This is a genomic window from Plantactinospora sp. A48 (assembly GCF_055793945.1).
In genome coordinates this window covers 1-57,671 of record NZ_JBTIXF010000031.1, presented here as the reverse complement: position 1 = coordinate 57,671, position 57,671 = coordinate 1, and the positions used below count along the sequence as shown (strand labels likewise).

The 57,671-nt window shown below is 73.1% G+C and carries 43 protein-coding genes and 4 pseudogenes (1 of these 47 running past the window's edge); 25 read left to right on the top strand and 22 right to left on the bottom strand.

What is annotated here, in order from left to right:
* A protein-coding gene (locus tag ACXN5W_RS17500) for a LacI family DNA-binding transcriptional regulator (protein ID WP_473159375.1) crosses the window boundary here: on the bottom strand, positions 1-1,031 show its 5' portion. 367 nt of this gene lie to the left of the window's left edge; only the first 1,031 of its 1,398 coding nucleotides appear in the window; the start codon lies at positions 1,029-1,031; its stop codon lies off the left edge, out of view.
* Positions 1,032-1,381: 350 nt separating this feature from the next.
* On the opposite strand from ACXN5W_RS17500, the gene ACXN5W_RS17495 reads away from it, so the two are divergent.
* Positions 1,382-2,368 (top strand): malate dehydrogenase, encoded by a 987-nt coding sequence (locus ACXN5W_RS17495; protein ID WP_473159374.1) that lies wholly within the window; start codon positions 1,382-1,384, stop codon positions 2,366-2,368.
* Between the two features lie 124 nt (positions 2,369-2,492).
* Here ACXN5W_RS17495 and ACXN5W_RS17490 read toward each other — a convergent pair whose 3' ends face one another.
* The 6 genes from ACXN5W_RS17490 to ACXN5W_RS17465 form a co-directional block, all read right to left on the bottom strand.
* Positions 2,493-3,320, bottom strand: a complete 828-nt coding sequence (locus ACXN5W_RS17490; protein ID WP_473159388.1) for a DUF72 domain-containing protein — start codon at positions 3,318-3,320, stop codon at positions 2,493-2,495.
* Between the two features lie 120 nt (positions 3,321-3,440).
* Positions 3,441-3,983, bottom strand: a complete 543-nt coding sequence (locus ACXN5W_RS17485) for a hypothetical protein (RefSeq protein WP_473159373.1) — start codon at positions 3,981-3,983, stop codon at positions 3,441-3,443.
* A gap of 303 nt (positions 3,984-4,286) precedes the next feature.
* Entirely contained in the window at positions 4,287-5,714 is a 1,428-nt protein-coding gene (locus tag ACXN5W_RS17480; protein ID WP_473159372.1) for a glycoside hydrolase family 30 protein, read from the bottom strand.
* A gap of 104 nt (positions 5,715-5,818) precedes the next feature.
* Positions 5,819-6,004, bottom strand: a complete 186-nt coding sequence (locus tag ACXN5W_RS17475; RefSeq protein WP_473159371.1) for a hypothetical protein — start codon at positions 6,002-6,004, stop codon at positions 5,819-5,821.
* Positions 6,005-6,283: 279 nt separating this feature from the next.
* The gene (locus ACXN5W_RS17470) at positions 6,284-7,486 is read right to left on the bottom strand and encodes a pectate lyase (protein ID WP_473159370.1); all 1,203 of its coding nucleotides are present in this window, start codon (positions 7,484-7,486) and stop codon (positions 6,284-6,286) included.
* Between the two features lie 174 nt (positions 7,487-7,660).
* The gene (locus ACXN5W_RS17465; protein WP_473159369.1) at positions 7,661-8,239 is read right to left on the bottom strand and encodes a TetR/AcrR family transcriptional regulator; all 579 of its coding nucleotides are present in this window, start codon (positions 8,237-8,239) and stop codon (positions 7,661-7,663) included.
* A gap of 96 nt (positions 8,240-8,335) precedes the next feature.
* Here ACXN5W_RS17465 and ACXN5W_RS17460 point away from each other — a divergent pair, with 96 nt between their 5' ends.
* The 6 genes and pseudogenes from ACXN5W_RS17460 (at position 8,336) to ACXN5W_RS17435 (ending at position 13,527) form a co-directional block, all read left to right on the top strand.
* Positions 8,336-9,157: a class I SAM-dependent methyltransferase gene (locus tag ACXN5W_RS17460; protein ID WP_473159368.1), complete on the top strand. Its 822-nt coding sequence runs from the start codon at positions 8,336-8,338 to the stop codon at positions 9,155-9,157.
* 130 nt (positions 9,158-9,287) lie between these two features.
* A complete protein-coding gene (locus ACXN5W_RS17455) occupies positions 9,288-10,415 on the top strand; it encodes a threonine/serine dehydratase (RefSeq protein ID WP_473159367.1) in 1,128 nt (375 codons plus the stop codon).
* A 100-nt stretch (positions 10,416-10,515) separates the two neighbouring features.
* A pseudogene (locus tag ACXN5W_RS17450) lies at positions 10,516-10,755 on the top strand (transposase); the annotation flags it as partial.
* A gap of 1 nt (position 10,756) precedes the next feature.
* A complete protein-coding gene (locus tag ACXN5W_RS17445; RefSeq protein WP_473159366.1) occupies positions 10,757-11,905 on the top strand; it encodes a hypothetical protein in 1,149 nt (382 codons plus the stop codon).
* Positions 11,906-12,106: 201 nt separating this feature from the next.
* Positions 12,107-12,715 carry a response regulator transcription factor gene (locus ACXN5W_RS17440; protein ID WP_473159365.1) on the top strand — a complete coding sequence of 203 codons (609 nt, stop codon included), beginning with the start codon at positions 12,107-12,109 and terminating at the stop codon, positions 12,713-12,715.
* 185 nt (positions 12,716-12,900) lie between these two features.
* The gene (locus tag ACXN5W_RS17435; protein ID WP_473159364.1) at positions 12,901-13,527 is read left to right on the top strand and encodes a response regulator transcription factor; all 627 of its coding nucleotides are present in this window, start codon (positions 12,901-12,903) and stop codon (positions 13,525-13,527) included.
* Between the two features lie 112 nt (positions 13,528-13,639).
* Here the strand turns inward: ACXN5W_RS17435 and ACXN5W_RS17430 are convergent, their stop codons facing one another.
* From ACXN5W_RS17430 to ACXN5W_RS17400, 7 genes are all read right to left on the bottom strand, one after another.
* Complete coding sequence (locus tag ACXN5W_RS17430) at positions 13,640-15,427, bottom strand: ATP-binding cassette domain-containing protein (RefSeq protein ID WP_473159363.1); 1,788 nt, start codon at positions 15,425-15,427, stop codon at positions 13,640-13,642.
* Positions 15,424-17,295 (bottom strand): ATP-binding cassette domain-containing protein, encoded by a 1,872-nt coding sequence (locus ACXN5W_RS17425; RefSeq protein WP_473159362.1) that lies wholly within the window; start codon positions 17,293-17,295, stop codon positions 15,424-15,426. The genes ACXN5W_RS17430 and ACXN5W_RS17425 overlap by 4 nt, the downstream gene beginning before the upstream one ends.
* Positions 17,296-17,396: 101 nt before the next feature.
* A complete protein-coding gene (locus ACXN5W_RS17420) occupies positions 17,397-17,516 on the bottom strand; it encodes a SapB/AmfS family lanthipeptide (protein ID WP_473159361.1) in 120 nt (39 codons plus the stop codon).
* 6 nt (positions 17,517-17,522) lie between these two features.
* Positions 17,523-20,186: a class III lanthionine synthetase LanKC gene (lanKC, locus tag ACXN5W_RS17415; protein ID WP_473159360.1), complete on the bottom strand. Its 2,664-nt coding sequence runs from the start codon at positions 20,184-20,186 to the stop codon at positions 17,523-17,525.
* 247 nt (positions 20,187-20,433) lie between these two features.
* The gene (locus ACXN5W_RS17410) at positions 20,434-25,110 is read right to left on the bottom strand and encodes a tetratricopeptide repeat protein (RefSeq protein ID WP_473159359.1); all 4,677 of its coding nucleotides are present in this window, start codon (positions 25,108-25,110) and stop codon (positions 20,434-20,436) included.
* Positions 25,104-26,489 carry a CHAT domain-containing protein gene (locus ACXN5W_RS17405; protein ID WP_473159358.1) on the bottom strand — a complete coding sequence of 462 codons (1,386 nt, stop codon included), beginning with the start codon at positions 26,487-26,489 and terminating at the stop codon, positions 25,104-25,106. The genes ACXN5W_RS17410 and ACXN5W_RS17405 overlap by 7 nt, the downstream gene beginning before the upstream one ends.
* A complete protein-coding gene (locus ACXN5W_RS17400; protein ID WP_473159357.1) occupies positions 26,486-27,412 on the bottom strand; it encodes a hypothetical protein in 927 nt (308 codons plus the stop codon). The genes ACXN5W_RS17405 and ACXN5W_RS17400 overlap by 4 nt, the downstream gene beginning before the upstream one ends.
* Before the next feature lie 162 nt (positions 27,413-27,574).
* Between ACXN5W_RS17400 and ACXN5W_RS17395 the strand changes: the two genes are divergently transcribed.
* Together ACXN5W_RS17395 and ACXN5W_RS17390 are read left to right on the top strand one after the other, a co-directional pair.
* Positions 27,575-28,645, top strand: coding sequence for an NYN domain-containing protein (locus ACXN5W_RS17395; protein WP_473159356.1), 1,071 nt, complete (start codon positions 27,575-27,577; stop codon positions 28,643-28,645).
* A gap of 251 nt (positions 28,646-28,896) precedes the next feature.
* Positions 28,897-29,499: an STAS domain-containing protein gene (locus ACXN5W_RS17390; RefSeq protein WP_473159355.1), complete on the top strand. Its 603-nt coding sequence runs from the start codon at positions 28,897-28,899 to the stop codon at positions 29,497-29,499.
* Here ACXN5W_RS17390 and ACXN5W_RS17385 read toward each other — a convergent pair.
* The 6 genes from ACXN5W_RS17385 to ACXN5W_RS17360 form a co-directional block, all read right to left on the bottom strand.
* Positions 29,465-30,160 carry a spermine/spermidine synthase domain-containing protein gene (locus tag ACXN5W_RS17385; RefSeq protein WP_473159387.1) on the bottom strand — a complete coding sequence of 232 codons (696 nt, stop codon included), beginning with the start codon at positions 30,158-30,160 and terminating at the stop codon, positions 29,465-29,467. The two genes, ACXN5W_RS17390 and ACXN5W_RS17385, sit on opposite strands and share 35 nt — an antisense overlap.
* Positions 30,156-30,641: a S26 family signal peptidase gene (locus ACXN5W_RS17380; RefSeq protein ID WP_473159354.1), complete on the bottom strand. Its 486-nt coding sequence runs from the start codon at positions 30,639-30,641 to the stop codon at positions 30,156-30,158. Before ACXN5W_RS17380 ends, ACXN5W_RS17385 begins: the two co-directional genes overlap by 5 nt.
* Entirely contained in the window at positions 30,638-32,500 is a 1,863-nt protein-coding gene (locus tag ACXN5W_RS17375) for an ABC transporter ATP-binding protein (protein ID WP_473159353.1), read from the bottom strand. The genes ACXN5W_RS17380 and ACXN5W_RS17375 overlap by 4 nt, the downstream gene beginning before the upstream one ends.
* On the bottom strand, positions 32,497-33,021 hold the full coding sequence (locus tag ACXN5W_RS17370) for a TlpA family protein disulfide reductase (RefSeq protein WP_473159352.1): 525 nt from the start codon (positions 33,019-33,021) through the stop codon (positions 32,497-32,499). Before ACXN5W_RS17370 ends, ACXN5W_RS17375 begins: the two co-directional genes overlap by 4 nt.
* A 79-nt stretch (positions 33,022-33,100) precedes the next feature.
* Positions 33,101-33,274 carry a hypothetical protein gene (locus ACXN5W_RS17365; protein ID WP_473159351.1) on the bottom strand — a complete coding sequence of 58 codons (174 nt, stop codon included), beginning with the start codon at positions 33,272-33,274 and terminating at the stop codon, positions 33,101-33,103.
* A 23-nt stretch (positions 33,275-33,297) separates the two neighbouring features.
* Positions 33,298-33,468 carry a hypothetical protein gene (locus ACXN5W_RS17360; protein WP_473159350.1) on the bottom strand — a complete coding sequence of 57 codons (171 nt, stop codon included), beginning with the start codon at positions 33,466-33,468 and terminating at the stop codon, positions 33,298-33,300.
* Positions 33,469-33,675: 207 nt separating this feature from the next.
* Between ACXN5W_RS17360 and ACXN5W_RS17355 the strand changes: the two genes are divergently transcribed.
* The 7 genes from ACXN5W_RS17355 (at position 33,676) to ACXN5W_RS17325 (ending at position 43,232) form a co-directional block, all read left to right on the top strand.
* The gene (locus ACXN5W_RS17355; RefSeq protein WP_473159349.1) at positions 33,676-36,837 is read left to right on the top strand and encodes an AfsR/SARP family transcriptional regulator; all 3,162 of its coding nucleotides are present in this window, start codon (positions 33,676-33,678) and stop codon (positions 36,835-36,837) included.
* A 104-nt stretch (positions 36,838-36,941) separates the two neighbouring features.
* Positions 36,942-37,376, top strand: a complete 435-nt coding sequence (locus tag ACXN5W_RS17350; protein WP_473159348.1) for a cold-shock protein — start codon at positions 36,942-36,944, stop codon at positions 37,374-37,376.
* A 242-nt stretch (positions 37,377-37,618) separates the two neighbouring features.
* Entirely contained in the window at positions 37,619-38,827 is a 1,209-nt protein-coding gene (locus tag ACXN5W_RS17345) for an FAD-dependent monooxygenase (RefSeq protein WP_473159347.1), read from the top strand.
* 154 nt (positions 38,828-38,981) lie between these two features.
* On the top strand, positions 38,982-39,380 hold the full coding sequence (locus ACXN5W_RS17340; RefSeq protein ID WP_473159346.1) for a winged helix-turn-helix transcriptional regulator: 399 nt from the start codon (positions 38,982-38,984) through the stop codon (positions 39,378-39,380).
* A gap of 92 nt (positions 39,381-39,472) precedes the next feature.
* On the top strand, positions 39,473-40,342 hold the full coding sequence (locus ACXN5W_RS17335) for an LLM class F420-dependent oxidoreductase (RefSeq protein WP_473159345.1): 870 nt from the start codon (positions 39,473-39,475) through the stop codon (positions 40,340-40,342).
* A gap of 177 nt (positions 40,343-40,519) precedes the next feature.
* Positions 40,520-41,581 (top strand): hypothetical protein, encoded by a 1,062-nt coding sequence (locus ACXN5W_RS17330; RefSeq protein WP_473159344.1) that lies wholly within the window; start codon positions 40,520-40,522, stop codon positions 41,579-41,581.
* Between the two features lie 121 nt (positions 41,582-41,702).
* Positions 41,703-43,232: a hypothetical protein gene (locus ACXN5W_RS17325; RefSeq protein ID WP_473159343.1), complete on the top strand. Its 1,530-nt coding sequence runs from the start codon at positions 41,703-41,705 to the stop codon at positions 43,230-43,232.
* Between the two features lie 18 nt (positions 43,233-43,250).
* On the opposite strand, the gene ACXN5W_RS17320 is transcribed toward ACXN5W_RS17325, so the two are convergent.
* Both ACXN5W_RS17320 and ACXN5W_RS17315 read right to left on the bottom strand, forming a co-directional pair.
* A complete protein-coding gene (locus ACXN5W_RS17320; protein ID WP_473159342.1) occupies positions 43,251-44,411 on the bottom strand; it encodes a glycosyltransferase in 1,161 nt (386 codons plus the stop codon).
* Positions 44,408-45,394, bottom strand: coding sequence for a glycosyltransferase family 2 protein (locus ACXN5W_RS17315; protein ID WP_473159341.1), 987 nt, complete (start codon positions 45,392-45,394; stop codon positions 44,408-44,410). Before ACXN5W_RS17315 ends, ACXN5W_RS17320 begins: the two co-directional genes overlap by 4 nt.
* A gap of 336 nt (positions 45,395-45,730) precedes the next feature.
* On the opposite strand from ACXN5W_RS17315, the gene ACXN5W_RS17310 reads away from it, so the two are divergent.
* The 9 genes and pseudogenes from ACXN5W_RS17310 to ACXN5W_RS17270 all read left to right on the top strand — a co-directional run bounded on the left by ACXN5W_RS17310 (position 45,731) and on the right by ACXN5W_RS17270 (position 57,541).
* Complete coding sequence (locus ACXN5W_RS17310; protein WP_473159340.1) at positions 45,731-46,855, top strand: PfkB family carbohydrate kinase; 1,125 nt, start codon at positions 45,731-45,733, stop codon at positions 46,853-46,855.
* Complete coding sequence (locus ACXN5W_RS17305; protein WP_473159339.1) at positions 46,852-47,793, top strand: carbohydrate ABC transporter permease; 942 nt, start codon at positions 46,852-46,854, stop codon at positions 47,791-47,793. The genes ACXN5W_RS17310 and ACXN5W_RS17305 overlap by 4 nt, the downstream gene beginning before the upstream one ends.
* Positions 47,794-47,796: 3 nt before the next feature.
* Positions 47,797-48,624 (top strand): carbohydrate ABC transporter permease, encoded by an 828-nt coding sequence (locus ACXN5W_RS17300; RefSeq protein WP_473159338.1) that lies wholly within the window; start codon positions 47,797-47,799, stop codon positions 48,622-48,624.
* Between the two features lie 10 nt (positions 48,625-48,634).
* Positions 48,635-49,951: an ABC transporter substrate-binding protein gene (locus tag ACXN5W_RS17295; RefSeq protein ID WP_473159337.1), complete on the top strand. Its 1,317-nt coding sequence runs from the start codon at positions 48,635-48,637 to the stop codon at positions 49,949-49,951.
* A 4-nt stretch (positions 49,952-49,955) separates the two neighbouring features.
* Entirely contained in the window at positions 49,956-51,302 is a 1,347-nt protein-coding gene (locus tag ACXN5W_RS17290) for a 6-phospho-beta-glucosidase (RefSeq protein ID WP_473159336.1), read from the top strand.
* Between the two features lie 145 nt (positions 51,303-51,447).
* A pseudogene (locus ACXN5W_RS17285) lies at positions 51,448-52,941 on the top strand (ATP-binding protein); the annotation flags it as partial.
* Positions 52,918-54,387, top strand: a pseudogene (locus tag ACXN5W_RS17280) (ATP-binding protein); the annotation flags it as partial. The pseudogenes ACXN5W_RS17285 and ACXN5W_RS17280, both read left to right, overlap by 24 nt.
* 6 nt (positions 54,388-54,393) lie before the next feature.
* Positions 54,394-55,032: pseudogene (locus ACXN5W_RS17275) on the top strand (toprim domain-containing protein); the annotation flags it as partial.
* Between the two features lie 19 nt (positions 55,033-55,051).
* Complete coding sequence (locus ACXN5W_RS17270; protein ID WP_473159335.1) at positions 55,052-57,541, top strand: DNA gyrase/topoisomerase IV subunit A; 2,490 nt, start codon at positions 55,052-55,054, stop codon at positions 57,539-57,541.
* The last annotated feature ends 130 nt before the right edge of the window (positions 57,542-57,671 follow it).

The following is a 57,671-nucleotide window of genomic DNA, read 5'->3' as shown; positions in this document are numbered from 1 at the left end:
CCCGGATCGAGCTGCGCGAGCAGCAGCCCGATGCTGCGCCGGCCGAGCTCGCCGAAGTCCTGGCGCACCGTCGTCAGCGGCGGCAGGAAGTGCGCGGAGTCGGGCGTGTCGTCGAACCCGACCACGCTGACGTCGTCCGGCACCCGGCGTCCGGCCTCGTGCAGCGCCCGCAGCACGCCGAGGGCGATCTGGTCGCTGGCGCAGAAGACCGCCGTGACCGACCGGTCCCGGGCCAGCCGTCGACCCTGCTCGTAGCCCGCCTGGGCGCTCCAGTCGCCGCGCAACGGCAGGTAGGTCGGCGCGCCCGCCGCGCTGAGGGCCTCCCGCCAGCCGTCGGTCCGCTCCGCGGCCTCCGGCCAACCCGCCGGACCGGCCACGTGGTGGACGGTGGTGTGCCCCAGATCCAGCAGGTGCCGGACGGCCTGCCGGGCACCGGCGGCGTTGTCGATCTGCGCGCTCGGCACCGCCTCGTCGTGGCCGCCGCCCACGCTCACGGTCGGCATGTCGGCCGCCACCTGCGCCAGGGAACTGGCCACGGTCGCCTTGGGCGTGATGGCGATGATGCCCTCCACCCGCTGCCGGCGCAGCCAGTCAGCCGCGTCGAGCACGGAGCGGCGGTCGAGGTGGCGCATGCTGGCGACGCTGACGAAGTAGCCGGCGGACCGCGCGGCGCCCTCGATGGCATGCAGCATCGACGCCGGGCCGTAGAGGGCGCTCTCGTAGCCGATGATCCCGACCGTACCGGTGCGCCGGGTCACCAGCGCGCGGGCGGCCAGGTTCTGGCGGTAGTCCAGCGCCTGCATCGCGGTGAGCACCCGCTGCCTGGTGTCGTCGGAGACGTGCGGGTGTTCGTTGACCACCCGGGACACCGTCTGGGTCGACACGCCCGCCAGCCGTGCGACATCGCGCATCACCGAGTAGCCGGGCGCCGCGCCCGCCCGCGAGCCGGGACCGCCACCCGCCGGCCTTCCCGCCGGCGCCCTCGTGCGCACAGCGCGATCCGGTACGCCGTCGTCGTGCTCGAAGACCATCAAACGTCCTCACCCCCGGTCGCCTCGGCCGGCAGCGCGGCCCTGTCGTCGGGCAACTCCGCGAGCTGCCCGCTGAACCCATTGAACCCGCAAACCTCTTCGGGAAGGTTTCTTGGGGAATAAGTCCCGACTACCTCCGGACCCGCCAGGACGGCGGATCGGGTGTCGGCCGGGTGTCGGCCCGATGACCCCCGCGTGCCGGCCGGGGGTCGGCCGGGTGTCCGGCGGTGAACCGGTGGGCAATCACATCCCCGGGCCGCCGGGCCGTCGGGCCCGGTTCACCGGGCACTAGGGTCACCTGATGCGCCGTTCGGCATCGGGCCGAACACCCGGATTTTGGGAGAAGACCCATGACGACATCGCCAGTCACCGTCACCGTGACCGGCGCGGCTGGTCAGATCGGCTACGCCCTGCTGTTCAGGATCGCCTCCGGGCAGCTGCTGGGCGCGGACGTCCCGGTCCGGCTCCGGCTGCTGGAGATCCCGGCCGCGGTCCGGGCCGCGGAGGGTACCGCCCTGGAGCTCGACGACGGGGCGTTCCCGCTGCTCGCCGGGGTGGACGTGTTCGACGACCCGAAGCGGGCCTTCGAGGGCGTGAACGTGGCGCTGCTGGTCGGGGCCCGCCCGCGTACCAAGGGAATGGAGCGCAAGGACCTGCTGGAGGCCAACGGCGGGATCTTCGGGCCGCAGGGCTCGGCGATCAACGCGGGCGCCGCGGACGACGTCCGGGTCCTGGTCGTCGGCAACCCGGCCAACACCAACGCGCTGATCGCCCGGAGCAACGCGCCGGACGTGCCGGCCGAACGGTTCACCGCGATGACCCGGCTCGACCACAACCGGGCCGTCGCCCAGCTGGCCCGCAAGCTGCGGCTGCCGGTGTCCGCCCTGCGCCGGGTGACCATCTGGGGCAACCACTCCGCCACCCAGTACCCCGATGTCTTCCAGGCCGAGGCCGACGGACGTCGGGTGGCCGACCTGGTCGACGAGACCTGGCTGGCCGAGGAGTTCATTCCGAAGGTGGCCAAGCGCGGCGCCGAGATCATCGAGGTCCGCGGCGCCTCGTCGGCCGCCTCCGCCGCCTCGGCCGCCATCGACCACGTGTACGACTGGGTCAACGGCACCCCCGAGGGCGACTGGACGTCCGCCGCCGTGCCCTCCGACGGCTCGTACGGCGTACCGGAGGGCCTGGTGTCCTCGTTCCCGGTGACCGCCCGCGACGGCCGGTTCGAGATCGTCACCGGCCTGGACCTCAACGAGTTCTCCCGGAGCCGGGTCGACGCGTCGGTGCAGGAGCTGCTCGAGGAGCGGGCGGCGGTGCAGCGTCTCGGCCTGATCTGATCCTCGGGCCGTTCGCCGGATGCCCGGCGGCCCCCGGGCGCAGCCCGCCCGGAGGCCGCCGGCGGCTCGCCGGAGGTCGCCGGCGGCTTGCCGGAGGTCGCCGGGCGACTGGCCCGGGGGCCGATCAGAACAGGGTCAACGGTCCGACCGGGATCGGCTCGGGCAGCGGTTCGACCTCGGGCAGTCGGGCCCGGACCTCGTCGTGGAACCTGCGGGCCAGCTCGGGCGCGTCGGCGTTGTCCGGGGTGTGGACGAACACGGTCGGCGAGCGCCCCTCGCGGAGCCACCCGGTGACCACGTCGAGCCACGGTCGCCAGCCCTCGGCGGTCCGCGTCGGATCGTCCCGGCCGAGGTACCGGACGATCGGCCGGTCGGTCAGCGCTCGGGCGCGGGGTGGGGTCCGTGGCTTCCTCGTCCACGCCTCGCGTTCCGCGTCGCTGGTCGGTGGGGACCGGAAGAAGACTGTCGTGTCGAAGGGGACCCATTCCGCGCCGGCCGCGTCGAGCGTCTCCTCCAGCATCCGTACGGCCCGGGGATCGTCGAAGAACGCCGGGTGGCGGACCTCCACGGCGTACCGGTGCGAGTCGGGTAGTCCGCGCAGGAAACGGCCGAGCGTGGGTACGTCGGTGGGACCGAACGAGCCGGGCAGTTGGATCCACAGCGCGTGCGCCCGTGGTCCGAGGGGTTTGACCGCGTCCAGGAAGAGCCGTAGTTCCTCGTCAGCCCCGGCGAGCCGGTGCTCGTGCGTGACGACCTTCGGCAGCTTGAGCACGAACCGGAAGTCGGGTCCGGTCTGCCGCGCCCACGACTCCACCGTCTCCCGCGCCGGGGTCGCGTAGAAGGTCGTGTTCCCCTCCACGGCGTTACACCAGCCGGCGTACGCCCGCAGCCGCTCGTGGGCCGGCAGGGGATGGGCCAGGAAGCGTCCCTGCCAGGACCGGTGCGTCCACATCGCACACCCCACGTGCAGGCGCATCCGGCCCTCCCGCCACTCGGCCTCGCGGCCCGGGACGCCCGCGCCAGCGGGTACGGTATCCGACCGGGCGACCCGGGCCGGAGGAGGAGGACCTTTTCAGCAGTTCCGGATGTAGTACACCGGAGACCAGTCGCGCTTTCCCCTGTCGCCGGCGGGAATCGCGTTGGGTGGCGGTTGTACGAGACTGCGGTGCGCGTCCAGGAATCGCGCCGTCGCCCCGCCGGTCTGATTGTTGTGGAAGTAGCCGACGCCTTCCCAGCCCGACAGGACGTAGGTGTCACACACGTAGAGATCCCAGGCCGCGAACGTCCTTCTGGTCGAGTCTGTCTGCACGAAGACGCACAGGTGGGCCCGGCGGCACCGGGCCCTGCGGGCCTCGGCGGGCGTGACGGTCCGCGGCGCGATGGCAGCCCTGGAGGCGAGCCGGGGCGCGGGGGTCGAGGAGCCGGTGCGGGGAGACGACGCGGCGCCGAGCGACGGCCCGGAACCCGGGCCCGGGTCGGGTTCGCCGCGCTGCCGCGCCGCCGCCGGAGGGGCGAGGGCGAGCACCCCCGCCAGAATCACCCCGCCGATCAGCGCGAGGTGCCGAGCGGGTCCCTGCGCGCCGGTCGCGATGTCTCGCAATGGTCCGGTGAACACGTGCTGCTCCCTCCTGTCCGGCGGGTCACGGTGCCGGGCGGTCCGCCGCTGCGATGTGGCACCGGAGCTGGACAAACGCAGGGTAGAGCACGTTGGAGGAGGACGGCGGAATCGCGGGTCTCTCATATTTTCGGCGAGTCTCCGAATCGTTTTCGCCGATATCGGAAAGGCTGGCAGTGAGCGCCGCCGGTGACCGCCAACCACCATCCGCCGCCGGTCACCGGCCTTCGACGACCACCGCCGGCGGGCACTGTCCAGCGGAAACCCGCCGCTGCTCAGTGCCCGCCGGCCAGCCGTCGGTGGTCAGTGCCCGCCGGGGTGCCGGCTCACCAGCGTGGTCAGCGAGCGTGGCGCCAGCTCGACGGTGCTCTGCGGGCCACGCTTCGAGACGATGCCGGCGACCTGTTCGAGCCGGTGCCCGGAGTCGGTGAGGTAGGCGGTCGGGCGCTTGAGGTCGATGCTGGTGGTGACGGCCGCGTCGGTGGTGTTGATGATCTCCACCACCTCGGTGCCGTCGGCGTTGCGGTAGGCCGAGACCTTCAGGCCGGCCTGGGCGCTGTCGACACCGATCCGGACGGCGCCCGGACGGATGAACCGGCTGTACGCCGCGAAGGCGTAGAGCCGGGACGACACCCGGAAGGCGTCGTTGGTGTCGTCGATCTGGACCAGCGCCGCCGTGGCGCCCCGGGACGAGCCGAGCCAGTAGATGAAGGCGCTGCTGTCGGCCAACGCCAGCGTGTCATGGATCCGCTGGGCGACGGCGATGCCGTCGGTGCCCTTGCCGCTGTCCCACGCCTCGTTCCAGCCGTCCGAGACGCTCGACGGGGCCCACTCCGACATCCAGCTCGGAGCCGTGGTCGGCAACGGGTGATCCGCCGGACTCGCGTAACCGTGTCCGGTGAGGACATCCAGGTACCGGCGGGCCGCCGGGTCGGACTCGATGGCCTGGGCGTACGCCTCGGACTGCTGCCACCCGAACGAGTCGCAGCAGGCCACGCCGACGCCGGCGCGGTTGGCGATCGGTCCGATGACCTTCAGGAACTCGGCGGCCTGGGCGGGGGTGAACCGCATCGAGGCGTACGGGGCGGTCCAGTCCGGTTCGTTGGTGAACCCGACCTGACCGATCCGGATGCCCTCCTGCCGGTAGAACTTCGTGTACTGGACCAGGTACCGGGCGTACGCCTCGCGCCAGTCGCCGCTGGCGCAGGTGACTCCGGACAGGCCGCACAGCGCTCCACCGTTGGTGTCGGTGCCGTTGTCCTTCATGTAGCCCGGCGCGCTCCAGGCGTCGGCGTAGAAGCGGTGGACCCCGCGTCGCTGCGCCTCCTTGGCGTACCACACCTGGGCGCCGTCCCAACCGTCCCAGGTGTAGTTCGGGGTGGCCGTCGGGCCGCCGGGGTCGGTGGGTTGGATGGACAGCATCTTGTCGTACTCGTTGCTCGCCGACGAGCCGATGCCGAGCCGCAGGATGCTCGGTGCCGCGCCGCTCTCGCGGCCCAGCAGGAGGTCGAGGACCGCCTCGCGGTTGTCCGGCGACAGGTTGTGGACCAGCGAGGATCGCTGGAAGGCGATGGAGTAGCCAAAGCCGTCGATGGACTGGTGGGCCTCGCCGCGGTTGATGCTGATGTCGGGACGGGGACCGCCGTCCGGGCGGGGATCGGCCTGCGCGGGCGCGGTCGTCAGCGCGGTGGCGACCACCACGGCGACGGCGACGATGGGGGAGCGAAGCACGGGAACTCTCCTGGGGCGCTCGGGTGGGGGGCAGTTGTCGGAAACAATATCGAAATAACGGCTCGAAAGTTTTCCGAAACTCTGTGCCGCAACCCGCCCTGGGCTCACCGGTCGCGGATGGCCGCCTCGATCCGCAGCCCGAGCCCGGTCAGCACCAGCAGGTAGGCGAGCAGGTAGGGCTCGATGTCGCCGCCGTCGGCCGTCAGGGTCAGGACCGCCACCAGGAAGCCGGCGAGCAGTGCGACGTTTCCGAGCACCCGGGTCGCGGCGGGCCGCCGATGAAGCTGCACCGACCGACCGTACCGGAGCGTTCGGGCTCGGACCCGACCGTTTCGGTGGCGCGGCGACGCCGGTCCCCGGCGGCCGCTCTACGGACACTGGCAGAAACAGCGTGACCACGCGGCGCGGCTGGCGGCGGCCGCCGAGGCGTACCCCCGACCGGGCCGCAGCCGGACCATCCTGCCGGTCGTGGACCGGGCGGTCCGACCCGGCGCGGCCCGATGGCGCCGCCGGAGACCGGTGGCGGTCCCCGGCGGCGCTGTTGGTGGTTCGGTGAAGCGCGGTACGGACTACCGGTAGATCAGATCGGACGAGGAGTAGATGCAGTTCCGGCCGTCGGCCCCGGTGCCCACCTCGACGGGTTCGGCGCCGGTGTTGTTGCCGTTGAACTTGCGGCAGATCACCATCGAGCGACCGGGGTCGTTGACGATCGTGATGCCGGAGAACCGCGCGGTGTCGCCGTAGTTGACGTTGATGCCGGCCACCGTGCCACCCGGGCGGGTCAGCGTGACATTGCGGATCACGACGTTGCGCTGGTACTGGGTCGAGCAGTTGCCGCAGGAGCGGTAGAGCTTCCCGAAGTTGGTCGCCTGGAAGTTCTGGATGGTCAGGGTGCCCGCGCCGTTGTGCTGGAAGATCTTGTCGCTGGCGCTGCGGGCGCCACCGCCGTCGACCAGGAAGGTGGGGGAGCCGCTGCCCCGGAACGTCGCCGCGTCCTCGCCCACGTCCTCCCACCAGACGTTGCGGAGGGTGCAGGACCCGGCACAGTGGACGCCGTCCCCGGCGGGCGCGCCGATGATGACGTTCTGCAGGGTGGCGCCCGCGGCGAGGTTGAACATCGGGTCCTGGCTCTCCTCCTGACTGCCGTCGCCGATGCAGCAGTACCGGCGCAGGCCACCGTCGAAGGTGCCGGAGACCTGGATGGTCCCGTTCACGGGGACCTGTCCGGTCGGGGTCGGCCAGGAGCCCGTCGGTGGCGGGGCGCTGGTGGTGGGTGGCGGGTTGCCCGGCGTGGTGGGCGGCGGGTTGCCGGGCGTGGTCGGTGGCGGGTTGCCGGGCGTGGTCGGGGTGACCCCACCGGTGCAGGTCACGCCGTTGACCGCGAAGCCGCTCGGCACCGGGTTGCTGCCGGTCCAGCTTCCGTTGAAGCCGAACGAGACGGACGCGTTGGTGCCGAGACTGCCGTTGTAGCTCAGGTTCGTGGCGCGCACCGAGCTGCCGCTCTGGGTGACCGTCGCGTTCCACGCCTGGGTCACCGTCTGGCCGGCGGCGAACGACCAGGTGGCGGTCCACGAGGTGAGCGGATCACCGAGGTTGGTGACGGTGACGTTGGCGGAGAATCCGCCGGCCCACTGGGAGGCGACCGCGTAGTTGACCTGGCAGCCGGCGGCGGCCTGCGCGGCGCCCGCCGTCGCCACCACGCCGGCCGCCGCGGCGGTCAGCGCGGCCGTCGCGAAGGCTCCGAGCGCCTTCCGGCGCTGTCTGTGCAACATGTTGCTCTCCTGGCTGGTACGGATGACCCGCGGGGCTGATGCCGGCGTCCGGTGCCCGACGGAGGCCGAAGCGGATCCTGGTGATGCCCGGAAGAGTCCTGGTGGACGGTGCCCTGTGTCGCCGGCTCTGCAAGCGCTTTCCAGATAAGCGCATATCGATGCTCAGCACAAGCGTTACAGGTGCAGGACCGCGGCCACCATGCGTCGGACGGCCTCGGGCTCCGGCGGCGCGGCCGTGCGGTCGGCGAACAGCAGGTGCCCGCCGCCGATCAGGGTCGGCGCCAGCGTGTCGATGTCGGCGTCCGCCGCGATCCGGCCCAGTTCCCGTTCGGCCCCGAGATACGCGGCGATCATGGCCGTCGCCTCGGTCACCAGCGGGATGCCGTTCGGATGGTCCTGACGTAACCGCGCCCGCAGCTCGTCCCGGAAGATGAGCAGGCTGACGACCGCCACGGCGACCGAGCTGAACAGCTCGGTCAGCACGCCGGTGAGGTTGTCGACGACGCTGCCGGTGCCGGCGGCGGCGCGCAGGCTCGCCGCCTGGGCCGACACCCGGGTGGTGCGGTCCCGCACGAGTTCGACCAGAAAGGCGTCGAAGTCGGCGAAGTGGCGGTGCAGGACCCCCTTCGCACAGCCCGCCTCCGTGGTGACCGCTCGACTGGTGAGCGCGCTCGGCCCGTCCCGCACCAGGATGCGTTCGGCGGCGTCGAAAAGCTGCTCGCGGGCGTCCCGCAGGGCGACTCCGGTGGGCACCGTACCTCCCTCGCTCGCCGGGCCGGACCTGGCCGGCCTCGATAGTGGGCGATTGCCCATTGACAAAGTGGGCGGCTGCCCACTTATGGTGGGCCAATGCCCACTCTAGCGCCCGAACCATCGTCGTCCGGCTCTGCCGCCGCTGCCCACCAGCAGCGGGAGATGGCCCAGTCGTTCGGTGTCGATCCCGAACGGTACGACCGGGCCCGACCTCGCTATCCGCGGGAGCTGGTCCGGCGGATCGTGACCGCCAGCCCCGGCGGGGAGGTGCTCGACGTCGGCTGCGGCACCGGCACGGCGGCCCGGCAGTTCCAGGAGGCCGGCTGTGCGGTGCTGGGCGTCGACCCCGATCAACGGATGGCCGAGTTCGCCCGGCACGGCGGACTCGACGTCGAGGTGGCCACCTTCGAAGCCTGGAACCCGGCCGGCCGGACGTTCGACGCGGTCGTCGCGGGTACCGCCTGGCACTGGATCGAGCCCGTCGCCGGGGCCGCCAAGGCGGCCCGGGTGCTGCGTCCCGGTGGCCTGCTGGCACCGTTCTGGCACGTGTTCCAGCTCCCGCCGGAGCTGGCCACCGAGTTCGCCGCGGCCTTCCGGCGCGAGGTGCCCGACTCTCCGGTCGACGTCAGCACGCTGGACCAGGGGCTGGCGGCGTACGAGCCGTTGTTCGGCAAGGTCGCCGACGCGATCCGGGAGGCGGGCGGGTTCGCCCCGGCGCGGCAGTGGCGGTACGACTGGGAGCGGTCGTACACCCGGGACGAGTGGCTGGACCAGCTCCCCACCACCGGCATCCTCACCCGGCTCCCGGCGGACCGGCTGGCCCGGCTGCTGGCGGCCGCCGGGGCCGCGGTGGACGGCATGGGCGGTAGCTTCACCATGTCCTACGCCACGGTCGCGGTCGCCGCGGTACGGCGCTAGGTGTACTGTCCGGGCCGCTACCGGCGCTGGCGGCCGGTCGCGGGCGGAGGGCGGCCGGCGCCGGAGTGCCGTCCAGGCCGGTTGAGCAGCGCAGAGTGGCGCGGGCGACCGCCGAAGTAGGCTGACCGCCATGATCGAACTGTCCGACCTTGAGGCGGCGGCCCGGCGGATAGCCGGTCACATCGTCCGCACGCCGACGGTGCCGAGCCCCGGCCTGTCCGAGCTGCTGGATGCCCCGGTCACCGCCAAGCTGGAACTGCTGCAACGCACCGGGTCGTTCAAGGCGCGCGGGGCCGCCGCCAAGCTGCTCGGGCTCGACGCGGCCGAGCGGGCGGCCGGAGTGGTGGCGGTCAGCGGCGGCAACCACGCCGTGGCGGTCGCGGTGATGGCCGAGGCGCTGGAGGTGAAGGCCACCGTGGTCATGCCGAGTACGGCGCCCGCCCGCGCCGTGGAGGTCGCCCGGGCCGCCGGGGCCACGGTACGGCTGACCGACGGGATGGATGCCGCGTTCGCGCTGATGTCCCGGCTGGAGGCCGACGGGCTGACCCTGGTGCATCCGTTCGACGATCCCGTCGTGGTGGCCGGTCAGGGCACGGTGGGCCTCGAACTGGCCGACGACGCGGACGAGCTGACCGACGTACTGGTGAGTGTCGGCGGCGGTGGGTTGATCTCCGGCGTCGCGGTGGCGCTGCACGCCCGCCGTCCAGGGGTACGCGTCTGGGGGGTGGAGACCGAGGGCGCGGAGGCGATGTCCCGGGCACTGACCGTCGGCGGACCCGTGCCGGTCGAGCTGTCCTCCATCGTCTCCACGCTCAGCGCGCCGACTGTCTCGCAACTCACCTACGAACACGCCGCGGCCCTGGTGACCGAGGTGCTGGTGGTGTCCGACGCCGAGGCGGTGCGCGGGACGCTCGAACTCGCCGACCGGGCGAAGGTGTGGACCGAGCCGGCCGCCGGATGTCTCCTGCCGGCGGCCCGGCGGCCCGGCGGGTCCGGGAGCGGGTCGGCCGAGCCGCCCGGCTCGGCCTGGTCATCTGCGGCGGCAACGCCACCCCGACCGACGTCATGGCCTGGGCCGACCGGCTCGGTCAGCACTGATCGGGGACGACCGGCACTCTGGTCATTTCCGGTCAGACTCTGTTACCAGGATGAAACACGACGCGGCGTCCCCACACCGGCCACCCTCGATGGGGCAACGCCCCGCCGGACTGCTGTCGGAATGCCGTCACAACCTCTCCAGAGGGGTGCGATGAAGTAACGCCGTCGTTACGATCGGTCGGCGCTGCTGATCGAAATCCGTAGCGCGCGGGCTCCCCGTCTGACCGGGGAACCAGCGCGTCGACCACGGCGGGCAGTACCAGCATCAGCGCAGTTTTCTCGGTGGCCGGGTGGAAGAACGGCTGAAACATCTGATCCCCGAAAGCATCGGCGAGAAGGGGGCGTGGCTCGTGGCTTTGGACGTCATGCCCGAGCACATACGTCTGCTGGTCGAGGTCGATCCGCACGCCCAGGGGCGGAACTCGTACCTCGTGGCCACCACCGGCGGGGGGCCGGTGGCCGAGACCAAGCGGTACCTGCGACAGCAGAGGGATCGGTGACGTGCCCAGCGACCGCCGCCACCCCCTCGCGGTCGAGGAAACGTCAACCGCCCGCCCGGCACCCGGCGTGACCGCGCGCCGGCCGGGGGAGTCCGCCGGGCCCGGTGAGAACATCGAGCAGCGGGGCCCGCTCCGCCCGCGATGGTTCACCGGCCGATCGGTGCCAGGAGGGCCCGCACCACTTCCGGTTGACCGACTGCTCCGGCTCCTGAGGTGGGCCGCGCTGTTCGCGGGGGCGGCCGGCGCCGGGTTCCTGCTGTCCACACTGGCCGGTGCGCCGGCCAGCGCCGCCGGTGCGGGCGACTCCGGAGCCGCCCAACCCTTCCCGACCGGTGCGCTTGTCAGCGCGGCCGGTCCGGGCGGCTCCGGAGTCGTCCGCGCCCGCCCACGCAGCGACGTCGCGAGCCCACTTCCGCTGCGCGCCGTCGTGGGCCGGCTGTCGACAGCCGCCCGGCCCGGCGTGACCGCCCGTACCGCCCGGCCTGGGGCGGACCGTCGCGGTACTGTCGTTCGGACCGTGACCGGTCGCCCGGACCGGCCGCGCGGGACACCCGTCGTTCGAGCCCTGACCAGCCTGCCGGACCGGCCGCTCGGGACAACCGTTGGCCGGGTGCTGGCCAGCCTGCCGGACCGGCCGCGTGGTGCGCCGGTCTCCGCGATCGCCGGTCGGGTGCTGGCGCCGGTCCTCGGCGTGGTGCGCGATCCGGTGCCTTCCCCGCCATCCGGCCGCACCATCCCGGCGCCGGTTCCACCCGCCGCCGGGACCGTGGTCGGTCCGACCGGCCACGCCGCCCCGTCCGCCCCGGAACCGTTCCCCAGTCCGGCGGCACTCCCGGCGGGTGGGGAGTGGCCGGCAAGGGCGACCCCGAGGGCGCCGACGTTCGCCGTACCGGTGGCCGACGAGACCGGACGGGACGCCTACCGTGCGCTGGGTTCCGCCCCGAACCCGCCGGCATCGAACCATCCCGGACGGTTCTCCGTCCCGCCCGCCGAAGAGGATGCCGCCGGCTTCCACCACGGATCCGGTCCGACACCGGGGCTGGCCCGCGGCTGGGACTGGCCGGTGCGGCGCGGTACCGGTCAGGTCCACGACGCTGCCACCTTCCTCGCCGATGGCCGCTCTCCCTCGGTCGCGGCCCGTCCCGGTTGAGTCCGGCCTGACCCGCCAGGTGGTCCACGGCCCCGACGGCCGCGTCCGCCCCGGCGTGGTCGTGTGGCGCCCGCGCCCGCCCGTCTGGTGGCGCCGGGTCAAGGACTGGCCGGCTTCCGCGCGTGACGACGCCCTGGCCGCCCCGCTTGACGAGGGGTCGGGCCGGCGGCGGTCGCGTCGCGTACCCGAGATCGGAGTTACGTGGTGATCCACGTTGTCGTCGCCGAGGACATGGGGCTGTTGCGCAGCGCACTCTGCGTGGCGCTGTCGAGAGAGGAGGACATGACGGTACTGGCTGATGTGGACGGTGCCGCCGACCTGTTGACGGTGATCCGCCGCAGCCGCCCGGATGTGGTGGTGCTGGACCTGTCGCCGGAGACACCCGACCCGGTCGAGGTGGTGGCGCGGATCCACGCCGAGGCCCCGGACACCGCCGTGCTGGCCATGAGCCAGCGCTGGAACCCGCCGCTGGTCGAGGCGGCGCTGGCGGCCGGCGTACGCGGTCTGGTCGGCAAGGACGGACCGCTGACGGACCTGGTACGGGCCATCCGTGCGCTGGCCGGCGGTGAGCGCGTGATCGACCCCGCCGCGGCGGTGGCGGTGCTGAGACCGACAGAGGTGCCGCTGACACCCCGGGAACTGGAGGTGCTGCGGGTGGCCGCCGAGGGTCTGCCACTCAAGGACATCGCCCGGCGGCTCTTCCTGGCCCACGGTACGGTCCGCAACCATCTCTCTGCCATCCTGCGCAAAACCGGCGCCCGCAACCGGATGGAGGCGGTGTGGCGCGGTCGCCGGGACGGATGGCTGTGAGACTGCCATCGGTCGGATCGCTCGTGGTGCGGGCGGACCGGGTGCGGGTTCGACTGATGACCTTGGCCGCCGACCGTGCGGGTGGACCGGATGCGTGTTTGACTGGTGATGCTGAGTAGTTGCTACCGAGCAAGTTGAGTACTTGCAGCCGGCTGGCGGCCACCCGACAACTGGAAGGATGGCGCGTGATCCGTACCCTGCTCGCCCTGGACGGTGGCCTGACCCGGGGCGCGCTGTCCCTCGTGCTCGACGCCGAGGCAGACATCAGCGTGATCGCTGAGGTGGAGCCGGGTGAGGCGGCGCACCGCGCGGTCCGGGAGCAACGGCCCGACGTCGCGGTCGTCGACCTGGACCATGTGGTGGCGGACGGCGCCACGTCCACCGCCGGCCAGACCTGCGCGCTCCGGGAGGAGGGGCGCCCCCTCGGCATCTGTCCGCTGCTCGTGCTCGCCGATCCTCGCCGCGCCCGTGAGCTGCGCGGGGCGCTGCCCGAGACCCTTCCAATAGGCATTCTGGGCCGCGACGTGGCCCCACAGCGAGTGGTCGACGGAATCCGACGGCTGTCCCGGCACCAGCCGGTGTTCGACGCCGACCTCGTGGTCGCGGCGCTGCGGTCGGACGGACCGTTGACCGGTCGCGAGGTCGAGGTGCTGAGGTTGACCGCTTCCGGGGCACCGGTAGCCGAGGTCGCGACGTCGCTCGGGCTCAGCCGTGGCACGGTCCGTAACCATCTCTGCCGGATCACCCGCAAGACCGGGGCCCGGACCCGGGTGGAGGCCGTACGGGTCGCCCAGGAGGCTGGCTGGATCTGACGGCGGGTCCAGCCGACACCGTCACCGGCCGACACCGTCACCGGCCGACACCGTCACCGGCCGACACCGTCACCAGCCCGCCGGCATCGCCGCCAGCCCGCAGACAGCGCCCCTAGCCTGCCGGCAGCGGCGCGGTCGGGGTGACCGGTTCCGACCAACGCCCGACGAGTTCCCGGTAGGTGGCCGACCGTTCCACCAGCCGTTCGTGCGTGTCGATGACCGGCTCGACGCCGTCGAGCACCAGCACCCGGCGGGCGCGCAGCGCGGAACTGATCCGGTGCGCGATCACCACCAGGGTCCCGGCCCGGCGCGCGAAGGCGTCCTCGACGGTCGCCTCCAGCGCCGGGTCCAGGTGACAGGTCGCCTCGTCCAGGATCACCACGGGGGCGGGTGCCAACCAGGCCCGGACGGCGGCGATGAGCTGCCGTTCACCGGAGGAGAGCACGGCCGGGTCGACCGGCCGATCGAGACCGCCCAACCGGTCCACCAGGGGCCGTGCGCCGAGCAGGTCGAGGGCGACCGCCACGGTGCCGTCGTCGGCGTCGGGCCGCAGGTAGCGCAGGTTCTCGGCGAGCGACCCGGTGAAGACGTAGGCCTCCTGCGGCACCAGCACCCGCATTCGGGCCAGCAGCTCGGACGGCGCGTCGGCGATCGGGGTGCCGCCCAGACACACCGTGCCGGACTGCGGCGACGCCATCCCGGCGAGCAGCGCCGCCAGCGTGGACTTGCCCACGCCGCTGGGCCCGACCACCGCGAGATGGTCGCCGGCGACCAGGGACAGCGAGAAGTCCGCCAGGACGGGTCGGGCGTGTGGCCCGTACCGGAAGGTCAGTCCCTCGGCCCGCACGGCCTGGGCGGCGGGACCAGCGGACCCGGTGGCGGCCGGTGGCGTCGGACCGGCGGGCCCGGGAGGGCCGGTGAGCCCGGCGGGATCGGCGGGCTCGACCGGCGGACACGCCCGCAGGATGTTCTCCAGGTTCACCACGTAACGCAACCCACCACCGCCGAGGCCCTGGACCAGGGTGTGCAGCGCGGGCTGGAGCCCGGTGGACACGTAGATCAGCGCGCCGAGCACCGCGCCGGCGGTCAGCCCGCGATCGACCAGCCACGGCGCGGCCATCAGCAGCACGACCAGCGGCAACCAGCCCCCGATTCCCAGGCTGAGGCTGCGGATCGCGGCCATCCGGGCGACCGTGCGCTCGGCGTCGGCCTGCTCGGCCACCCGTCCCGCCACGTCGGCCACCACCCGGGACTCGGCGCCACAGGCCCGCACGTCCCGGTGCCCGGACAGCGCGGTCGCGGCCGCCGTGCCGAGCCGCTCACCGGCCCGTACGTAGCCGCGCTGGTATCCGGCCATCGCCGGCAGCGCGGCGAGGAACACGGCCAGGCCGACCACCAGTGGCGCGGCGGCCAGCGCCGCCACGATCGGCGCCAGGGCGAGCAGGCCGAGCAGGGCGGCACCGGCCGTGAACAGGAATCCCCGGGTCACCATCAACAGGCCGCCGAAGGTGTCGCGGACGATCTCGACCTGCTGGGTCAGCCGGGCCACGGCGGCGCTGTCCGGCCGGTCGAAGCCCCTGGTGGCAGCCGCGAGCGCGGCGCGGACGACCCGCCCGACCAACTCGTCCCGGAACGGCTCGACCACCGCGCCGAGGCTGCGGTAGGTGCGGCCGGTGGCCACCGCGCCGACCAGCGCCGCCGCGCCGAGGGCGGCCAGCCAGGCCAGCCCGGTGCCCAGGCGTCCGGCCAGGAATCCGTCGTCGACGGCGCGCGCGACGGCGTACCCGGACAGCAGCGCCGGCACCGCCTCGACCAGCGACCAGCCGCACAGCCGGGCGATGTCCCGGCGGCCGGCGCGCAGTGCCCGCCAGGTGGCCGGGCCGACCCCGGACCGGCTCACGGCGTCCCGCCCGGGGTCCCGGTCGGGACGGGAAGGGCCTCGGCGGTCCCGGCAGGGATCGGAAGAGCCTCCGGGGTCCCGGTCGGGTCGGGAACGGCCGGCGGCGGGTCGTCGGCCGCCACGAAGACGGCCCGGTAGGCCGGGTCGGACCAGAGCCGCCGGTGCGGCGCCAAGGCGCGTAGCCGGCCGCCGTCGAGCCAGGCGACGAGGTCGGCCGTCGCGGCCGTCGCCACCCGGTGGGTGATGACCAGCCGGGTACGCTCACCGCGCCGCCCGGTCACCGCCCGGGCGATCCGGTGCTCGGTCGCGGTGTCCAGGCTGGACGTCGCGTCGTCCAGGATGAGCAGCCGTTCGGCGGCGAACGCGCGGGCCAGCCCGAGCCGCTGGATCTCACCACCGGACAGGGGCGCCTCGTTCAGCGGGGTGTGGAAGCCCATGGGCAGCCGGGCGACCACGTCGGCGACCGCCGCCGCGCGGGCCGCGGCCAGCACCCGGGCGGTGGCGTCGGTGCCGTCCACCGGTGGGATGGCCGACTCCGCGGGCAGCCCCAGCCCGATCGCGTCGTGGACCGTCGTGCCGACCAGCACCGGCCGGTCGAAGGCGTACCCCACCGCCCGACGCAGCACACCGGTGTCCAGATCGGCCAGCGGCACCCCGTCGAGCCACACCTCGCCGGTGTCGGGATCGTGCAGCCGGCCGGCCACGGCGGCGAGGGTGGACTTACCCGCCCCGGACGGCCCGACCACGGCCACGGTGGTGCCGCCCGGGACGGTCAGGTCGACCCGGTCCAGGATCGCCCGACCGTCCACACCGAGGACACTCACCCCGCGCAGTCGGAGCGCGCCCCGGCCCGGCGGGAGGGTACGGGCGCCTTCCGGCGGGACGGGCTGGGCCAGCGGCTCGGCGATCCGGCGCGCTCCCGCGCGGCTGCGTACCAGGAGGTTCAGGGTGGCCAGCACCCCGCCCAGGCCGGCGCCCAGGGCGGCGTACCGGACCGAGGCGACCAGTTCACCCGGGCTGAGCCAGCCGGCCGTCAGGGCGTACCCGCCGACCCCGATGACGGCCAGCTGCAACAGGGGCGCCACGGCGGAGGTGCGGGCGCTCGCCCGGGCCAGCAGGTCCCAGCCACGCCGACCGGAATGGCCCAGCTCGGGCAGCCCGGTCAGCACCCGGTCCTGTTCCCGGCGGACGGTCGCGGCGGCGGCGATGGTCCGCGCCCCGGCCAACGCCTCCAGCAGCCGACCGGCGATGCCGCCGAGGACCCGCTGGTATTCGGCGGTGACCGCCGAGGCGTCGGTGACGAAGGCGCGCATCAGCACGGCGAGCAGGACCAGGCCGCCGAGCAGGGTGACGCCGAGGATCGGTTCGAGCAGGGTGAGCGCCACGACGCTGCCGAGTGGCGGGACCATCGCCACGGCCGCCAGCACCAACGAGTTGCCGGCCTGGCCCGCGTCGGCGGACTGGCCCACCAGCCGGCCGACGAGATCACCCACCGGGTAGCGGCCGGTCGCCCGCACGTCCAGCGCGAACAGGTGCCGCAGCAGGTGTCGGCGCAGCCGGGCGGTGGCGCGGGCCGCGCCGTACCCGCGGGACAGGTCGGTGAGGGTGTCGGTGCAGATGAGCACGACCACCAGGCCGCCGGCGGCGGCGGTCCACCACACCGGTCCGCCGCCGAGCGCGGCGTCCACCGCGCGGCCGAGCGCCGCCGGCAACAGCAGTTCGGCGGCGGCACCGAGCAGCGCCACCGCCGCGAGGGCGGCCGTCCAGCCGCCCCCGTCCCGGACCGCCCGTCGGAACGGCCCGTACCTCCGATCAGGTCGCGGCCCTCGCCCCCCGCCGGGTTGGTCGCCCGGGGCCGTCGACTTCATCTTTCCTCCCCCTGCGGCGCGGCCGGAGCGGCCGCGCCGGTCGTGCGCGGTTGCCCTGGGCGGACACGTCTGCCCGCCCAGGGCCTCGCGTGCCGACCTGATTAGTCGCAGGTCGTGACGGACAGCGAGCTGTCGCCGCAAAGCAGCAGGCTCGCCCGGCTACCACCGCCGTTGCGGTCGGCCGGAGCCATCTCCAGGCCCTGAAGGTCCAGAAGCGCCATGTCAAGTCACCTCCTCTCGGTTGATAGATCGGTCTGGTCGCCCCCACCGCGATGGGGGAGTCTCCGCGCGCCGTCGGGCGTCCCGGGCGCGCCGTCGGCGGTCGCGCCGCCCAGCAGCACCCGTGCACCCGGCAGCGGGGTCAGGAAGGGCAGCGCCAGCGGGTCGTCCCGCCGGGCGCAGGCCAGCGCGTACAGCACGCCGGCGGTGCCGGTCGCGAGGTCCATCGACAGCCGCAGCAGCTGCTCGCCGGGGAAGGCCGTGCCGTCCCGGTACGGCAGCGCGTGCCAGGAGAGCTTGTCCAGCTGACTCTCCAGCTCCCGTCGCCGGTCGGCGTCGTCGGGACAGGCGGCGAGGTACGCGATGATCCCGGCGCGTCCGGTGAACAGCCCGGACTGGGCGTAGAACGGTGACCGGGCCGCCCGGCGGACGCCGGCGCTCGCCTCGGCGAACCGCTCGTCGGCGCGGTGTCGCAGGTACTGGTCCAGGATCAGCCCGATGCCGACGCTGCCCCGGGCCAGGTACGGCATGGTCCGCCAGCCCTCGTTGACCTCCAGCGCGCCGTCGGGCCGGACCACGCAGCGGCGCAGATCCTGGCGTAGCGCGGTGGCGGCGTGCTCCAGCAGGCCGGCCTCGCCGGTCAACTCGTACAGCCGCAGCAGCAGCAACGCCGGTCCGGTCCGGCCGCGCAGCAGCCCGGCGTACGGGTGCTGGCCGCCGCTGATGTCCGGGCCCGGATCGTCACCCAACCGGTCCACGACGCGGTCGGCGGCCCGCCGGGCGGCGTCCAGCAGCGACGCCTCCCCGGTGCGCCCGGCCAGGTCGGCCAGGTTGAGCCCGATCCCGGCCAGGCCACCGGACAGACTGTGGTCCAGGCCGTCCCAGGACTGGCGTAGGCAGATGTCGAGCACGTCCAGCGCGTCCTGCCGGCGGTCGAGCCGCTCCAGCGCGTACGCGACGCCGTGCAGTCCGTCGTAGAACCCGCAGCGGGTCCCGGACGGGGGTGCCGTGGCGCGGCGGACCAGCCACTCCTCGTGCTCGGGCCAGCGTCCGGCACCGCTCGCGGCGAGCGCGTGCAGCACTCCGGCGGCGCCGTGCGCCAGGTTGAGTCCACCGCTGCGGAACTGCTCGATGTCCCCGGGGAAGAGCCGGTCGTCGCGCTCCGGGGTGGCGCTGGCCAGGATCGCCGTGCTCATCCCGTGCCGGGCGGCCGGCCAGTCGACGGTGTCGAGGTACGCCGGGCGGTCGTCGCCGGCGGTGGTCGGCGCCTCACCGACGATCTCCGCGACGGCCGGGTCGAGGAACGACCGGGGGACCGGGAGGGCGGCGGCGATGACGTCGGCCAGGTGCGCGGCCTTGGCCGGGTTGAGCCGGACCAGCTGGGTCAGCGGCAGGAACAGCGCCAGCCGCAGGCAGGCCAGGGCGTAGCGGTCGACCGCCGGCCCGGTCCGGTCCCGGGGGGCCGCGAAGCCCTGGTTGCGCAACGCGGGTCGGCGGTGGCCCTCGATCGGGGCGGCCACCTCGAAGTCGACGAGCGCGATCCGGTCGTCCGGCCGGACCATCACGTTGAACAGGTGCAGGTCGCCGTAGACCAGACCGCGGTCGTGGATCGCCGTGATCACGGACTCGACCTGGTCGTAGATGTGCCGGGCCCACCGCACGTACTCGGCCCGGTCCTCGTCCGTCGCGTCGGCGTCGATCAGCGGGTACCGGTCGACCAGCACCTTGTTGAGCGAGCGTCCCTCGATGAACTCCAGAGCGAGGAACCGGTGCTCACCCAGCGGGAACTCGTCGTGGACCCGGGGCACCTGCGGCAGGTCGGCGAGCTGGCGCAGCGCGGCTGCCTCCCGCTCCAGCCGGGCCACGGCGTCGGTGCCGTCGGCGTCCAGGCCGGCGTACGGGCGGGCCTCCTTGAGCACCACCTCGGTGTCGCTGCGCAGGTCGCGGCCGACATACAGGCCGCCGCCGTTGGAGAAGTGGATGACCCGTTCGACCCGGTACGGCACCTCGGTGGTGCTGGTCGCGTTCCGGGCTGCGAGGTGCGGGCCGAGGAAGTCCGGCAGGGTGACCCAGTCCGGCACGTGGAAGACCGGGTCCCGGCGGTCGGGGACCAGTGTCCCGGAGCCGTCCGCGATCGCCGCCACCACCTGGCCGTCGGCCGTGTGGCACCACCGGGCCGCGAAGCCGCCGTAGCGCACGTACACCGGACCGGCGCCGTAGCGCAGATCGCTCAGGATGTACGGCCCGGACTCGCCGGCCAGCAGCTCGTCGAGCTCCTTGCAGACCAGCTCCAGCTCCGCGTCGTCGCGGGGGTAGACCGTGATGAACTTGCCGCTGGCGCCGCGGGCGGCGTACTTGGAGTTGCGCATCAGCAGCGTGCGGGGGCCGCGGAGGAACTTGAACGACAGACCGCGGGGTACGCAGTACGCCCAGACCGTCGCCAGCACCCGTTCGGCGTTGTCGAGACCCGCCGAGACGTGGATCTTCCAGCCCTGCTGCGGCAGCGATCCGCCGTCGGGTCCGTAGATCAGCCAGTCGTCGAGTGTCTCCTTCGACCAGCCGGTCGGGACCGGCCGTTCGGCGGCCGGGAAGGTCGGTTGTGCGATAGCGCTGCCGAGCGAGTCGTAGAACAGTGGATCCGCGGCACAGTAGCTGTCGTAGCGATCGTCCATCTCTGCCTCCCCTCCCTGCCAACCCGGCCGGCTGTGGCGTCCCGGTGCTGGATATGAGTCTCATCGGCGGGACGGATCCGCTCCAGTGCGGTTAGTCATGGCGATCTATGGATGACGCATCGGTGGCCGTGACAAAAGTCAGCGCCGGCATGTGCGCCAGTCCACCTCAGCAGGGAAAACGTGCTTTCGATCCGCCTCGCGGCCGGGGAAGATCCGTCTCCCGGCCGCGCGGTTACGGACGGGCCGGTTACGGACGGGCCGGGCCGTCCTCGGCGTCCGCCGTGGCCGTTTCTGCCGTGGCCGTGTCCGCCGGGGCGTCGTCCGGACCGCCGAAGGGTTCGAGCGCCTCCCGCGCCTCGACCACGGCGGGGTCGTCCGGGCCGAGCAGCCGGATCCGTTCCGCCAGCACCGTCCGGTACGCGGCCTCCGCGCGCGGGAGATCGCCCAGGGCCGCCAGCACCTCGGCGAGCCGGAACCAGGTCAGGTAGACGCTCGGGTCGTCCGGGCCGAGGGTGGCCAGTTCGCGCTCCAGGATCGCCCGGAACTCCGCCTCGGCCGCGGTGAACCGCCCGGCCTCCTCCAGCGCCAGCGCGCCGTCGTAGCGCAGGATCAACGTCTGCTCGTCGTCGGCGCCCCACAACCGGGTCGCCGTCGCCACCGCCTCGGCCGCCTCGGCCAGCGCCGCGTCGTGGGCACCGGTCCGGCGCAGCGCGTCCATCAGCCGGTGGCGGACCCGCAGCGCCTCGACCGCGTCGGTGCCGAGCAGCCGGGTCCACTGCTGCACGAGGATGCGTAGCTGGTCGATGGCCTCGTCGACCCGACCCAGCTCGTCGAGCACGGTGGCCCACTCGGACCGGGCGCCCAGCGTCGCCCGGTGGTCGGCGCCGTGGATCCGGGCGCGCAACTGCACCACCTCGGCGTACTCCTGTTCGGCCGCGGCCAGCCAGCCCAGCTGGTAGTACACCCAGGCCTGGTCGAACCGGGCGTTGACCGTGTTCGGGTCCTCGGCGCCGACGACCCGCTCACTGGCCGGCACCAGGCCCAGCAACTCGGCGTGGGCCGCGCCCCAGTCACCGGCGACGATCAGCAACCGCACCACCTGGGCCCAGCTCTCCAGGGTGTCCGGGTGGTCCTCGCCCAGGACCCGGCGGCGGCCGTCGAGCACCGCCCGGAACTCGGCCACGGCCTCCGCCGGTCGATCCCGCTCGGCCAGCAACTCGGCGAACTGGTGGCGAACCAGGAGGGTCTCCGGATCGTCGGCGCCCAGCATCGCGGTGAGCCCGGCGAGGGACAGCCGGTACTCGCGCTCCGCCTCGTCGTGCTGGCCGCGCGCGGCCAGCAGCGAGGCCAGCGCGGCCCGGGAGCGTACGGTGTCGAGGTGGGTCGGGCCGAGCACCCGGGCCCGGGCGGCGATCACCTCGCGGTACGCGCTTTCGGAGTCCGCCAGCCGGTCGGCGTGGCTCAACACGCCGGCCAGGTTGTGCCAGCTCTCCAGGGTGGCCGGGTCGTCGTCGCCCAACACCCGCCGGCGGCGGTCCAGGACGGCCCGGTACTCGGCCTCGGCGCCGGTGAAGTCCTGCTGGTTGAACCGGACCCAGGCCAGCCCGCTGCGGCTGGTGAGGGTGCTCGGGTCGTCCGCGCCGACGGTGCGGGTACGGCCGGCCACTATCGACCGGTACAGCTCCTCGGCCTCGGTCCACGCACCCCGACCGGCCAGCAGGTCCGCCAGGTTGTGCATGGTGACAAGCGTGTTCTTGCCGTCCTCGCCGTAGACCCGGCGCTCCTCGTCGAGCACCGCCCGCAGGGTGGCCTCGGCCTCCCCGTCGCGCCCGGCCGCAGCCAGGCTCACCCCCAGGTAGAACCGGCCGGTCAGGTGCAGCAGGTACCGCTCGCCCTCGGTGCGGCCGTCCGCCGGCTCCCAGGCGGCCAGGATCCGCCGCCAGTGTTCGGGCGAGCGGGTGAGGCCGTGGACGGTGTTGGCGACGCTGATCCACGGCGAGTCGCCGTCGGCCAGGAAGTCGCGCAGCGCCTCGGCGAGCAGCGGTTCGGCGTCCGCGGGGTTCCGCTCGAGCGCCAGCAGGTGCTGCCGGGTCCGGATCTGGCCGCGCGAGGATCCGATGACCGGCTGGTCCAGCGCGCGGGCGTAGACCGGCTCGGCGCGCTCCGGCCGGTCGGCGGCGACGTGCAGGTCGCCCAGCAACAGCTCGGGAAGCAACTGCCCCGCCCGCCGGGACTCCCGCCGGCGCAGGTCCAGCAGGGCGTTCTCGATCTCGTCGAGCGCGGCCGGGTCGTCGGGCTGGTCGCGCAGCTCCGTCAGGATCCAGGTCAGCCCGGCCTCGACCTCGGGAAACCGGTCGAGGTCGGGAATCAGGGCGCGGTAACCGGCGGCCGCCGCGGGCCAGTCCTGGCGGTGTACGGCCAGCAGCGCCCGCAGCGCCGTCGTGGCCAGGGGCAACCAGCCGCCGCCCCCGCCGGCGGCGGCCAGGACGTCGAGGCGGGTCAGGTCGTCCTCGGTGCTGGACGGCCAGGCCGGGTCCCGCAGCGCGGCGGCGCCCGCCGCGGCGATCCGGTCGAACACGGCGGCCGACCGTGGATAGCGCCGGCCCAGGATGCCGGCCAGCATCGGCAGGTGGGTGGAGTCCTCGAACGAGCGGCAGGTCCGGGCGTGCCGGAGCGCCTCGGCCTCGTCCGGGTCGCCGACCCGGGTGTCCTCGCCGGAGCCGTCCCTTGTGTCCTCGCCGGAACCCGGAGCCAGGCCGGAGCCCTCGGCGAGCCGGCACAGCGCCGCCTCGAAGGCCACGTCCGTGCTCCAGCTGTACTCGTCGCCCAGCCCACCCAGCTGTTGCAGGGCGCGCTGCGGAGCGCCGGCGAACAGGTGCATCCAGACGCCGATGCCGTCCCACGCCGTCGCGGACGCCGCGGCGGCGAAGGTGCGGTCCAGCCCTTCCACGTCGTCCACCAGCCAGTACGCGAGGGCCCGCCACCACAGGTGGTACGGCTCGCCCCGCTGCTCCACCGACACCTCGTCCAGCGCGGCCAGGGCGCTCGCGCCGTCGCCCAGCAGGACGGCCTGCCGGGCCCGGTAGTTGCGCCACAGGTCGGCATCGCCCTCACCGGCCAGCCGATCGACGCCCTCGGCGAGCATCGTCAGGTCGCCGGCGTTGGCCCCGGCGGTCGCCAGCGCCTCCCCGCCGGGCACGAACCGTCCGGCGCCCCCGGGACGGCGCACGGCCGCCGCCGTGACCTCGCGCCGGACGCCGTAGCAGCCGAGCAGCGCGGTGATCGCGACGTGCGTGTTGTACGAGACGTCACTGTTCTCGGCCAGCGCGTCGTAGCACTGCGACCACACGGCCGCCTCGGCGATCCGGGGCAGCGGGTCCGCCTCGATCCGGGACTGGTGCAGGCTGATCCTGGCCCGGGCGAGATAGGCCCACGCGTCCTCGGGATCCGGCGGCGCGGCGCGGAACCCCGCCTCCCAGGTCTCCAGCGCGCGCTGGAGCTGGTCGCGGTCGATCCGGTTGGGCTCGGTCGGCACGAAGCAGGTGGCCTGGAGCGCGTCGGCCAGGATGAACAGCGAGATCGGCGCGAGTTCACCCAGCCCGGCGGCCGTGCCGAGCAGCTGCCCGGTCAGCTCCAGGCTGCCCTGGTCGGAGGCGAGCCGCCCGGCGCGTTCGTACTCGGCGCCGGCCTCGGCGGGCAGCAGCGGCTCCAGCAGCAGGGCGCGCAGTCGCCGGGCCGGCAGCTCGACCGGGTCGGTCCGGCCGTCGAGCGCCGACAGCGCGGCGTCCGCCGCCCGCAGGGCCTCGGCCGGGCGGTGCAGCGCCAGGTCCACCACGCCGAGGAAGTAGTGCAGCGCCGGGTCGTCGGGCCGGCGGATCCGCCGGCAGCGTTCCAGACACTCCGCGAGGTCGGCCGGCGGCATGCGGCTGAGGAAGCGCGACAGGCGGTGCTCGATGCCGACCAGATCCTCGCCGGCCTCGACGATCGCCTGGAACCGCAGGAAGGACAGCCGGTTGTCGTCCGGATGCCGGCTGAGACCGGTGTCGGCGACGGCCCGGGCCAGGGGGTAGTCCCGGGTCGCCAGGCGCAGGCAGGCGCCGGCGTGGGTCGTCGGGACCGAGTCCGGGTCCCGGAGCCGGGCCTGCTCGTACGCGGCACCCGCCCCCTCGACGTCGCCGAGCTGCAACAGCGCCAGGGTCCGCACCGCGTACCCGGCGTCGGTGTCCTCCCCGGCCCGCCGCGCGGCGTCGAGGTGCCGCAGTGCGTCGTCCGGCCGGGCCAGTTGCTCGTAGAGCCGGGCGAGCCGCAGCTCGATCGCGGCGGTCAGGTCGCCGGGCAGCGCCGCGGCGCGCAGCAGCGACTCCACCGCGTCGTCCAGCCTCCGCAGGCTGAGCTGAACGTCCCCGCCCAGCATGAGCAGTTCCTGGTCACCCGCGGCGAGGTCGTCGTCGACGGCGAGCAGCTCGGCCGCGCCGGTCGGATCGGGCAGGGCCAGTCGGGCCCGGACGAGGAAGGCGAGCAACCGGCACCGGGTGGCCGGGTCGGTGCCGGGGGAGCCGACCACCGCCGCCCAGCCCGGGGCCGAGATGAGATCGGCGACGGGGCGCAGCGTCGTCCGGCGCAGTCCGGCCAGCCGGGGTAGCGCCGGCAGCACCGCCGCCGGGGTGGCGCGGGCGTGTTCGAGCACGATTCGCAGCGCCGCCTCCCGGTCGTCGGCCGCGATCAGCGCCTCCACGAGGGCGACCAGCACCTGCGCGACCGGCTTGTCCTCCGGTTCGGCCAGCGCCCGCCGCAGCGCGTCGGCGGCCTCGGCGTACCGGCCGTGCTCGGTCAGCGAGCGTCCAAGCGTGAGCAGGATCGGCACGATTCGGGGCAGCCCGCTGTCGACCGGGTGCGGCGGGGCCGGCGAGGTCGCGTTCACCACCGGTCCTCCGTACCGGACGCCGGGCGCTGAACGGGCCAGTCCCGCGCGGTCCGGTCGGGCCGGCTCGCGCCCAGCAGCACCTGGGTGCCGCCGGTCTCGTCGTGCCCGGCGACCCGCGCGCCACCGGTCCCGATCGCCGACACCGGCACCAGCGCCGGGCTGAGCAGGGGGCTCGACTCCCGCAGGTACAGCACCGGCAGCCCGAACCCGCTGCGGTGCGACTCGTCGGTGATGCCGCTGAGGTAGAGCTGTCGGCGGGCCGCGTGCATGGCGACCTCGATCGGGTGGTGGGCGACGAGCGTCCGGTAGAACGCCTGGGCGAACGTGTTGGCGAGCAGGCTCTGGATCCGGAAGTGCATGGCGACGACCGCCGGGATGTTCTTCTGGGCCAGCGACTGGGCCAGGCCCGAGATCACGTGGTACGCGTTCGGCGAGCTGGCCGCCGACTCGCAGGACTGCAGGAACACCATCCGTAACGAGCTGCCACTCTCGTTGAGCTGGTTGGCGAGGTCCCGGTCGCTGATCCAGTCGGCCTTCGCGTCGACGCTGGGAAAGGCCATCTGGCCACCCGGGCCGTGGTCACTGGTCTCCGAGTACCGCCCGTGCGAGATGATGTGCACGATGTGCGGGTCGAACTGCTCCACGCTGGTGAGGAACGACGTCCAGGTCGCCCGCACCGCGGCGTCGTCGTCGGCCGGATAGGGGGTGCCGTCGGGTCGGTGCCGCTGACTGAGCACCCGCAGGTCGATCCGGGCGGTGTCGCCGGCGTCCCGCAGGTCCAGCAGCGTCTCCAGCACCGCTTCGTACTCGATGGGTTCGAGGCTGTCCGGGCTGAGCACGACGAACAGCACCCGTAGCGGCGGCCGTACCTGGATCGCGCGGGCTTCCACGGCCAGCGGCAACTTGCGGGTGAGCATGAACTTGCGGCTCTCCCCGAGGAAGATCCCGCTGTTCGGGTAGGCCGGGTCCGGCGGGAGGTACAGGTACTCCCAGGGCCACGAGGCGAGCCATTCCGCCCCCGGCCCCATTTCGAGGACCACCCGCAGCAGCCGGCCGCCGCCACCGTCGTCGGTCGGGTCACTGTGGATGGCCCGCCGCAGCAGCCGCCCGACCTCGTTGCCCCGGTCACCGGGCCGGACCGCCGGGGTGCCGAACAGCGTGACGAACAGGTGCTCGCCGAGCAGTCTCAGCTCCTGCACCTGTAGCAGCCGCCCGCTGCGCAGCAGGTTCACCAGCGCGTCGACCGTGCGCTGGCGCAGGTTGTCGATGTCCAACTGGTCGGAGACGGACTGGCTCGAACCGGCGCGCTGCCAGGCCGCGGTGACCCGCCGATCCGAGCCGACCTGGACGACGAACTCCTCCACCTGGAGATCCGTCACTCGCCCCTCACCACCGGGGTCAGGTCGTACGAGGCGTCCGCCCCGATCGGCGCGCCCTGGGCGAAGAACGTACGCAGCGCCGCCGGCAGCTGCCGGATCATCGCCTGGAGGCCGGCCGGGAAGAACGTGAACCGCCGGTACGCCCGCATCGCGGCCTGCATCCGGACGACCTGGGCCTCCCTCGGCACCTGGAGGATCACGATGAGCTGTGGGGGGTTCTCGGCGAGGAACTCCGCGCCGTCGAGGCGCCAGAAGACCTGGTCCAGCCCTTCGGCCGTGTGGTTCACCCGGGCCTTCACCATCCGGAACCGGATCGGGACGATGTCCAGCCGTACCGCCGTCCCCACCGCCACGCTCGCCGACGCTCCGACCGTGCCGCCGGGCAGCGGGAGGGTCCCGGTGCGGACCGAGAAGTGCCCGTCGGCACCGACCCCCACGTCGAGTTCCGCGCCGGCCGCGACCACGGTGTCGAACCGGCGGTTCGGCAGGATGTCGAACGCCTTGGGCCGGTGCCGCGGCTCCGGCTCGTCCGGGTTGAACCGCACCCGCATCTCCAGCCGGGTGAACGCCCAGTCCCGGCGTGGGAACAGCAGCACCGGGAGCCGGACCCACCAGAAGGTGAACCGCTCGTCCAGCGCCGCGCGCCACGCCGCGGAGGTGCGGTCCGCGTTGGGCAGGTCCAGGATGGGCACCGGCAGTACGTCCGGATAGGCGCCGAACTCGACGGTGTCCTCGGCGATGCCTCGGAGCAGGTCACCGAAGCCGTCCGGTGAGGCCGCGGGGCCGGGTGACGACGTGGCGGGGTCGAGCGGCCCGTCGCCGAGATGCCCGGAAAGCGCGTCAACCCGCCGCGCGGCGTCGATCAGCAGTGCGCTGCGGGACTCGGGTGGCTCCGTGCTGAAGTCAAGATCGTCCCGTTCCATGATCGATCCGTTCCTGGCGAGATCGGCGAGGCTCCAGTATCCGGAGCCTTCCGGTGCCCTGGCTAGTGTCGGAAAGGCGAATCAATTACCACCCTGAATGGCGGTCCGCGTGCCGTCGACGTGGGGCGTGGCGGGCCCGGCTCGGCGCCTAGGCTGGCGCGCATGGAGCAAGAAGACCGGATCGCCCTTTTCCTCGATTACGAGAACCTCGCCCTCGGGGCACGCGACCACCATGGGATACCGTTCGACTTCCGACCCATCGCCGACGCGCTCGCCGAGCGTGGCCGGGTCGTGGTCCGTCGGGCCTACGCCGACTGGTCGTATTTCGACGAGGACCGGCGGATGCTCACCCGGTCGCATGTCGAACTCATCGAGATACCGCAGCGCATGGGCGCCTCGCGGAAGAACGCCGCCGACATCAAGATGGCGGTCGACGCCGTCGAACTGGCCCTCGAACGCGATTATCTCTCCACCTTCGTCATCTGCACCGGGGACAGCGATTTCACCCCGCTGGTACACAAGCTACGGGAGCTGAACAAGCGGGTCATCGGCGTCGGGGTCGAGCAGTCCACCTCGGCGTTGCTGCCGCCCGCCTGCGACGAGTTCCTCTACTACGACCGGCTGGAGGGGGTCGACCTCACCCCCACCCGGAGCCGGCGGGCCCGTCCCGGCCGACCGGCGGGCGCCGAGCCGCAGCGCGCGGAGCCGGAACCGGAGTCGCAGCCGGAGGTGGAGGAGCCGGTACGCGACGCCGACACGCTCGCGGTCCAGGTGGCGCAGACGGTGGCCGGGTTGCAGGGCAGCGCGAGCGGGGCGGTGACGGCCTCGACGTTGAAACGCACGCTGTTGCGCAAGGATCCCACGTTCAGCGAGTCCGACTACGGGTTCCGCACCTTCGGGGAACTGCTGCGACACCTGGCCACGCACAACGTGGTCGAGTTGGCGGAGGGACCGGCCAAGGGCGACCCCGAGGTCTCGCTGCCGGAGCACGGCGATCGAGAGGTGGCGTTCGGTCTGTTGCGTACGGTGGTGGTCGACCTGGCCGAGCGGGACGGCGCGGTGGCGCTGTCCGGTCTGAAGAACCACATGTTGCGGGCGCGGCCCGACTTCAGTGAGAAGAAACTCGGCTACCGGGGTTTCCTCCAGTTCTGCAAGGCGGCCGCGACCACCGGCGCCGTCCAACTGAGATGGAGTCCCGAGGCGGACGACTACCTGCTCACCGCCGGAACGTGAGCAGCGGGTCGGCGGTGCCGGGACGGGCCGGCGCCCACGGCGTGGCGTGACAAACGCCGTCGACCCCTCGGGAACGGGCATCCGCGTCATGAAACCGTCATAAGAACTCCAATCGATCGCCACAGGTGTCCGGCAGGCTGTCTGCTGACGTCGGGTAGCGCCGACATCACGGGCCGGAAGGTTGGAACATCGGCCGCGACCGGCGACCCGTCCGGCTCGTGGTGAGAGCGGCGGGACAGGAGAACGACACCATGACGGTCGTACCGGGCAGCGCACCTGACACGGTGACCCTGATCTGTGACCGGTGCGGTCACGACCGGTTGGCCGGTTCGGCCGCGGTGACCGACGGGGTGGTCTGGCCGGTCATCGCCGAACACGGCTGGGCCGGTTCGCCGTTCGCCGTCGGCCAGCACCGCTGCCCGTCCTGCGCGGCGGTCGGCCGTCGGTCGGGCGCCGCGCCCGTCGCCATCCCGGTGTGGGTCGGACCCGGCGGCCCGCGACCGCGGCTTGCGGTACTGCCCGGCGTCGCGGTGGTGGCACCGGCCGGGGACCTGCGCGGTCCGGCGGTGGAGCCGCTGCGCCGGGCGTTGGCCGAGGCCGTCGCGGTCCGCCCCCGGGTGGTGCTCGACCTCGCCGACGTCAACCAGATCGACCCGGTCGGGCTCGGCGTCCTGGTCCGGGCCCGGCAGGACGCGCGGCAGCGCGGCGGCGACCTCTGCCTCGCCGCGCCCTCCCGGTTCGTGGTGACGGTCCTGCACACCATGCACCTGGACGGGGTCTTCCCGATCTTCGCCGACCGGCAGCAGGCCCTCGCGGGGCTCAGTCCGGCCGAACCGGCGGGTCGACCGGCCTGAACCGGCGGGCCACGTACACCACGTCGGGTTCGCCGCGCGGGACCTCGACCCGGTGGGTGCTGACCGGTCCGATCGTGGCTTCCAGCCGGGCGGCGTACCCGGGGGAGGCCGCGGCGCTCCAGACCGTCAGCACACCGTCGTCGGCGAGCCGGGACCGCAGCGCCGCCAGGCCGGCGTCGTCGTACAGTTCGGCGTTCCGGTCGAAGACCGTCCAGTCGGGACCGTTGTCGGTGTCCAGGCAGATCGCGTCGAAGACCTCGGTGGTGGAGCGGAGCCAGGACACCAGGTCCGCGACCACCACCCGGACCCGTGGGTCGTCGAGCGCGTGCCCGCTGTACGCCGCGAGCGGTCCGCGGTGCCAGCCCACCAGTGTCTCCTCGATCTCCACCACCACGATCTCGGCGGGCCGCGCCGGTGCGGTCACCGCCTCGGCCAGCGAGAACCCCATGCCCAGGCCGCCGATCAGCAGCCGGGCACCCGGCGGTACGGCCGCCAGCGCCGCGCTGACCAGCAGTCGTTCCGAGGTGCCGGCCCGGCTGTCCATCAGGAACACGCCGTTGCTGATGATCTCGTGGTGCCCGCCCGACTCCCGGAGCACCAGCTCTCCCCGGTCGGTGACCACCCGGTAGAGGACCGTAGCCGCGTCAGTCATCCGATCAATCTACGCAACCGTCCGCCCGATCCAGGGAACGCCGCCTCGTCGGGACGGCCATCCGCCGTACGACGGTACCCACGATGTTGCCGACGGGGATGGGGCCCAGCTGCCGGGAGTCCAGGCTCTGGGCCCGGTTGTCGCCCAGCACCACGAGGTGGCCCGCCGGGACGCGCCCGTCCGGCAGGTCCGGCGGGAGGTCCGGCATGTCCGGCGGGAGCCGGTCGCCCGCGACCGCCGCGACGCGCTTGACCAGCAGCGGACCGGTTGACGAACCGGGCACGCCCGCCGGGCGGGGGTTGCGCAGCACCACGACCTGCCCGGGTCGCAGCGGGGAACGCCCGGCCCGGCGGGTCAGCAACCGGTCGCCGTCGCGGTACGTGGGCAGCATGCTCGGCCCGTGTACCTCCGTGACGATCAGCCGGTGCCGGATCCAGCCGAGCAGGCCGAGCAGCAGCAGCGCCGGGAGCACCGGCAGGTACGCGGTCACGAGACCACCTCGATCCGTTCCGGCTGGTAGCCCGAGGCCTGGAGGCCGAACAGCCGTGCGTAGCAGCCGCCCGCGCCGACCAGTTCGTCATGCGTGCCCAGCTCGACGATGCGTCCCCGGTCCAGGACGGCGAGCCGGTCGGCGTCCCGCAGGGCGCCCAACCGGTGCGAGATGAGCACGCTGGTCCGGCCGGTGCGGTGGTCGCGCAGCCGGCGGTGGATGTCGTACTCGGCCTCCGGGTCGAGGCTGGCGCTGGGCTCATCCATGATCAACAGATCGCGCTCGCCGCGCAGCATCGCCCGGGCCAGCGCCACCCGCTGCCACTGCCCGCCGGACAATGGGGTGCCGTCCGCGGTGTCCTCCCCGTCGGTGTCGAAGAAGGTCCGGCTCAGCAGCGTGTCGTACCCCCGGGGGAGCGCGGCCAGCGTCTCGTCGACGCCGGCGCCCCGGGCGGCCCACCGGATCGCGTCGCGGTCGGCCATCCGGGTGAGGTCGCCCAGCCCGACATTCTCGGCGGCGGTCAGGTCGTAGACCATGAAATCCTGGAACAGCGCGCTGATCCGGTCCCGCAGCCGGGCCGGGTCCATGTCCCGCAGGTCGACCCCGTCCCACCGGATGCTGCCGCGTTGCGGGTCGTAGAACCGGCACAGCAGCTTGACCAGTGTGCTCTTGCCCGACCCGTTGCGCCCGACCAGGCCGAGCGCGCAGCCGTGCGGGACCGACAGGTCGACTCCGCGCAGCACCCAGGGCGAGTCGGGACCGTACCGGAACCACACGTCCCGCAGCTCGATGCCGGTGCGCAGGACCGGGACGGGCGTGGGCCGGGGCGGGACGGCCAGGTCGGGTTCGGTGCGCTCGACCTCCTGGAAGTGCCGGAACAGCAGTAACTGCTGATGGGTCGAGGCGAGCTGGTTGACCAGGGCGGTGGTGCCGGCCTGGACGCCCGCGACCGCCGCCACGAAGATCGCCACATCCCCGACCCCGACGGTGTCGCCGCGTACGTTGCCGACCGCCCAGACGATCCCGCCGCCGTTGATGGCGGCGTACAGCAGTCCCAACGCGGCCTGGACCCGGAGACCGCGCCGGTCGATCCGCCGGCGCTCGGCGTCGGCCTGTCGCCGTTGGGTCAGCAGCCGGTCCCGCAGGAAGCCGCCGAGGCCGAACAACCGCAGCTCCTTGGCCGCGTCGAGGTTGGCCATCAGCTCGGCGTAGAAGAACTCGCGCCGTTCGGTCGGTCCGATCCGCCAGAGCATGGCGGCCTTGCGCCGGGCCAGGGCCAGCTCGGCCAGCAGCGCCGGGACCGCGCCGAGCAGGACGACCGCCGCCATCCAGGGACTGACGGTGATCAACGTGCCGAGGAACCCGCCGATCGTCACCAGGCTGCCCACCAGCGCGATCGTGCCCTGGACCACCAGCGGCGGGGTGGACGCGCTGGACTGGCTGGCGATCCGCAGCCGGTCCATGAAGGCCGGGTCCTCGAACCGGGCGATACCTGGCAACTGGTTCAGCGCGGAGTACAGCCGGTCGGTGGCGCTCGCGCCGGTCGCCCGGCCCAACTCGGCCCGCAGGTAGTTGTTGGTCTCGGGCAGCACCCCCAGGACGAGACCGAGCAGGCAGAGTCCCATGCCGAGCGCGGTCAACCCGGACGTACCGGTCGCGATCCGGTCGAGCAGCGTCTTGAGCAGCCAGGCGGAGCAGACCGGAACGGCCGCGCCGGTGAGGGTGACCAGGCCCAGCAGGACCACCGGTCGCGGCGCGGCCCGCCACGCCATCCCGAGGCTGGCGCGGATCCCGCCCCGCCCCCGCGGCCAGCGGATCCCGCCCCGCCAGCGGGGCCAGCGGAACGGCGCACGGGTCATGCCGGCGTCGCCACCGCGGTCGCGAGGAGGCGGTCGACGGCCGACTCGGCCGCGGTCACCACACCGTTCTCGATCCGCAGCAGGGTCGGGGTTCCGGGCACCCGCAGCGCGGTGCTGACCGGGCCGCCGGGCGGCTCGACCACGACGTGGCAGGTCTCCTCCAGCCGGGCCACGAGGTCCGCGTGGTCCACGCCGCCGGTCAGCACCACGGCCACCGGATCGGTCAACTGCCGGGTGTACGCCACGAAGTCCGGCAACTGCCGGTGGCACGGTTCACACCCCGCCGCGAAGACCCCGATCGTGGCGTGGGCGGGCAGCATCTCGGAGCTGAGCCTGACCCCCCGGGTGGAGGTGGCCGAGAACATTCCGACCGGACTACCCAGCGGGACGGCGGGGCCGGCCTCGAAGCCGGCCAACCTCGTCTCGTGATCCCGCAGCCGGCGGATCACACCGACGACCAGGAGCAGGTTGACGAGGCCGATGACGGTGGGGACGAGCAACAGGGCGGTGCTGGCGGACATGGCTGCTCCGGTTGTTCGGCGCGGGAAGGGGCGGCCGGGGCGGCCCGGTCAGGAGAACCGGACCGCCCCGGGTGCCGGCTCAGCGGCAGATCATCCTGCTCGGGCAGTTGTCGTACACGGCCTGGCAGTAGTTGACGCAGGTCGAGGTGCAGACGCAGTACGAGAAGTAGAGGAAGCTGCAGCCCGCCTCGGCGGACACCCGTGGCGCCACCAGGGACAGCATCCGGTCGGCCAGATGGTGCAGCAGTCGCATAGCCGGTCCTTCCGTGGGACTCGTCACCAGTTGCACGGCGCGGTCTTGGCCGGGCAGTTGTCGTAGATGTAGCGGCACAGCGTGTCGCTGTTGTCGAGCTGGTACTTGAACAGCAGGATGCAGCCGGCCTCGGCCCGCATCCGGGGGGCGAGGCGGTTCAGCAGCGCGTCACCGATCCGGACGATCGTCTTCATGGCTCTCCTCGGCTCCGAGCGGTCCACGATGGACCGCCGCGTGGAGACCAACGGTGGTCGGGCATGATTGGACGTACCTTGAGCAAACCTTGAACGGCTGGTGGGGCCGGCCCCGTCCGGGGCCATGGGGGTTCGAGGAAACGTCGGTGGTGGCCGATACGGTGGCGCCGAGGCCGGCCCCGGTCCGCCGCCGGGCGTCGGACACCGATGCCGACACTGCGGGGGGTCATGGAGTTCCGGCTGCTCGGTACCGTCGAGGCGATCGTCAACGGCCGCCCGGTCGACCTGGGTCACTCCCGGCAGCGCTCGGTGATCGCGGCCCTGCTCATCGACCTCAACCGTCCACTGCGAACCGAGCAGCTGGTCGACCGGGTCTGGGGCGCTGAGGCGCCGCGGCGGGCGCAGGCGACTCTCTACGGCTACCTGTCCAAGCTCCGGCAGCTGTTGCCGCTCGGCTCCGATGTCCAGCTCGCCCGACGTTCAGGTGGCTATGTGCTGCTGGCCGACCCGGAGACGGTGGACGTACACCGGTTCGAGCGGCTGCTCCAGGCGGCCCGGACCGACCGGGACGGGCAGGCGCTGGAGCTGTTCGACGCGGCGCTGTCCCTGTGGCGCGGCGACGAGGCGCTGGCCGGCCTGGCCGGTGGGTGGTTCGACGCCTTCCGTAGGCACCTGGCCGAGCAGCGGTTCGCCGCGACGCTCGACCGGATCGACGTCGCACTGCGGGTCGGCCGGCACCACGACGTCCTCAGCGAGCTGTCCGCGCTGGCCGACGCGCATCCCCTCGACGAACGGATCGCCGGCCAGGCGATGCTCGCGCTGTACCGCAGTGGGCGCCCCTCCGACGCGCTGGCGCACTACCGTCAACTCCGCGCCCGACTCGTCGGGGAGCTGGGCGCCGACCCCGGCCCGTCCCTGGAGACGCTGCACCGGCAGATCCTCGCGGCGGACACCGCGCTGACCGGATCGGCCCGGACCGCCGGGCCGGTGCCGCCGCGCCCGGCCCCCCGGCAACTGCCCAGCGCCCCGTACGGCTTCGTGGGCCGGCGGCCCGAACTGGCCCGGCTGGACCAGTGGCACGCGCGGGCGGACGGCCATCCGGTGACCGTCGTGGCTGGACTGGCCGGTGTCGGGAAGACGGCCCTGGCCCTGCACTGGGCACACCGGGCCGCCGACAGTTTCCCGGACGGCCAGCTCTACCTCGACCTGCAGGGATTCGGCCCGTCCCGACCGATGACCACCATCGAAGCGCTCACCCGGCTGCTCACCGGGCTGGGGCAGACCGATCAGGGCGTACCGGCCGACGAGGTCAGCGCGGCCGCGCTCTATCGGTCGCTGGTCGCCGGCCGGCGCATCCTGGTGCTGTTGGACAACGCCCGGACGGCGGGCCAGATCCGGCCGCTGCTGCCCGGCGGCGGCCCGGCCCGGGTCCTGGTGACCAGCCGGGACCGGTTGGCGGGTCTGGTCGCCACGGACGGCGCCGGGCAGCTCCGCCTGGACGTCCTCACCGACGCCGACGCACAGTGGCTGGTGGAACGGATGATCGGCGCCGAACGGGCCCGGAGCCAGCCCCGGGCGGTGGCCTCGTTGGCGGAACTGTGCGGCTGGTTGCCACTGGCGTTGCGGATAGCGGCGGCGAACGTCACCCTCCGGCCGGAGTTGACCCTGACCGAACACCTCACCGAACTCGGCCGGCCCGACCGGCTGGGCCGGCTCAGCGTGGACGGCGACGAGACCGTGGCAGTGCGCCTCGCCTTCGACCACAGCTACCGCTCGCTGCCCGATCCGGTTCGCCGGCTGTTCCGGCTGCTGGCCATGGTGCCGACACCGACCGTGCGGGCCCGGGACGCCGCCGTCATGCTCGACCTGCCGGCCGAGGAGACCCGTCGGATGGTGGACCGGCTCGTCAGCGCGAACCTGCTCCAGCAGCGCGGCCGGGAGTGGTACACGTTCCACGATCTCGTCCGGGAGTACGCCCTGGCGACGGCCGCCGTCGAGGAGCCGGCGCGGGACCGCGGGACCGCCGTGCGGCGTTGGTACGACGACCTGCTCGAACACGTGACGGACGCGACCAGGTTGCTCTATCCCGATCTGGTCCGGCTCGCCACCCCGGTGGCCCGTCCCGGTGTCTTCGACGCCGCCCCGGCCGCGCTGTCCTGGCTGGACGGATCCCGGGTCCGGCTCGTCGCGGCGGTCACCCAGGCGGTCGCCCTCGGTGTCCCCGAGCTGGCCTGGCAGCTGGCCGACGAACTGCGGGGATACTTCATGGCCCGGTCCGCGCTGGTTGACTGGCGGGTGGTGGCCGAAGCGGCCGACGCGGCCGCCGTGGGCGGCACCGACGTGCGGGCCCAGGCGGCGACCAGGCTGAACCTCGGAATGCTCGCCTTCACCTCCGACGGCGCCCGGGCCCAGACCAGCCGATATCTGGGTGAGAGTTTGGAACTGAGCCGGCGGTGCGGCTGGCTCGAGGGGGAGGCGTCCGCGTTGGGCAAGCTCGGCCTGATCCGGCTGCGGCAGGGGCAGCCGGGCCGGGCGGCGACGCAGATCAACGAGGCCATCGCCATCAACCGTCGGCTCGGCGCCACGAAAAGCGAGGCGGTGAACCTGAACAATCTCGGCTCCGTACACCTCCAGTTGGGCCGGCTGGCGGACGCCACCGGTTACCTCCGGCAGGCGCTCGTGCTGTACCGGCGGAACCGCAGCCGGTCCGGCGAGGCGGCCACCATGATCAACCTGGGCGTCGTCGACCGCTTTCGGGGCGACCTGACCGCGGCGCAGACCAACCTGACCGGCGCGCTAGCGATCCTCCAGGAGTTCGGCTACCTGCGCGGCCAGGCGGTCGCGCTGCTGGAACTCGGTGCGCTGTACGCCGACCTTGAGGACCCGCGTCGCGCCGTCCGGCACGCTCAGCGGGCGCTCGGCCTGGTCCGGCAGGCCGAGGACCGCGGCACTGCCGCCCTGGTGCTGAACGTGCTCGGCGCGGTCCGGCACCGGCTGGGACAGCACCGCCTGGCCGTCTCGTACCACCGGGCGGCGTTGCGGCTGGCCCGCGCCACGGACAACCGCCGGCCGGAGTGCGGCGCCCTGCTCGGCCTGGCCACGGCCCACCTGGCGCTGGCGGACCAGCACCGGGCCGCACCGTACGCCGGTTCGGCCAGGAAGGTCAGCCGGGTCGCCGGCTACCGGCTGGAGGAGGGCCAGGCGTTGACGCTTCTCGCGGAGCTGCGGCTCGCCGCCGGTGAACCGGCGCAGGCCCGTCGGCTGGCCCGCGAGGCGCTGGCCATCCACCGGTCGCTGGGGCACCGGCTGGCCGAGGCTCGGGCGGCCGCCGTGCTCGACCGGAGCATGTCTCCGGCCGCCGAGGTCTAGCCCGCCGTCGGCCGCCCGAACTGCGATAGATTCCGTCCGCGACCCCCGCCGGTCGGCGGATGGTCGCGCTGGGTTGGTATTGACGTACGGGTGGGGTGGTTTGTGTGGCTTCTGTTGGCAGGATCCTCCGGTTCGACGACGTACGCGGTTACGGGTTCATCGCGCCGTCCGCCGGGGGTGAGGACGTGTTCGTGCACGCGAATGACTTCGGCGACCAGCGGCATCTGGTGCATTCCGGGATGCAGGTCGAATACGAGGTGGAGCAGGGTGAGCGCGGCCTGAAGGTGGCCTCGGTGCGGCTGCTGAACACCGCGCTGCCGCCCCGGGTGGGGGAGCGGCCCGCCGGGGAGACCCGGCCCAAGGTGGCGCCGGCGGGTGACGACGACGGCATGTGCGACGTGCTCACGCCGCGCGAGTACTTCACGGAGCTGACCGAGCTGCTGGTGCAGCAGGTGCCGTCGTTGACGGGCGCGCAGATCACGCAGATCCGGGACCGGCTGGTCGAGCACGCCCGGTCGCACGGCTGGGTGGAGGTCTGAGCCCCGTAGGCGAGTACTCGTTCATGTATACTCGCCTACGAGTACACCCGGGGCCGGCGCGAGTCGGCCCCGGAGGGCCACAAGAAGACGGACCCCGGTGCGGTGCGCCAACACCACGCCGGGGTCCGGGACCTCGAACCACACCTGGGAAGGCGCTCGGCACGAGGCGGCAACCACGAGGATAGCCGGCCGTCTCCCGGGGTGGTTCGCGCACACCGCGACCCACCACGAGGGGGACACCCATGTCCGACGTACGAACCGCCATCGTCATCGGCGCCGGCATCGCCGGCCCGGTCACCGCGCTGGCGCTGCGCCGCGCCGGCATCACGGCGACCGTCTACGAGGCGTACCCGAGCACCGCAGGCGGGATCGGCGGCACCATCGCGCTGGCGCCCAACGGCGTCGCCGCGCTGCGGACCGTCGGCGCCGACGAGGCGGTGATCGCCGCCGCCAGCCCGATCACCAGCACCGCGATGGCGATCGGCCGCAAACGGGTCGACCTGCCCAGCCTGGCCGGCCTCCCGCCGCTGCGACTGGTCCACCGCAACACCGTGCACCGGCTGCTGCACGACCAGGCCACCGCCGAGGGCGTCCGCGTCGAGTACGGCCGGCGGCTGACCGCCGTCCGGGAGGACGGCCCGGGGATCACCGCCGAGTTCGCCGACGGCACCAGCGCCAGCGCCGACATCCTGGTCGGCGCGGACGGCGTCTGGTCGACCGTGCGCCGGCTCATCGACCCGGCCGCCCCGGGACCGCACTACACCGGGCTGCTCGGCTTCGAGTCGGTCGCCCGGCACGAGGTCGACACCCCGCCCGGAAGCCTGACCTTCGCCTTCGGCAAGGGCGGCTACTACCTCTACGGGCCGGAGGCGGGCGGCGGTACCCGGTGGGGGGTCAACCTTCCCCAGCAGCGGCCGATGAGCCTGACCGAGGCCCGCGCGGTCCCGCCGGCCGAGTGGGCCCGCCGGCTGCTCGACGCGTACGGCGCCGACGAGCCCGCGCGGGACCTGCTGCGCAGCACCGATCCCGAGACCGTGAACGCCGTCGGGTCGATGCACATCATGCCGCCGGTGCCGCACTGGCACCGGGGCCGGATGGTGCTGGTGGGTGACGCCGTACACGCCCCGTCCAACAGCTCCGGGCAGGGCGCGTCGCTGGCCATCGAGAGCGCCGTGCAGCTCGCCCGTTGCCTGCGGGACCTGCCCGACGCGCCGTCGGCGTTCGCGACGTACGAACGGCTGCGCCGGCCCCGGGTCGAGCGGATCGCCGCGCGGGCCGCCCGGATCAACCAGGCCAAGGCGCCGGGCCGACTGGCCCGAGCCGTCATGCCGCTGGTGCTGGGACCGATCATGCGGGTGGCGATGAACCCGGAGCGGACCCTCGGCCCCGACCAGCGCTACACGATCGACTGGTCCGCGCCGGTGGTCCCGGCTCCGGCCGGTACGCCCTGAGCCGCCCTCCGACGCGCCCCTCGCGGGTCCTGACCGCCGACTCAGCCACTGATGCCGGGGCCGCTGAGGAACGCGGGCGTGACCTGCGGGGACGCGCCTTGTTAACGGACCCGTGGACATGTGACCATGGGGTCGGCGTAAGGAGCAGAGCTGGATGTCCCCGTGCAACGGTCATGCCTGCGAGCCGGATCCCCATGCCACCGCCTGCACGGTCCGGGAGGTGCTCGACCGGGTCGGCGGCAAGTGGAGCGTCGGCGTCATCATCGAGGCGAGCCAGGGGCCGATCCGGTTCACCGAGCTGGAACGGCGGATCGAGGGCATCAGCCGGCGGATGTTGACGCTCACCCTGCGGAACCTGGAACGGGACGGGCTGCTGACCCGGACCGTGTACCCCGCCGTCCCGCCCCGGGTCGAGTACGCCACCACGGAGATGGCCCAGGAGCTGTACGACTCACTGGTCCGGCTGACGGAGTGGGCCGACCACCACCGGGCGGCGATCACCGCGGCGCGGGCCGCCTACGACGCGCGCCAGCCGACCGCCCCCGACCGGTGACCGACGGTACGGACACCGCCGGATCTCCGCATCCGAACATTCCGGCGTTCGACCAGGTCACGGCCTAGGCTCGGGGGTGGAGGTGTCCAGGGATGAAGCTTGGCCTGCACTACTGGAACTTCACCACACCGGCCGACCCGGCGGCGATCGCGTCGACCATCGCCGAGACCGCGCGGCTCGCCGAGAGCGCGGGCGTCGGATCGTTCACCGTGATGGACCACTACTTCCAGATGGAGGCCGTCGCGTCCGCCGGTGAGCCGATGCTGGAGGCGTACACCACGCTGGGCTACGTCGCCGCGCTGACCGAACGGATGACCCTCGGTGTGCTGGTCACCGGGGTGACGCACCGGTATCCGGGCACGCTGGCCAAGATCGTGAGCACCCTCGACGTGCTGTCCGGCGGCCGGGCCCGGCTCGGCATCGGTGCCTCCTGGTACGAACGCGAGCAGCGCGGCCTGGGGGTGCCCGTGGTGCCGGTGGCGGAGCGGTTCGAACGGCTGGAGGAGACCCTGCGGATCTGCCTCCAGATGTGGAGCGACGACGACGGACCGTTCGAGGGCCGGCACTACCGGTTGACCGAGACGCTCAGCTCGCCCCAACCACTGACCCGCCCCCACCCGCCGATCATGATCGGTGGCGGCGGCGAGAAGAAGACGCTGCGCCTGGTCGCCCGGTACGCCGACGCCTGCAACCTGTTCGGCACCTCACCCGACGAGGTGGCGGCAAAGCTCGACGTGCTGCGCCAGCACTGCGCCAACGAGGGCCGCGACTACGACTCGATCACCAAGACCGTGCTGGTCACCCGGCAGGTGCTGACCGACGTCGACGGCTGGCTGGCCGAGGTCGAGGCGTACGCGGGGTTGGGGGTGACCGAGGTGCAGACGATGCCGGACCGGCACCCCGTCGAGTTCACCCAGCGCCTGGCCGACGAGGTGCTGCCCAGATTCCGCGACATCGGCTGAGCCGGCGCGTTCCGCCCGGCGTTCGCGGAGCCGTCGCCGACACGTGGCCGAGGCTTCACCGGGCCGACACCCACGCTCGACACAGTCGGAGGCCGGATCGGTGCGGGAGATCACCGCGGGCGGGTGACGGTTGGGGCGGCAGTGTTGTCGATGTCGAGCGGGAGCGCGGACTGAGTCGTGCATCACGCCAACCACTACTACGGGCACTCGTACGTCCTGGCCCGCTACTGCGGGGTGGACCTCGATCCGCCGCACATCCACGGTTATCTCCAGCACGGCTGGAACATCGGTGACGGGCTGGCGGCTGACCACGAGTTCGTGCCCGGCGTCCCGGTCTTCCTCTGGTCCGAGCGGACCCGCCGCCGCGCCTGGTCGCTGGGCCGCCGACGGGGTTACGTGGTCGGCTCGCCCTGGGCCTACCTGCTGCGGATGACGCCCGAACCGGGGCGGGCGTCAGGATCGCCGGATTCCCACCTGCCGATGCCGGACCCTCACCGGTCACCGGCGGATCCCGGCCGGTCGGCGTCGGTCGCCCACCTGTCGATGCCGGACCCTCACCGGTCACCGGCGGATCCCGGCCGGTCGGCGCCGGCCGCCCAGCTGCCGGCGCCGGATGCCGGTTCCGTCAGCGCCCCGGCGGGGACACCCGGGGCGGGCCGGGAGGGCACCATCTGGTACCCGTTCCACGGCTGGGAGGGCCAGCGGGTCAGCGGCGACCACGGCCGGCTCATCGCCACGATCCGGGAGGTGGAGCCCGGCCCGGTGACGATCTGTCTGTACTGGCAGGAGTACCAGTCCGGGCGGCTGCGGCGGCGGTACGAGCGGGCGGGCTTCCGGGTCATCTGCCACGGCTACCGGGGCGGTCAGTGGCGTGACCTCGACCCGTACTTCCTGGACCGGCAGCTGGCCGAGCTGCGCCGGCACCGCCGGGTGGCGTCCAACCGGCTCGGCAGCGCGGTCCTCTACGGCATCCTCGCCGGCTGCGAACCCGCGGTGTACGGCGACCCGATGCGACTCGAACGGGAGGATCCGCGGTTCGGTGGCCAGGCCCGGATCCGCCGCCAGTGGGCTGAGCTGCACGGTGAGCACGTCGACCCGGCGATGGCGCGTGAGATCGCGGTGACCGAGCTGGGCGCCGACCGGTTGGCGGCCCCGGCCGAACTGCGCGAGCTGTTCCGCTGGCCCCGACACCGGCCGTCCGCGTCACACGCCGGCTCCGCCGCCGGGAACGCCCGGTGACCCTGAACCGAGCCGGTCACCGCCCGGTGACCCTGAACCGAGCCGGTCACCGCCCGGTGGCCGTGAACGCAGCACATCACCGCCCGGTGGCCGCACGCCGCGTCGACAGGAGGACCGCCCGGTGACCGTACGCCTGATCGGTGGGGAGATGCTGGTGTGGTCGGACCTCGACGGCCGGCACGGGCCGGGACCGGTGCGCGGGCCGGCCCTCGCCCCGGTGCTGGCCATGGCGCACGGTCGCACCCTGGTCGCCGGGCCGCACGAGCCGGGCCTTGTCGACCGGCTGCCAGCCACCGAGGTCACGCTGCTGGTGCGGGGGGTCCCGGACGCCGAGGCGCTGGCCGAGCGGTACCGGGACCGTCCGGAGGTGACGGTCTGCTGCGGCGGACCGGAAAAGCTGCCCGTGGACCCCCCGTACGACACGGTGATCGCCCTCGACGGACTCGGGCGGCTCTGCTCGGTGGAGGGCGCGGAGCTGCCCTGGGCGGACGCCCTGGATCTGCTGGCGGCGGCCGTCCGGCCCGGCGGCCGGCTCCTGCTCGGGATGGAGAACCTGCTCGGTCTGCACCGGCTGGTCGCGCTGCCGGCCGGGTCCACCGACTCGGACTGGGGGGTGCCGGCCGAGTGTGATCCGGCCCGGCCCGCCGGCCTGGCCCGACTGTCGTCCCGGCTGGCCGTGGCCGGATTCGCGGTGGCCGGCAGTTATGCCGGCTACCCGACGCCGACGGCGCCCACGGTGCTGCTCGGGCCCGACATCCTGGCCGAGGACGGCCTCGACGGGTTCCTCGAAGCCGCCCTGAGCGCCGCCTGCGCTCCGGCGGAGGACGTGCTCACCGACCCGGTCCGGCTGGCCGTGACCGCGCTGCGGCACGGCGCCGCGACCGAACTCGCCCCGGGCTGGGTGCTGGTGTGCCACCGCGAGGGCGGACCGACCGGGTCGGCGGGGCCGCCCCCGCCGGCCGGCGTGGTGACCGCCGGCCCGGTCACCCACCTGCTGCATCGCGGGACGGGACGGGACTGGCTCCGCCGGGCCGTCGACGCCCGCGCGGCCGAGCCGGTGCCGACCGGCCAGACGCTGCGCCGGCTGCTGCTGGCGGCGTGCCTCGGGCGGGACCTGCCGAGGCTGCGCGGGCTGCTGACCACCTGGCAGGCGGGCAGCGCCGCCGGGGTACCGGCCGATCAGGTGATCGTCGGGCCCGACGGCGAGTTGACCCCGCTGGCCCCGGCCGGCGAGCCGGATGAGGCGCGGCGCGGGTTCGCGGCGACACTGCTCGGCGCCGACCATCCCCACCCGTGGCCGGCCTACGGTGACCTGTCCGGGTTGGCCCGTACCCTGGTCGCGCTCGCCGACCGGGAGTCGGCGCCGTCGCGACCGGCCGGCGCCGAGCCGGACCGGCCGGCGAACCGGTCCGTCCGGGAACTGCTGGCGATCCGGGACCGGCTGACCGCCGAACTGGCCGAGGCCCGGGCCGAGGCGCGCAGCTGGGAGCGGGAGGTGGCCGCGCGCAACACCGAACTGACCGCCGCCCGGCGCACCATCGACCTGCTCAGCGCCGCCGGGCCGGCCCGAGCGGGCCGAGCCCTGATCGGCGGTGCCCGCGCGGCGCGCCGGTCGGCCCGCGCCGTGGTCCGGCGGATCCACCCCGGCTGAGACCAGGTCGGCCTGGTCTCAGCGCGGTCGGCGGGTCAGGGTGCCGCGACGGGAGTCGGCGACGGCGTCGTACAGCGACTCCAGCCGGCGCGACTGGACACGCAGGTCGAACGCCTCGGTGACGTGCTGCCGGGCCTGCCGGCCGAGCCGGTCCCGCAGGCCGTCGTCGGCGAGCAGCCGGTCGATGGCGGCGGCCAGGGCCACCGGGTCCGCCTCCGGGCAGAGCAGGCCGGTCCGGTCGGGCAGCACCGCCTCCGGGATACCACCGTGGTACGTCGAGACCACCGGAACACCCAGGCTCGCGGCCTCCAGGATGGTGGTGGGCAGTCCCTCGGTGTCGCCGTCCGCCGCCGTCTTCGACGGGGCGACGAGGATCCGCGCCTCGGCGACGTGCCGGGCCACCACCGCCGGGGGTTGGGCGCCGAGGAACGTGGCGGCCAGCCCGAGCCGGGCCGCCCGCTGCCGCAGCTCACCCTGCAACGGGCCCGCGCCGATGAGCACCGCGCGGGCCGCCCCGGACCGGGCGAGCGCGGCGATCAGGTCGTCCACGCCCTTCTTCTCGACGAACCGGCCCACGAACACGACATCCCAGCGCTTGGGCGCCGGCGGCGGGACCGGTGGGATCGGCACCCCGGTGTGGTGGACCAGCACCTTCGCCGGGTCCGCGCCCAGCGCCAGCACCCGGTCGCGGATCGGCCCCGACACCGCGAGGATCAGCGCGGCGCGCCCGAACGCCGTCCGCAGGTTCCGGCGGTGCCGCAGCCCGCGCGGGCCGGTGGCGGCGGCCTGCCGGGTCACGTCCAGCCCGTGCACCGTGATGACCAGCGGGATGCCGAGCCGTTCGGTGGTCCGGCTGATCAGCCGGCCGTCGCCGCCGAAGTGGGCGTGTACCAGGTCGGGGGCGAGGCCGGCCAGCGCCGCGCGCAGCCGCGCCGACCGCCCGGTGAGCCGAAGCCCCAGCCAGCCGCGCCGCCCGGCCGGGGTGTCCGGGTAGACGATCACATCGCTGTCCGAGGCCAGGTCCGAGTCCACCCGGACCGCGCCGAGGTACCTGGGCTGCCAGGTGGCCAACGCGGCGCCGTGGTTCCGGACGAAGGTCTCGGAGCCGGGGAGGAGGCAACTGCGCCAGATCACCAGCCGCCGTCCGGAACCGCCGGCCGCCACGTCACCGCTCGTCACGACCGGGCCGCCACCCGGTCCGGCTCCTCGGTGGACGCCTGACCACGGGACCGGCCGCGCCCCAGCACCAGATCGCGCAGGGTGTGCCGCAGCCCCGGCGGAAGCAGCCAGATCTGCAGGAACGTCAGGTAGTCGATGACGGCGGGCCGCCCGTGCCGGCGGGCCTCGGCCAGCAGCGTGCCGAACACCCTCCAACTGCGGGTCTGCGCCGCCATCGAGCTGACCACGCTCATCGTGAAGGCGGCGTACGCCCGCGGGGTGAACAGGTGCCGGGCCGTACGCAACCAGTCCAACTGCTCCTGCCAGGGCGCCTCCAGGCTGATCCGTGGCCGGTCCTCGTCCTGGTGCCAGACCACCAGGGGCCGCGCGGCGATGGTCAGCTCGGCGCCGTCGTACCGCACCGCCCGCAGGGCCCAGTCCAACTCCTGCTGCCGGCGCAACCCGACGGTGAACGGCACCGCCCGGAACAGCTCGGTCGGTGCCATGATCGTGGACGTCTGGATGAAACCGTCGCCGTGGAACAGTCCACGTCGCACCGTGAAGTACTCGCTCAGCGGCTCGCCGGGCGCGGGCAGCCGGCGCGGCATGACGAACTCCGCGCGGGGCGTCCGGTTGATCAGTTGGCAGGCCACGATCGGCGCCGGAGCGACCGTGCCGGTGGCGATCGCCAACTGCACGGCGAGCTTGTCCGGCAGCCACTCGTCGTCGTCGTCCAACAGCGCCGTCCAGCGGGCTCGGGCGTGCCACGCGCCGACGTTGCGGGCGTTCGGCGCGCCACCGGAGGTGGCCAGGGTGACGGTCCGCACCCGGGGGTCGGCCAGCCGGTCGAGCGCCGCGACGGTGCCGTCGTCGGGTCCGTCGACAACCACGATGATCTCGATGTCCCGCACCGTCTGCGCCAGCGCGCTGCGGACGGCTCGGGTCACCAGATCGGGCCGGGAACGGGTGGGGATCACCACGCTCACCTCGGGGGTGCTGGACATGCCGGCGAGGCTAGGTGCGCCAACCGGCGCCCCGGTGAACCCCGGGCGGCCAGCACACGAGCGGGCGGCGAACCGGTGGCCACCCGGAGCTGACCGGCCGGCGAACGCGGGCCCGCCGGAGGGGCCCCGAACCCATCGAACCTTTTTCACCCCGAACCCCGCGGCGCCCGCGCCCCACCTTCGATCTCCGCCACCGTCGGACCGCAGGGGAGGTTGAAAAGGTTCATTGACAGGCCGGCCCGGCGCTGTTGAACTTGCTCCAATTGAGCGTGATCAACCCCGGAGCGGGCGGAACCGCCGGACATCCGTCCCCGCGCCCCTTTCGAAGGGATCGTCTTGATCAGCCCATCGTTCCCCGCCGGCCCGTCCGGTCCGGACGCCACGGGCCCGGTGGCCGCTACGCCACCGCTTGATCTGTTCGTCTCCGGCGTGGTCTTCCTCGACATCGTCTTCACCGGCCTGACCGCCCTGCCCGAACCGGGGGTCGAGGTCTGGGCGCCGGGGATGGGTTCCTGCCCCGGCGGCATCGCCAACCTCGCCGTGGCGGCCCGCCGGTTGGGGGTACGCACCGGCCTCGGCACCGCGCTCAGCTCCGACGTGTACGGCGACTTCTGCTGGCAGATCCTCGCCGAGCAGGAGGACATCGACCTGTCGGCCTCCCGCCGCGTCGACGACTGGCACTCCCCGGTGACCGTCTCGCTGGCCTACGAACGGGACCGCAGCATGATCACCCACGGGCATCCCGCGCCGGTCGGCGCCGACGGCCTGGTCGGTGAACTCCCCGCGGCCCGCAGCGCGTTCCTCAGCGTCGGCAGGGAACCGGCTCCGTGGGTGCGCCGCGCCCGGGCCGGGGGCACCCTGGTCTTCGCCGACGTCGGCTGGGACGACACCGCCACCTGGTCCACCGGGGTGCTGGCCGTGCTCGACGACTGCCACGCCTTCCTGCCCAACGCCGTCGAGGCGATGCGCTACACCCGCGCCGACACCCCGGCCGACGCCCTTCGCCGGCTGGCCGACCGGGTGCCGGTAGTCGTGGTCACCTGCGGCGCGGACGGCGCCCTGGCCATCGACGCGGCCACCGGGGAGAGCGCCGCCGCCCCCGCCGTCCGGGTGGCGGCGCTCGACCCCACCGGCGCGGGTGACGTCTTCACCGCGGGCTTCATCGCCGGCACCCTCCGGGACTGGCCGCTGTCCCAGCGCCTGGCCTTCGCGAACCTGGTGGCCGCGCTGTCCGTGCAGCACTTCGGCGGCTCTCTGTCGGCGCCCGGCTGGGGCGACATCAACGACTGGTGGCGCGCGGCCAAGCAGCGGGCCACGCGGCACCACGACGACGCCGTCGAGGCCGAACTCGTCCGCGCCTACGGCTTCCTCGACGACGCGATCCCGAGGGGCGAGAGCCGCCGTACCCGCCGGGCCACCGCCACCATCGCCCGGCTGTCCGACCTGGACCGGTCCCGGTGAGCCGACCCGACCGGCCGGGGCCACCCGCCCGCCGCCCGGCGTCCCGGCCCCGCCGCCCCGGGCCGGGCGGCCCGCGGATCCGCCGGGACACCCTGGCCGGGTACGCCCTCCTCGCGCCCAGCCTCGTCGGGGTGCTCGGGTTCCTGCTGGTGCCGGTCGTCGTGGTGGTGGGGATCAGCCTGCACCGCTGGGATCTGGTCAGCCCCGCCCGGTGGACCGGCCTGGACAACTACCGGTCGATCCTCACCGATCCCAACTTCGGCCGGTCGCTCGCGGTCACCGCCTCGTTCGTCCTGCTGGTCATCCCGCTCCAGGTGGCCCTCGGGCTGTGCGTGGCGCTGCTGCTGCACCGCCGGCTGCCCGGCTCCACCTGGTTCCGCGCGATCTTCGTACTGCCGTGGATCACCGCGCCGCTGGCCCTCGGGGTGATCTGGAAATGGGTCTTCGACCCCTCCGACGGCGCGCTCAACGCGCTGCTCGGGCACCGGATCGAATGGCTGACCAGCCCCACCCTGGCGCTGCCCGCGGTCGCCACGGTGACCGTCTGGACCAACGTCGGCTACGTCGCGTTGTTCTTCCTGGCCGGGCTGGCCGGCATTCCCGAGCAGTACCACGAGGCCGCCCGGATCGACGGCGCCGGAGCCTGGCAGACGTTCTGGCGGGTGACCCTGCCGCTGCTGCGCCCGACCACCTTCTTCGTGCTCACCACCGGAGTGATCGCCAGCTTCCAGGTCTTCGACACCGTCTACGCGATGACCCAGGGCGGTCCGGCCGGCCGGACCGACGTGATCGCCTCGCTGATCTACAAGGAGGCGTTCACCGCCTTCCGGATGGGTCGCGCCGCCGCCATGTCCGTGGTGCTGTTCGTGCTGCTGGTCGCCGTCACCCTCGGCCAGCAGCGCTACTTCCGGCGCCGGATCACCTACGAGATGAGCTGACCGGTGCGCAGACCTCTCCTGCTCAACGCCGCCACCTACCTCGGGCTGGTCGTCGGCGCGGTGCTGACCCTGGCGCCGTACCTGCTGAGCGTGCAGACCTCGGTCAAGACGGAGCGGCAGTTCGCCAGCACGTCCCCGCTGGCGCCACCCGCACCGGTCACCGGCGCGAACTACGCCGAACTCGTGGTCGGCGGGCACTCCCTGGTGCCACCGCTGGTGATCACCGTCCAGGTCGTCCTCGTCGTCGTCCTCGGCCAGCTCACCTGCTCGGTGCTGGCCGCGTACGCCTTCGCCCGGCTGCGGTTCCCCGGTCGGGACGCGCTGTTCTGGGTCTACCTGGCCACCCTCATGGTGCCGATCGTGGCCACCCTGGTGCCCCGGTTCGCGATGCTGAGCCAGGCCGGGCTGCGGGACACCTTCTGGGGCATCGTGCTGCCCTCGATGTTCGGCTCACCGTACGCGATCTTCCTGCTCCGCGAGTTCTTCCGGGGCATCCCCGAGGACCTGGTCAGCGCCGCCCGGCTGGACGGCGCCGGTCACCCCCGGGTGCTCTGGCACGTGATCCTGCCGCTCAGCCGGCCGGTCCTGGCCACCCTGCTGATCATCACGGTGGTCACCCACTGGAACGACTTCCTCTGGCCGCTGGTCATCACCAGCGGCCAGCGGTGGCGGGTGCTCACGGTGGCCACCGCGGCCCTGCAGAGCCAGTACAACGGCAACTGGACCCTCGTGATGGCCGCCACCAGCCTGGCCACCCTCCCGCTGCTCGTGCTGTTCCTGGTCTTCCAGCGGCACATCGTCAAGTCCATCACCATCACCGGCCTGAAATGAGGATCCGCCCGTGAGAACGCACCGGCTCCTGACCGTGCTCGCCGCCCTGGCCCTGACCGTCGCCGGCTGCTCGATCAGCGGTGGCGACGACGACTCGTCCTCGGACGGCAGGACCACCGTCACCTTCCGACTCTGGGACGACCAGGTCGCCAGGTCCTACATGACGTCGTTCGCCGAGTTCGAGAAGCAGAACCCCACCATCAAGGTGAACGTCCAGACGGTGCCATGGGCCGACTACTGGACGAAACTGCCCACCGACATCTCGGCCGGCACCGCCGCCGACATCTACTGGACCAACACCTCGAACTTCGGCCTCTACGCCGACAACAACCAGCTGATGCCCATCGAGGGCGACCTGGCCGCCAACCAGGCCGGCTGGACCAGATCGGTTGTCTCCCTCTACACCCGCAACGGCAAGCTGTGGGGAGTACCGCAGCTGTGGGACTCGATCGCGCTGTTCTACAACAAGGACCTCGTGGCGAAGGCCGGCGTCGACCCGGCCAAGCTCACCTGGAACCCCACGGGCGCCGGTGACACCTTCCTGCCCGCCGCCCGGAAACTCACGGTGGACAGCGCCGGCCGCACCGCCGGCCAGCCCGGCTTCGACCCCGGCAAGATCAAGCAGTACGGCTTCAACGCCGCCTTCGACCAGCAGGCGATCCTGTGGGACTTCGTCGGCTCCAACGGCGGAACCTGGCAGCAGGGCGACTCGTTCAACTTCGCGTCCCAGCCCAGAACCGCCGCGGCCGTGCAGTACGTCGTCGACCTGATCAACAAGCACCACGTCGCGCCGTCGGCCGCCGACACCAACACCAACGGCGACAAGACCCTCCGGATGTTCGCCGAAGGCAAGATCGCGCTGTTCCAGTCCGGTCCGTACAACCTGCAGAACATCAAGGACGCCGCACAGTTCAAGTGGGGCCTGGCCCCGATGCTGCGCGGACCGGCCGGCCGGGTCGGCGTGGTCCACGGCGTCGCCGCCGTCGCCTCGGCCAAGACCGCCCACCCGGACGCCACCCGCGCGGTGCTCAAGTGGATCGGCTCCACCGAAGGGCTCCAACCCATCGCCGCCCGGGGCTCCGCGTTCCCGGCCGTCACCGCCGACCAGCCGGTCTTCGTCGACTACTGGAAGAAGCTCGGCGTCGACGTCAAACCGTTCGTCGACGCCGCCGAGGGCACCACGTTCCCGGCCCCGGTCGGCCCCCGGGTCGGGGCCGGCGGCACCGCCATGAGCCCCATCCTCCAGCAGGTCTTCCTCGGCCAGCTCGGCGTCACCGAAGGGCTGAAGCGGGCCGAGACCGCCGGCAACGAGGCCAGCAAGGGCTGACCGGGTGCGGCTGACCATCCTCGGCGGCGGCGGCTTCCGGGTCCCGATCATCCACCGGGCGCTGCTCGGCGATCGGGGCCCGGACCGGGTCACCGAGGTGACCCTGTACGACACCGACAGCGCCCGGCTGCACGCCATCGCCCGAGTGCTGGCCGCCCAGGCCCGGGACGTCCCCGACCCACCCGCCGTGGTCACCACCACCGACCTGGACGCCGCGCTGGCCGGCGCCGGGTTCATCTTCTGCGCCATCCGGGTCGGCGGCCTCGCCGGCCGGGTGCTCGACGAGCGGATCGCGCTCGACGCGGGCGTGCTCGGCCAGGAGACCGTCGGCGCCGGCGGCATCTCGTACGGGCTGCGCACCGTACCGGTGGCCACCGACCTGGCCCGGCGGATCGCGGTGACCGCCCCCGACGCCTGGGTGATCAACTTCACCAACCCGGCCGGCCTGGTCACCGAGGCCATGGCCGCGCACCTCGGGGACCGGGTGATCGGCATCTGCGACTCCCCGGTCGGTCTCGGCCGCCGCGTCGCGCACGCCCTGGGCGTCGACCCGACCCGGACCCGGCTCGACTACGCCGGCCTCAACCACCTCGGCTGGCTCCGGGCCGTGCACGTCGACGACACCGACCTGCTGCCGTCGCTGCTCGCCGACGACGCGGCGCTGGCCACCATCGAGGAGGGCCGGCTGTTCGGCGGCGAGTGGCTACGGGCCATCGGCGCCGTACCCAACGAATACCTGCACTACTACTACGGCAACCGGGAGACCACCGCGGCGGCCCGGGGCGCCGCGGCCACCCGTGGCGAGTACCTGCTCGACCAGCAGCGCCGCTGCTACGCCCGGCTGGCCGGGGCCGACGCCGACCCGCTGACGGTCTGGGAGGACACCCGGCTGGACCGCGAAACCACCTACCTCGCGGAGAACCGGGCCGCCGTCGGCGCGGGCGACCGCGACCCCACCGACCTCACCGGCGGCGGCTACGAACAACTCGCCCTGGCGCTGATGCGCGCGATCGGCCGGGCCGAACCCGCCACGCTGATCCTCAACGTGCCCAACCGGGGCGCCCTGCCCAGCCTCGACGACGACGCCATCGTCGAGATCCCCTGCGTGGTCGACGCCGACGGTGCGCGTCCGCTGCCCGTCGGCCCGCTGCCCGACCACGCCCTCGCGCTCGTCCACGCGGTCAAGGCCGTCGAACGGGCCGTCCTGACCGCCGCCGCCACCGGGTCCCGGGCCGCCGCGCTGCGGGCGTTCGCCACGCACCCGCTGGTCGACTCGGTCGCCGTCGCCCGGCGGCTGCTCACGACGTACCAGGGGCACTTCCCGGAACTGGCCTACCTGCGCGGACCGTGATCGGCGGTGCTCGAACCGGCGCCGGGCACCGGTGCTCGGACCGCGCCCAGCGCCAGCTCGATGGCCCGGACGCCGGTGGTCCCGGGGCGGCGGCCGGCACCACCGGCGTGACCTGCGCGCCACGCGTACCCCCGGTTGCGAGCCGATGTCGGTGCCGCCGGTTAGGCTCGCCGCGCCGCCCCCGACCGGGAGCCGGCCGACGACCGGGGAGTACGACGAGTTGACCGCGCAGCCTGACACCCTCTACGGAGCCGCCGACCTCACTCACCTTGAGGGTCTGGACGCGGTCCGCAAGCGACCCGGCATGTACATCGGCTCCACCGACAGCCGCGGCGTCAACCACCTCGCCAACGAGATCATCGACAACGCCACCGACGAGGGCGTCGCGGGGCACGCCACCCGGGTCGAGGTCACCCTGTTCGGCGACGGCTCGGTCCAGGTCGACGACGACGGTCGGGGCATACCCACCGACGTCCACGCCCGGTCCGGGCTCTCCGGCGTCGAACTGGTGCTGACCCGGCTGCACGCCGGCGGCAAGTTCGGCGGCTCCGGCTACAAGACCTCCGGCGGCCTGCACGGCGTCGGCGCCTCGGCGGTCAACGCCCTGTCCCACCGCTTCGACGTCACCGTCCGGCGCGACGGCGCCGTACATTCGATGTCCTTCCGACGGGGCGTGCCCGGCGCGTTCGACGGCCCCGGACCCGACGCGGGCTTCACCCCCGGCTCCGGGCTGCGGATCGAGCGGAAGCTGCGCCGGGGTGAGCCCACCGGCACCACGATCCGGTACTGGTACGACGCCCGGTACTTCGAGACCGGCGCGGCGCTCGACGTCGACGCCGTCCGGACCAAGCTGCGCAACACCGCCTTCCTGGTGCCCGGCGTGACCTACCTGCTGCGCGACGCCACCGGGGACGAGCCCACCGAGGAGGTGTTCCACTTCCCGAACGGGCTGGCCGACATGGTGGAGTTCCTCGCCCCGGCCGGCGACCGGCCGGTCAGCGGCACCCTGCTGATCACCGGCGAGGGCACCTACCGGGAGAACGCCGCCGACGCCAACGGCGTCATGCAGGCCAACGTCGTGCGCCGGGCCGAGGTCGAGATCTCGCTGCGCTGGGGCACCGGCTACGACCGCACCGTCGAGTGCTTCAGCAACACCATCCGCAACGCCCACGGCGGCACCCACCGCCGCGGCTTCGAACGCGCCGCCACCCGGGCGCTCACCGAGGCGATCCGCAACACCCGCGGCCTGCTCAAGCCGAAGGAGGACCCGCCGACCGTCGACGACGTCCTGGAGGGCATGACGGCGGTCATCCACGTCCGGATCCCGGAGCCGCAGTTCACCTCCCAGACCAAGGACGAACTGTCCACCGCCGGCATCACCAAGGTGGTGCAGACCCTCGTCGAGCAGCACCTCAAGGACTGGGTCGACGGCCGGCGGACGAAGACCGAGGCCCGCACGGTGCTCCAGAAGATCGTGGACGCCGCCCGGGTCCGGCTCGCCCACAAGCAGCAGAAGGACGCCGCCCGCCGCAAGACCGCGTTGGAGGGCGCGGCCATGCCGGCCAAGCTGGTCGACTGCCGGTCCACCGGGGTCGACCGCAGCGAGCTGTTCATCGTGGAAGGCGACAGCGCACTGGGGTGCTTTACCGGTGACACGATGGTCGCCCTCGCGTCGGGCCGGAGCATGTCGTTCGAGAACCTGGCCGCCGACTGGCAGCGGGGAGTCAGCCACTTCGGGTACACGACCAACAAGGCCGGCCGGGTGGTCATCGCACCGCTCGTGGCGCCCCGGCTGACCAAACGCAACGCCCGGCTGGTACGGGTCACCCTCGACAGTGGCGAGTCGGTGCGGTGCACTCCCGACCACCTCTTCCGGCTGCGTGACGGGTCGTATCGCCGGGCAGACGCGCTGCTGCCCGGCGACTCCCTCATGCCGCTGTATCGCCGGCTCTCCAGCAGGGAGCAGGGCGACAAGCTGAAGGGGTACGAGCAGATCTGGATGAACGACCGCCACGAGTGGGTCTACACCCACTACCTGGCGGACGCCTGGAACCTTCGGCATGGCAGGGACAGCTCCGCCAACGGCAAGGTGCGGCATCACATCGACATCAACAAACGCAATAACGATCCCCGGAACATCCGCCGGATGACCTTCGAGGATCACTTCGCGCTGCATGCTGCCATGATGGGCGAGCATGTGCAGGCCGGCTGGCGTGAGTGGTTCGCCAACGGCGGGCGGGAATTCAAGTCGGCGATGCTCACGAGACAGTGGCAGGATCCTGCCTTCCGCGAGGCGTGTCTTGCCCGCCTGTTCGCGCTGAACGACTCGCCCGCTTTCCGAGCCAAGATCGAGAAGGGCTTCCGGGACTGGTACCAGGCCCTCAGCCCGCAGGAGAAGCGCGCCTACGCGCAGCGGATGCGTGAGTGGCAGGCGGCGTACTGGGTGCACCCGGAGCACCGGGCAGCGGCAGCGGAGCGGGTCCGGCGGTTCTTCGGCGATCCCGCTCGGCGGGAGGAATGGCGCGAACGATCGTTGCGGCAGTGGCAGGACGACGACCTGCGAGCATGGCGATCCCACAAGACGATCGAGCAGTTCGCCGATCCCGCGGAACGCAACCGGCAACGTAACGCGGTGCTGGCGTGGCACCGGGACAACCCGGAATTTGGTCGTCGGCATTCGCAGCGGATGAGGCAGCGAATGAGCGACCCTGGCACCGGGCACCTCGCTCAAGCTCAGGCCGGGCGTGCCCGGTACGTGGCAGCCGTGCCCAGGGAGGAACGCGTCCGGAAGCAGAACGAGGGCCGCAGACTGGCCGCGCTGCGTAGGCTCGCTGCCCTGCTGCCGCTGACCGACGCCGAGCTGGCTTCAGGATACGAGGCCGACCGGCTGCGATCCGCCCGGACCGGCCTGCGGTTCGACCGCCTGCTGGCTCTGTACGACGGAGACCTCGTCCGCCTCCGTGCGGCGGCTTCGATGGTCAACCACACGGTGACCTCAGTGAAAGCGTTGGACGAGACGGCGGATGTCTACGACTTGACGGTCGACGACTACCACAACTTCGCCCTTGAGTCGGGAGTGTTCGTCCACAACAGCGCGCGGGTGGCCCGAACGGCTGAATACCAGGCGTTGCTTCCGATCCGTGGCAAGATCCTCAACGTCCAGAAGGCGAACCTCCAGCAGGTGCTGGACAACGCCGAGTGCTCGGCGATCGTCCAGGTGCTCGGTGCCGGCTCGGGACGTACCTTCGAACTGGGCTCGATGCGCTATGGCCGGGTGCTGATCATGGCGGACGCCGATGTGGACGGGTCGCACATCCGGACGCTGCTGATCACCCTGTTCGCCCGGTACATGCGCCCGGTGATCGAGGCCGGCCGCCTGTACGCGGCCATGCCCCCGCTGCACAAGATCACCACCCGGGGCCGGAACCCGGAGACCATCTTCACCTACACCCAGGCCGAGATGGAGACCACGGTGGCCCGGCTGGAGAAACGCGGCCGGCAGGTGGTCACCCCGATTCCCCGGTTCAAGGGGCTCGGCGAGATGGACGCCGACGAGTTGTGGGACACCACGATGAACCCGGCGACCCGGGCGGTCCGCCGGATCACCCTGCACGACGTGGACGCGGCCGAGCAGACCCTGGAGCTGCTGATGGGGGAGAAGGTCGAGCCACGCAAGAACTGGCTGATCAACGCGGCCGGCCGGATCGACCAGGATGCGATCGACGCGTGAACCTCCGAGGAGAGAGCTGATGGCACGCCGCAAGGGCACCGTCACGAAGGTGGACCTGTCCGCGTTCGACCAGGCGGGCGCGCAGGTCATCGACAACCCGCTCACCACCGAGGTCGAGGACTCCTACCTGGAGTACGCGTACTCGGTCATCCATTCCCGGGCACTGCCGGACGCCCGCGACGGCCTCAAGCCGGTACACCGGCGGCTGCTGTACTCGATGAGCGAGCAGGGCCACCGGCCGGACCGGGCGCACGTCAAGTCGGCCCGGGTGGTCGGCGACGTGATGGGTAAGTTTCACCCGCACGGTGACCTGGCCATCTACGACGCCATGGTGCGGCTGGCGCAGGACTTCTCGCTGAACGCCCCACTCATCGACGGACATGGAAACTTCGGGTCCCCGGACGATGGACCGGCGGCGAGTCGCTACACCGAGTCGCGTATGTCGCAGGCGGCGATGCTGCTGGTGGGCGAGTTGGGCGAGGACACCGTCGAATTCAAGCCCAACTACGACGGTTCGCTGACCGAGCCGACCGTGCTGCCGGCGGCCTTCCCGAACCTGCTGGTCAACGGGGCCTCCGGAATCGCGGTCGGGATGGCCACCAACATGATCCCGCACAACCTCGGCGAGGTGGTGAACGCGGCACGCTGGATGATCGACCACCCGGACGCTTCGCTGGACCGGCTGATGGAGTTCGTGCCCGGCCCCGACCTGCCCACCGGCGGACTGCTGCTCGGCCTGGACGAGGTGCGCCGGGCGTACGAGACGGGTCGGGGTGTGGTCCGGATGCGCGGCCGGGTCGAGATCGGCCCGCTGGAGGGCAGCCGGGGCCGGCAGGCGATCACCGTGACCGAGCTGCCGTACGGGATCGGCGCCGAGAAGGTGATCGAGAAGATCACCGACGAGGTGAACCGGACCAAGCGGCTCCAGGGCATCGCCGATGTCAAGGACCTCACCGACCGGGAGAACGGCACCCGGCTGGTGATCGAGTGCAAGGTCGGGGTGAACCCGCAGGCGTTGCTGGCCGACCTCTACCGGCTCACCCCGCTGGAGCAGTCGTTCGGGGTGAACAATCTGGTCCTGGTGGACGGGCAGCCCCGTACCCTGGGCCTCAAGGCGCTGCTGGAGACGTTCCTGGCGCACCGGTACGAGGTGGTCACCCGGCGCACGTCGTACCGGCGTCGCAAGCGGCAGGAACGGTTGCACCTGGTCGACGGCCTGCTGATCGCGCTGCTGGACATCGACCGGGTGGTGCGGTTGATCCGGGGCAGCGACGACGCCCAGGCCGCGAAGGACGGCCTGATGAGCGAGTTCGGCCTGTCCGAGATCCAGGCGACGTACATCCTGGACACCCCGTTGCGCCGGCTCACCCGGTACGACCGGCTGGAGTTGGAGGCCGAGCAGGACCGGCTCCGGTCGGAGATCGCCGAACTGTCCCGGATCCTCGACGACGACGGCGTGCTGCGGGGCGTGGTCTCGGACGAGCTGACCGAGGTGGGGAAGCGGTTCAGCGCGGCCCGCCGGACCACCCTGATCGACGGTGACCTCAAGGAGGTGCTGGCGGCGTCCGCGCCGGCCGGGCCGCTGGAGGTCGCCGACGACCCGTGCCAGGTGATCCTCTCGGCGACCGGCCTGGTGGCCCGCACCGCGGCCGAGTCGGAGGAGGCGTCCGAGGGGCAGCGCCGCCGGGGCCGGGTCCGGCACGACGCGGTACGGGCGGTGATCCACTCGACGGCCCGCGGTCAGGTGCTGTTGGTGACCAACCGGGGACGGGCGTTCAAGACCGACGTGCTGCCGTTGCCGGTGCTGCCGCAGCAGTCCGGGACGGTGTCGTTGCGCGGCGGGATGTCCGCGGCCGAGCTGGTGGACCTGGAACCGGGGGAGAGCGTGGTCGGTCTGGCGCCGCTGGCCGGGCCGGACGCCGGATCACCGGGGCTGGCGCTGGGCACCCGGCAGGGTGTGGTGAAGGTGTGCGCCCCGGAGTGGCCGGTGCGGTCCGACCAGTTCGAGGTGATCGGGTTGAAGCCCGAGGACGAGGTGGTGGGCGCGGTGTGGCTCACCGACGGCGCCGAGCAGCTGGTGTTCGTCACCTCGGACGCCCAGCTGCTGCGGTTCGGGGCCGGGCTGGTCCGGCCGCAGGGGCTCAAGGGCGGTGGCATGGCCGGCATCGCCCGGTCGGCCGACGCGGAGGTGATCTTCTTCGGCGCGGTCCGCACCGACGACGCCGAGCACGGCGAACCGGTGGTGGTCACCTCCACCGGTCTGAACGTGAAGGTCACGCCGTTCGGGGAGTACCCGGCGAAGGGGCGGGCCACCGGTGGGGTGCGGGCGCAGCGGTTCCTCCGCGACGAGGCCCGGCTCGCGGTGGCCTGGGTGGGTCCCCGACCGGCCGCCGCCACCGCGACGGGCGAGCCGGTCGAGTTGCCGGAGCTGAACCCGCGCCGAGACGGTTCCGGTACGCCGGTGCTGCTCGGTCCGGAGGTGGTGGGTCACCTGGTGGAACGCGGCTGACGATCCGCCTGAGTCGTGCTGCTTGGTCTCGTGCCGGGTCCGTGCATGGTTTCCGCCGGGCCCGCCCACTCTGGGCGGTCAGGCTTGATCCCGTCGTGGGCGGGCCCGGAGGAAACCCGTCGGGCCCGCC

What these genes read in the sequence shown, in the direction of transcription:
- ACXN5W_RS17495 (WP_473159374.1), top strand. Translation starts at nt 1,382, where the DNA reads ATGACGACATCGCCAGTCACCGTCACCGTGACCGGCGCGGCTGGTCAG.
- ACXN5W_RS17490 (WP_473159388.1), bottom strand. Translation starts at nt 3,320, where the DNA reads ATGTGGACGCACCGGTCCTGGCAGGGACGCTTCCTGGCCCATCCCCTG.
- ACXN5W_RS17470 (WP_473159370.1), bottom strand. Translation starts at nt 7,486, where the DNA reads ATGTTGCACAGACAGCGCCGGAAGGCGCTCGGAGCCTTCGCGACGGCC.
- ACXN5W_RS17460 (WP_473159368.1), top strand. Translation starts at nt 8,336, where the DNA reads ATGCCCACTCTAGCGCCCGAACCATCGTCGTCCGGCTCTGCCGCCGCT.
- ACXN5W_RS17455 (WP_473159367.1), top strand. Translation starts at nt 9,288, where the DNA reads ATGATCGAACTGTCCGACCTTGAGGCGGCGGCCCGGCGGATAGCCGGT.
- ACXN5W_RS17425 (WP_473159362.1), bottom strand. Translation starts at nt 17,295, where the DNA reads ATGAAGTCGACGGCCCCGGGCGACCAACCCGGCGGGGGGCGAGGGCCG.
- ACXN5W_RS17420 (WP_473159361.1), bottom strand. Translation starts at nt 17,516, where the DNA reads ATGGCGCTTCTGGACCTTCAGGGCCTGGAGATGGCTCCGGCCGACCGC.
- lanKC (WP_473159360.1), bottom strand. Translation starts at nt 20,186, where the DNA reads ATGGACGATCGCTACGACAGCTACTGTGCCGCGGATCCACTGTTCTAC.
- ACXN5W_RS17400 (WP_473159357.1), bottom strand. Translation starts at nt 27,412, where the DNA reads ATGGAACGGGACGATCTTGACTTCAGCACGGAGCCACCCGAGTCCCGC.
- ACXN5W_RS17395 (WP_473159356.1), top strand. Translation starts at nt 27,575, where the DNA reads ATGGAGCAAGAAGACCGGATCGCCCTTTTCCTCGATTACGAGAACCTC.
- ACXN5W_RS17390 (WP_473159355.1), top strand. Translation starts at nt 28,897, where the DNA reads ATGACGGTCGTACCGGGCAGCGCACCTGACACGGTGACCCTGATCTGT.
- ACXN5W_RS17375 (WP_473159353.1), bottom strand. Translation starts at nt 32,500, where the DNA reads ATGACCCGTGCGCCGTTCCGCTGGCCCCGCTGGCGGGGCGGGATCCGC.
- ACXN5W_RS17370 (WP_473159352.1), bottom strand. Translation starts at nt 33,021, where the DNA reads ATGTCCGCCAGCACCGCCCTGTTGCTCGTCCCCACCGTCATCGGCCTC.
- ACXN5W_RS17365 (WP_473159351.1), bottom strand. Translation starts at nt 33,274, where the DNA reads ATGCGACTGCTGCACCATCTGGCCGACCGGATGCTGTCCCTGGTGGCG.
- ACXN5W_RS17360 (WP_473159350.1), bottom strand. Translation starts at nt 33,468, where the DNA reads ATGAAGACGATCGTCCGGATCGGTGACGCGCTGCTGAACCGCCTCGCC.
- ACXN5W_RS17355 (WP_473159349.1), top strand. Translation starts at nt 33,676, where the DNA reads ATGCCGACACTGCGGGGGGTCATGGAGTTCCGGCTGCTCGGTACCGTC.
- ACXN5W_RS17345 (WP_473159347.1), top strand. Translation starts at nt 37,619, where the DNA reads ATGTCCGACGTACGAACCGCCATCGTCATCGGCGCCGGCATCGCCGGC.
- ACXN5W_RS17340 (WP_473159346.1), top strand. Translation starts at nt 38,982, where the DNA reads ATGTCCCCGTGCAACGGTCATGCCTGCGAGCCGGATCCCCATGCCACC.
- ACXN5W_RS17335 (WP_473159345.1), top strand. Translation starts at nt 39,473, where the DNA reads ATGAAGCTTGGCCTGCACTACTGGAACTTCACCACACCGGCCGACCCG.
- ACXN5W_RS17315 (WP_473159341.1), bottom strand. Translation starts at nt 45,394, where the DNA reads ATGTCCAGCACCCCCGAGGTGAGCGTGGTGATCCCCACCCGTTCCCGG.
- ACXN5W_RS17270 (WP_473159335.1), top strand. Translation starts at nt 55,052, where the DNA reads ATGGCACGCCGCAAGGGCACCGTCACGAAGGTGGACCTGTCCGCGTTC.